The organism is Lutispora saccharofermentans, assembly GCF_024363565.1.
Lineage (GTDB): Bacteria > Bacillota > Clostridia > Lutisporales > Lutisporaceae > Lutispora > Lutispora saccharofermentans.
Genome location: NZ_JAJEKE010000022.1, coordinates 1 through 57,671 on the forward strand (window position 1 = coordinate 1; position 57,671 = coordinate 57,671).

Genomic DNA, 57,671 nt, shown 5'->3' on the forward strand with positions numbered 1-57,671 from the left:
TAAAAATCAGGAATACCATATACAGCATTCCTGATTAAATAAAAATATTTTAAGTTACTATTATTCTGTGAATTACACGGTTCGGAATTTACCAAACAGCATCAAATCATAAAATGTATTATCTATAAAATAATAGTCTTTTAATTGTCCTTCTAACTCAAAATCGTTCATCAGAGCGACAGTTTCTGTACCATAACCTTTGCCCCAGTGTTTACTATGAAAAACATAGCCGATTTCTGCATGTTTCGCTTCATGTCAAAACCAAATATCATTGCTGTTCCTATAATTTCTTGGGTTGATTTAATCACAACAGATGCATATAAATGTGTTCCAGCTGTCTCACGCCTCAACATTTCTTCAATATAATTATGGGTTTCCTCCAAAGTTTTCATTAACGGCCAGCTAATAAAACGTTTGACATTCTCATCTGAAGCATAGCTGTGTATCACTTTTGCATCATCTGTATTCAAGGGTTTAAAATAGATATTCTGGCCTTCCAGCCCATGGAATAAGCTTGTGCTCATGTTATTCTCCCTGCATGCTTTATTTTCATATATTATCTATCCATTATAGCAGACCTCTGTTACTTATGGTACAGCTCACCATTACATCAGCGAAAGCAGAAGGTTTTTATGATAAGCTCTTATGTTCGGCCTCTTCTATAAGTGTATATAGCCTTTGTCTGAGTACTTGCTGTTCTTGGTAATTAAAAGCCAAGCTTGCCATTAGCTGCTGAAACTTTGTCATGCATTAACAAATTCTATGCACTGTCTTTTCTATCTCTATAGCTATTTGCTTTGCTTATATTTAAGTACCGCAAAAAGTTCGGTAGGGACAAGACGACGGCGCGGGAAGTGCAGTGTAATACTCCTGTTCAGCAGAGTAATCGTATGGGTTTGAAAGTACGTTAAGAAATCGTTCCATGACACTGTAATCTCCTTGTTTCCATGCGGCTTCAAGAGCTTCCTCCACTCGGTGATTGCGAGGGATTATTGAAGGGTTGGATCTCATCATAAGCTGATTGGAAGAGGCTTTTGGTTCCTGCTGCCTGCTTAATCTGCCCTGCCACAGCTTATACCATTCAGCAAATTCTTCAGTATCAAACAGAACTATATTCCTCAGTTTATCTAAAGTTAATGCGCGGAAGGTATTAGTGTAATCAGCATCATACCGATGCATCATATTGAGAAGGTCTTCAATAAGGGATTCATCCTCTGGTTCTGCGTTAAATATTCCCAGTTTTGCTCTCATTCCCGCCAGCCAATTATTGTGATATAACCCGGTAAAATTCGTAATCTCCTCCTGGGCCATTTTGGCAGCCTGTTCCTTGTTGTGATGCAGCAGTGGCAATAAAGTTTCAGCAAAACGGGCAAGATTCCACATAGCAATGCCGGGCTGATTGCCGTAGGCATAGCGCCCATAGGTATCAATAGAACTGAATACGGTTTCCGGATCGTAGACATCCATAAAGGCGCAAGGACCATAATCAATGGTTTCACCACTAAGGCTCATATTATCTGTATTCATTACTCCGTGAATAAATCCAACTAACTGCCATTTGGCAATAAGCAAAGCCTGCCGCTTTATAATTTCCTCAAGCAAGAAAAGATAGCGGTTATCATCAAGGACTACATTCGGGAAATGTCTTTGCAGTGTGTAATCAGCCAGAACCCTGAGTTCCTCAGCAGTCCCCCATTTTGAAACATATTGAAAGGTACCGACCCGCAGATGACTAGCAGCCACGCGTGTTAGAACTGCGCCAGGCTGTACGGTTTCACGTATTATTGATTCACCGGTGGATATCACCGCTAGGCTCCGAGTGGTAGGAATGCCAAGGCCATACATTGCTTCGCTTATTATATATTCGCGCAGCATGGGTCCAAGGGCTGCTCTGCCATCTCCCCCCCGCGAATATGGTGTCTTGCCCGAACCCTTAAGCTGAATATCAAAACGCTCACCTAAAGGCGTAATCTGCTCACCAAGCAGCAGAGCCCTGCCGTCCCCTAGCATGGTAAAATGTCCGAACTGGTGCCCTGCGTATGCTTGAGCAAGGGGCAGAGCACCTTGGGGAATCTGGTTACCAGCAAGCATCTCTATGCCGTCACTGCTTTTAAGCACCGAAACATTTAATCCCAATGATGATGCCAGTGGATAATTCAAGATAATCAGCTTAGGTAAAGGTACAGGGGTTGGCTTGAGACTAGTAAAAAAAGATTTCGGCAGCCTGGCATAGCTATTATCCAGGTTCCATCCAGTTTCTTTTATTTCATTTTCCCTTATCATCGTATCACCTTTTCTTATTTCCTTTGCACCTTAGTTTTTCTTTTAATAGAACAAATTATCATAGGCATTGTATTAAAATAACGAAATATCAGCGAATTATTATTCCAAATATCTTTTGCCTTCTTGTCCCCACAACAGCTATATTTTCAAAGACTGCGGGAGAGCCTTCTACATTGGCGCCTAAGTCTATATTATCTAATACTCGTCCTGTTAGCCCATCTATTAAGTACATCTTTCCAGCAGAATCACATAGGATAATATATCCGGCACCCTCCTTGGTATATATATCTACAGGAGAGCTCCATGAATAATCAGGCAATTCCAGCCGCCATATCTCTTCGCCTGAGCTTTTATCAAGAGCAATCAGCAGGCCCTTGCTGAATCCCCCGCATCGGGCAAGATTATATATTACCATTTGCTTTAAAGAATTTTTCCCTATGACCGGAGTGGCTAAAGCTCCTCCATTGATAGGGCTGTCTCCCAGTTCAGAATAGCATTCATAAGGCTTCTCCCAGATCAACTGGCCGGAGAGGGCATCGACCTTTCGTATATGGCTCATCCCTTTGGCACCTTGCTTATCCACTTCACAGGCTGTATAGAGTGCAGCCTGGTCTTCCGCCTCTTCTTCGATCACGATGGTACTGTCAGTATCATCAGTGACATCTTTTATCCATACGGGCCTTAATGTGTTTAAATCTATGCATTGCAGCCAGCCCCCATTATCCGCAAAGTATGCCAGGTTCTTATACACCGCCACAGAGTTTTCTATTCCTTGATAGTGATTTCCTGATATGCGGTATTTATATTTTATTACCTTCGGATCTATAGTGATGGTATTTTCAATTCTGTTATAATCTGCATTTAACTTTATTGTATAAAAGATTCCATTCTCTCCTGCCAACAGCAAAGTACCGGTTTTTTCATCTATCAGTGCAGTTGAATCGAAAGCCGGCCACCCTCTATTTGCAAATGGATCTGATCCATTGAGAAAAAACAGTTTCTTTTGGTCTATCAAGCTATATATCCGATATCCCATCTCTACCTTTTTCCCGTGAACAGTATTGATGCCTTGCCCTACATACAATAATGGTATTCCCCGAGGATCTACGGTAAGGCTTCCTTTTACAGGTCCGGGAATATGGATCTTCTCACGAGTAGGACTTCCATCCTCAAGGTCAAGAAAATAGACTTCCCCATCTAATGCCGCATAGATTACCTCCCGCAAGCCTTCTTTGTTCCTCTTTTCTTCCCTTATATTCATGCTGCCTCGCAATTCATCAGGCCATTCAACTATTGCGGGCTGTCCATTCCACCCTACCCCTGTCCAGCCATCGATTGCCCCGGTGGGGATTTCCCATTTGATCTCCAGTTTCTTTTCCTTAATATCCGCATCGCCATAGCCGGCAGAATCACGATGATGATTTCCTCTGAAGCATGTGACTCCCTTTACAGCCGAATAATTTTCAGCTTTATCCATAATGATTTTGTTTGCTCTCATAAAATCATTGATTATTTCCTTTTCATTCGCCACTTCATGCTTTAATTTATCCAATAAGTTTTGATCGATTTTGTCTATGTCGATCATTGCCTCTTGAGGGATATCTTCCTCCGAAGTGTTTTCTTGGGCATCTATATCTCCGGCCGTACTTTCATCCACCTTTATCTTTTGCTCCATGTGATAATACTCAGTATCTTCTAAGTCATTCGCTTGTTTTATCAGCAGCTCTTCTTGCCCTACCGCTGCCTTGCTTTCATCATAACCGGACTGGGCTACATCCATCAGCATAAAAATTGCCATAGTTATGATGATACCTATTATAATTTTCCCTTCTCTATTTTCCATAAAGCGTTCCTCCATATCAGTTGATTCCTATAAACTATATGAAGGAAACGCGTAAACATTCTTTTCATTTGTCCATAAAGATAAATGAAAAACTTTAAACGCAGCGCATCTAACGCCGGTATGAAGATCAGCCGCTCAGGCCTAATAAAGAAACCTGACCGCTTTTAGAAAACTTAATAATTTTTGGAGTAACATCCTCATAAGCTGTTTCATCGTTGATATTTATATTATTTTCTAAAATAGCGCCGCTTGAGAAAATTGTAATCAATCTATCGTCAAAGAAATTTTTATATCCTTCCTCTTCTGCTTCATGCCCGCGTATCAATAGATCAAATTTTATATCGCTTTGGAATTCATCGAAATGTTCTGCTGTAAATCTAAATCTTCCGGAGCTTTCTCTAAGGTCCTCTTCACCATTGCAAGGATCACTCCAGAGCATATTATTGCATATGGTTTTATTCATGGTATCTATTATCTGGGCATTTGTAAGATCAGATATGCTATGGATATAGCTGTAATATTTCAAATCATTTTTTCTGGGCCTGGGAATACCTCCATGTACAGCCATCAAGCTCACCGTTTGATTATTTATAAATGCAATATTGCATAAACTATTAAAGAAGTTTAAATATGAATTTATGATGCGAAGCCTTAGTTCATCATCATTCTTCAAAATATTGTCCAGATATAAAAGGAAATAGTCTTCATCTCTTTCATCATCCGGTTTTCCAACGCATAATTTGATTCTATCTCCCATCAAAACCCCATCATCATGGTTGCCCCTTAGCAAATATACATGATCCGGGAAAATAAATTTTAGGGCTAATATATACTCCAATGTTTTAATGTGTGCTTTGCCTCTGTCTACATAATCACCTAAGAAAATAAGGCGTTCCTTTTTCTTTTCAACAACGTTACTAAAAAAATCACAAATTTGAAGTATTCTTTTCAAGCTTACAGTATCTGAATGTATGTCTCCTATTAAAAAATAATCATACCCGCTCTCATTAAATGAATATATCTTAAATGCCCTTTTACCGTCGTTAAGATGCTCATTTAATTCTTTTATATTTATACTTTTGCTCAAAAGCTTTTCATTGACCAAATCATTTTCACTCTCATGTATCTTGCATACTTCATCAATAAGGAATTCCTGAACGGCAAATGCCTCATTTAAATTTTCATATTCCATAGTATTTGTTTTTATGCCGGTCAGTTCATTAATTTTGCTAAAGTCCCTTCCTAAATCTTCCCCAGAATGATATATATCGTTATACAGGTTTTCTTTGATTCTTTTTATGTATTCTATAATATCTTCGCAATGATTCACTTTTGCCCCTGCTTTCTATAGCTATCAATTCATGTCTATAATTATAAAGCTTTATGCTTATTTGTGATAAGGTTCACCGTGTATTACCGAATACATGACTCTATTCAAAATACAATGATTTTCAATAAAACATTAAACTTTAGCACATAGAACCTAATTCTTTATTCACAATAATATGAAATTAACTTCTTGCAAATCTTTAATTATTTATCATTAAAGAAGTCTTCCCTACTAATTTCATAATCAACGGCAGTCCTCAACTTACCAGTCTGGTCCTTCAAACAGTCTTTTCTTACTCCAATTCTTCAAGCCCCAATCTTATTTTCGTAAACATATTGAGCCCTTTTGTTTTCAAGCATAGTATCCCAAGCAATCCTTTCTATTGGACATTTAGAGTTAATGATTTCATCTGTAAAAAGAAATTTAAACAGCATCTTAATAATTTTAGGACCATATCCCTTGTTCTGGTAATTCAAATCGCATATTTTCCATCCAGGATATGCTGTATCTCCTTTAATCCTGTAACTTAATTCACCTACAGCCTTACCATCAATTTCTATAATACAAAGTTGCCTTAATTCGTCATTCTTGCTTTGAATATTTTCAATAGTATCTTCTAAAGACTCCCCTAGTCCATTTGGAAATCCCGCATGTTCCATGACCTTTCCGTCATTCCACCACTTATTTAATTGAATAGCATCATCAACAGTAGCACTTCTAATTACAATATTATCTTTTTCAATTCTCATATTTGCCTCCCAAGAAACAGTTTCAGGCTAAAATCACTTATGATAGAACTCAAAAATTTTATATATTTTTTCTTAATTCACCTGTTTTATTTGCAACAAATTGAGCAAATAACTTTTCTTTTTCAGCACGTTCTTTTTCAGCAATAATATCATCCAATATTAACTCTATACCAATTTTAAGGTACGGATACATATAGATACATTCTTCTTCGCTTAATTCATGTATACCTTTACTAACTATACTATATAAGTTTTTATTTTCAACAAGCACTTTGGGTAAATAATCTTTTAAAATTTCTATTTTTTCTTTGAAATCGCTGTGCATAAAATCCTCAGATGATATTTCTAGCATATCTTTTACTTTACTATATTTCTCAAGAACTAGATTTTCTATAATTCTGCGAAGATATACAAAAGAACCAATCCCTATCCCATGAGAAAAAAGTCCTAAAGACTTTTTATATTCCACGAATTTTTCACCAAGAACAGATTTATATTTCATGTTTTCTCTAATTGAAATATCAGCAAAAGATGGATATTGCCCAATTTTAATCATCTTATCATTGGTAACCAGTAAATCAAACAAAATTGAATGTTCGTTATCTCTAGTACATTGAAAAAATAAACAATACCTTTTGTTTAAATACTCTTGAAATCGTACTTCTTTCTTAGGAGTTTTTCCACGACCTTCTGAATAATCAATTCTTATACCAAATCCTCTTTCTTCATATGTTTGCTTTCTAACCTCTTTAAAAATACGCTTTTCATTGCACTTAATGCAAAAACAATCAATATTATAGTCATAATAACCGTTGTTAGAGAGCACCTTTTCTAATTCATCTAAGTCTTCAATAGAAACATCAATACTGTCATATAAACCTTTGTTCACAAGTAATTCCTCAAACTTTGACATATATTAATCCCCCTTTAAATCATGTTGAAACAGTATTTATTTAGCACGTAGTAAGATTTCTATTATAGCGCTTTTAGGCACCTATTATGCTATGTGATTAATACTTTTGGCGCTTATTTTGCGTTATTCTATTTGTGGTAAGGTGCATTGTTAATAATACGGTAAGCCCTGTAAATTTGTTCATAAATAACAATCAATAATATATTAATATCAATATCCATCCGAGAGATTGATAATACATAGTCTGCTTCGATATTATCCACACCTATAAATATAGTAATATTGCTATTACCACTTACACCTATCTGTGCAACTTTCCCCGCTAATTGTTCAGAAGACAGTTGCTCACCATCTTTATCGATTTTAATTACATATGATTTATCGGTTATTTCTTTGGTCGGATTTTTCGCTTCTACGTATTCTACTTTGCAGTATGCACTTAAACGCTTAGTATATTCCTGTATAGCATCCTTAACGTATTTATCTTTTATCTTTTCTGTACTAATAATTTTAAGTTTCATATTCTCTCCCTATCGATATAGTAAAATATCATAAAAATTATATTACTAGTTGACAATGGGTAAGAGAATTTTAAACATTTTTAAATTTTTCAGCAATTTTTATAGGAATTTATGAAAAGATAAAAGTTGTCTTACCCATTTTGAAAATAAAACAAAAAATATAGACTTTTTTATGTCATCCAGAATCTTATTTTACCAACTCATTAAGAGCCTCTTTGTTTTCATATATGACACTATCCATGAGGGCTTCTATTTCTTTCTGTTCTTTTGTTTTTAAACTATTAATAGAACGCCCTGCCTCTTTCTTATTGTTTTCAGTCAGTTTTCTCAAATCCCTCTTACATTTCAAAGTTACATCCTCCATTTTACTTAGGTTACTCTGTTATTATATTACCTCTTGTATTCATTTACAATTTCTATAATAAATCTTTATCAAAAGGTAACAGTTTAATTATCTTAAATTTTCTATTCTTTCCTACAGTCTTTTTCAATAGATACTGACTTGAAAAGAATTATTATTAGAAAAATTATTTCTAAAGAGAATTATATTAATTAAAATCGTTTCTTCATCATGTGTAGTGTTTTAAAACGGTTTCTCTATACTGTAGATATTAATTAAGTCTATTTCTAATTTATTTTTCTTTTCTATTTTTCTATTAAGAGAAGCATTTCTAAAATCGGCTTGTTTTATTAAAATAACCTTTTTTATCTATTTATTATTATTCCTCATATTTACTAAGTTCTTCTTAAGAAATTCTTCATTTGAAAAATCTGTTATTACGCAAGGTACCCTCGGAATATCAAATAACTTTGCTGTAATTAGACGTGTTATCCCTACTACCAGAGCATATTTACCATATTCCAATGGCTTTACTGCAATAGGATATGAAATCTCATGAAACTCTGCTGCAGTACGAAATAATGTTCCGAAACATAAACTATTGCAATTTAAATGAATTTCTTCCGTAATAATTATGTCGTGGGTGTCGATATATACTATCTCATGCTGTCCTTCTATGTACCACTTAAAATCTGCTTTATTCTTATTACTTTTCCACGGTCTTTTCATACTAAGCATTTCTTTTACTTCTATATTTTCAGAAGTGTTGACTATCTCTTTGAATACAAAATCTCCATCATTTTCCGCTTCCATTATATGTATATTGTTCTTCTTGCAGAATTGCAGTTTTCTAGCATAGTTTGCATAGTCATGAACCACTTTATTTTGACTATCCCTTTTAGATGTTTTATAAAAGCGTATTGTCATATCCCCAATCTTTTTAACTAGACAAGACAATATAAACCATTCCTCGGCACATTTTATTACAGCCCCGCCATTTTCTTTTTTCCACTGACAAGCATCCCATATCTTATACTTTTGGCTGCTGAAAACATCTACAATAGATATTTCATCTGTTATAATCTCTATTTTTTGATTTTCAAGACTCATGCTAATATTTAATAAATACTGCAGTGCATGTATTACAGCCTGCAATTCTGCTTGTATATTTTTTTTACACTTTAGATTTGTATATCCAAGTATTTTATTTCTGTCATCAATAATTATTAAAAAACTAATTCCTGCTTTGTTCTTCTTAAAAGAACCATCTGTATATATTTTTATCATTATTGTTATGTTCACCCTATTCTTCATTGTCTTTGTAATCTATTAAAAGTAACTATAATAAAAAAATCGATATTATATATCATTGGTATTTTACCTTATCTAATATCTCTCCAATTACCTCTAAAACATATCTTTGATTCATCGAAAAGACATTAACTTATAAATCGATAATATCATTACTAATGTCTAATTTCAACGATATTTGAATAAATTCCTTTAAATATAATAATTATGTATGTTTTTCTATTGTTTTCTTTGAATAACACGCTATAACACAATAAATCTTCCGTTTTGCAAGAAGTCAATGTTAATGCCCATAAATATAAAAATATTTCACCTAAAAATTTGAATCTATGTTGATGCTGTGTAAAATTACCTCCAAATCTCTAAAAGGATTTAGGGGAAGGAGGTGAACACACATGGTATCCGTAGACACAATCCGAGCATACACATATACCAATATTAATATAAATTACCTTATAAAAAATGGTTGGAGGAAATGGGTAAATAGAAAGGATGGTACTGTTTCTTATTTTAAGAAGGATAAGCATCTCCTATTTTGGTACTTCCCTCATGGAATACTGTTGATAAAATTCAGTATTCTAAAATTTTATTACGGTACAAACGCTAAAGTATTTGATTTGGACAATGCTGGTCTAATTATTAAGTTGGTAAATCATAGAATTAAAAGGCTTTTCCCCTCAAGTAGCAGCATAGTTCCATTTGAAGACTGGACCTGCAGTGAAATACATCCTTTAACCCATTTTTATACGGATAATGTAAAGGATAAAATCACTTACCTGGAGTGTCTTAAGAAATTAAACTACCCTAGAATGGAAAAACATAAGTATACTATGGGAGTACAGGCTAGAAACGGAAGCCGTTCAATTAATATTTATAGTAAATCAGATGAAATTAAATTTCGGGCAAATAATAGGCCTTCCACAGTATCAATTGAGGATTTATCAATAAATAATATAGAAAATATCATAAGGTTTGAATATCAAGTCAAAAAGCGTTCCTTAAAGTATTACTTTAAAAATAACAGGAAGGTAAAAGATGTTCTGAGAAAAGATTTCTGCCAAAACATGCTCCTAGAGGTTATAAAAAACTCGGGTCTTAACAATCCTTTTTTATATAAAAAAGAAACCTTAAGTAAAATAAAAAAAGAATTCGGTAAAGTAAAGGCTAGAAACTTAATAGAATTCATCACCGATTTCAACGAAAAACCTGAAGATTATATTAATGCAAAATATCCTAAAAAAACACAAAGCAATTATCTAAGAATATTAAAAGGAAGGAATATTAACCCTGTATTCCTTCCAGATAAAGTAAACAAAAAGATTGATTTTACTAATTTTGAAGAACCAACTAAATCAAACACCCAATTTTCCCTTTTTAAAATATTTTTACTAATAGCCCTTTTAAAAATGTGTAATGCACTACGAAAAAATAATTATATAAAACCTGTGGAATTGACCTCAATATTTACTGCAGAAGCATATTTTCACGAAGATGGAGGAGGGTAGCGCTTATATAGGCTGTATATATCATAGGGAAAACTAATCCCTTTTCCAAAATAACCGCAACTACAAACTGTCATCTAATAACCAAATAATAACCTTTAACACGTGTTAAACTCAAATTAATATACACAAATCAATGTCATTATGTATCTTTTCAAAACGAAATACACAATGGCCTATTTGTGCTTGTATCTCTATACAAGCATACTGTGTTTTTCTAATTTCTCAAGCATAATTTTTTGCTGTTTGGTAGTAAATTGAAAATAGCACAAAGTAGAGTTAACAGATTTATGTCCTAGCCAAAATTGAACTTCTTTTATATCCAAGTCTGATTCTGCTAGATGCACTGCAGTAGAATGTTTCAAACAGTGAAAATGCCATTTGTTTTCATCTTTGATTTTCGCCATTTGGCAGTATCGCTTCATTAAGTAGTCCAGCATTTTCCTGGAGATTGGATTTTGCTCCTGGCTCTTAAAAAGTACCTCTGATTCTTCTTTAACTCCATATTCTTTAATGTATTGATTTAGAATTTTAACAGTTTGTTTATCTAAGGCAATGGTATTATTCCAACTACTTTTCAGCCGCTTACAGTATAACTCTCCTTTGGATTTATTGTAGTATTCCAATTTTAATAGCCTGATTTCTGAGGCTCTAAGTCCGCATCGATATGCTACTCTAAAAATACATAAATTGCGGAGTGCATGCCTATCACCAGAGTTTTTTATTGCATTAAATAACCTACTTAATTCATCCTGAGTAAAATATTTTATTGTGGTATCCATTAGCCCCCTCCTACACTTGGACAATATATTCATAATGTCCAACCTTAAGTCACTTCACATGCCTTGATATTTCTACATTTACAAGAATCGTTACTAAAACCAAACAGAATGTTGGACATTACTTAGCAATTTATTAGCAGTACAAGTAGGCATTGTTTACTTTTTTATAATTGCTTCATAACAAATATAGCGCATAGTGTCCAAGTTGTAAGGTCCTTTTCTTCAAAAATTTCTATTCTTTAAAATAATCTAAGCAAAAAGACTTTCAGGGTTACCCGAAAGTCTTTTTGCTATGCTTCTTTAAATACTTCTTGCAAAACAGATTGCATTAACAGTTCGCTGTCTTTTTTTGATTGTTCGATGTTCCTTTCAAGTTCATCACATAAGGCCATTAATTGGTCTACTTTTTCTACAATGCGTTTTTGTTCCCTTAGTGGAGGTAAAGGCAATAGAAAATTCGCAACTTCCGAACCAGATACTTCTTTGAATGTAGTTCCTGATGCTTGTTCATTTATCTTCTTCGCCGAATAAGTCAAATAATAATAAATATATTCATTCATTTGCATTACATATGGAATACAGGACTTAAATCCTTGGTTTGTTGATAATGGATTACTTGCTATGGCTGTATATCCAATTGGGGCACGACTAGAAAATAATACTGTCCCTTTAGGCATCAATTGTGCTGAACTTTTTTCTAAGCCTAATTTAGTTATATTTCGTCTTCCTTTGCTAATATATTTACCTTTTATGTTACTTAAATCTGCTGGTGTCAACCAAGGAATATCACCATTTTCCCAATAATCTTTTATATTCGTCTTCGGTGTTCCGCCACCTACTATAGCACTTATCTCCCCTAATCTCACCCACTCCCATCCTCTCGGCATTTCATAGGGAACTTCATCTTCTGAAATAGGTGGCAAAGGCTTTTCTTTCTTAATTTTACCTTCTTTTATCAGCCTTTCTTTTTCCTCTTTTATCCTTTCTAAAAGAACACTTGCCGGTTCATCATTAGGGTCTTGTGGCACAAGTTTTCCCCGCACGGCTTCTTGAAGGATACTTTGTCGGAGTTTATTAAGTATTTCAGCATTATTTTCATTTTGTTTATCAAACAATTCTTTATTTTTAAAGAACCTTTCTAATTTTTCTACAATTTCCTTTTGCCTCTCCAAAGAAGGTAATGGTATCTTTATTTTTAAGACATCTCTGGGTCGAATTGAAGCATAATTTGTTGTACCTTGAGGCTTTATTTGGTTAAAAAAGTCATCTGTTTTTAGATAGTAATGTAGGTATAAACGATTCAACTTTTCTTCATTAACATTAAAGAGAAAGTAATGGCTACTAACAATAGCCCCTTCTAATTCAGAAGGAACTATACCATAACCTCCAACTTTTGCATCTATTTCCGCTACCAATAATTGTCCTGCCTTACAAACTTGCTGTTTCTTCGTCTTTATATCTTTACCTTTTATAACATCTCTTAAAACAATACCTTTACAATTAAGTTTTGCTGTACACCTTTTATACTCTTCTTCATCATTTATAGTGATAAATTCTTTTTGATATTCTAAAAGGTTAGATAATTCTACAAGTTCAATTCCCATTATTCATCTTCCCCCAATATTTCTTTCATACTCTGCAATAATTCTATTGATTTAGTAACGTTTCGTTCTAATTCTTTTATTAATTCTTTAGGGGTTTTTAGTTCATTATTACCTGTTTTTAATGGGTGATTTATATCCAGATTATAATTCCTGCTCTTTATCTCCTCTATACTAACCTTCCAAGCATATTGATTCTCTTCTCTGTTATTCCACCACTGTTTTTCAAGTTCAAACTCTTCATGTCTTATTGGTTTAGTCTTTGTATACTTCTTATATCCCTCTGGCAATGGATGCTCAAAGAACCAAATTTCTTTTGTCGGTTTTCCCTTTTCAAGGAACAAAAGATTAGTATTAATATCTGTATAAGGTGCAAATACGCCATTAGGAAGTCTTACTATTGTATGGAGATTAAACTCCTCAAGCAACTTCTCTTTTATGGTAGTCTTTACACCTTCTCCAAAGAGAAATCCATCAGGCAGTACAATTGCTGCTCTTCCAGTATCCTTTAATAAATACATCAAAAGCACCATGAAAAGGTCCGCAGTTTCCTTTGTCTGGAATTGCTGTGGGAAATTAACCTGGATTCCATCCTCCTCAATTCCGCCAAAAGGTGGATTGGTCACGATAATATCAACCTTGTCTACAGGCTTATAATCCCTTACATTGCGAGTTAAAGAGTTATCATGCCTTATCTTTGGGCTATCTATATCATGTAAAATCAAATTGGTTACTGCTAACATATGGGGTAAGGGTTTCTTTTCAATACCCAGTATGGTTTCCTGTAATGTTTTTTCATCCTCTATATTCTTTACTTGTTTTTTCAAATGCTCTAAGGCACATACTAAAAATCCACCTGTCCCACAAGCAAAATCTAAAACCTTTTCCCCCAATAGTGGATTAACCATATCAACCATAAATTGGGTTACAGGCCTTGGTGTATAATATTCTCCTGCGTTTCCTGCGCTTTGCAAATCCCTTAATATGCTTTCATAAATGTCATTAAATAAATGCCTGTCTTTTTGAGTCGTAAAATCTATTTCGTTTAACTTATTGATTACCTGCCTCATTAAGGTTCCAGATTTCATATAGTTATAGGAATCCTCAAAAACGGCCTTTACAATAAAGGCCTTTGGATTGCTGTTTTCATCCAATTCCATTTCTTTTAACCCTTTAAAAAGTTTGTTGTTTACAAAATCTAAAAGTTCATCGCCTGTAATACCTTCATCATCTGCAGCCCAATCTCTCCAGCGCAATCCTTCTGGAATAATTGTGGTATAATCGTCATCCATTAGTTCCCATTCTTCTTCTTTTGCATCAAATACTTTTAAAAATATCATCCAAACAAGTTGGGAAATCCTTTGAGCATCTCCATCTACCCCAGCATCCTGGCGCATAATATCCTGAACTGCTTTTATAATTGCTGATATTGACATCTGTGCATCACCTTCCTAATCTATGCAGTGTATATTTCCTTTTCTAATTCTTTAATGGCTTCTAAATACTTTTTCTTTCCACCAAAGCGTTTAACTATTTCAATAGGAGAACCAAATCTTTTAAAATCAGGAACCTTGAGTATCTCTAAATTCTCAAGATTTTCAATTCCTTCGTCAGCATACTTTTCCAGAAGCGCTTCTAATACTTCCCTTGCACTTTCTCCGTATTTTGTAAAGTAGTTTCTCTTCTTTACATTATTAGCCCTCTCTTTTCTTGTGAGAGGAGGCATGTCAAAGGCTACATGGCAAATCAAATCAAATGGGTCTAAATCCTTTCCAACTTCATCTTTCAGTTCTTCAAGGAGTACTCCTCTTTCTTCTAATTCTTTTAAGATGGCTTCCTTTCTCTCTGATTCATTCCATTTTATGAGGAACTCATCAAGGGTTTTAAATTCATTCTTTATATTTTTTCTGGTATAAGATATTAATGACTCTGTTATAAGTTTGCCATCCTTGTCATAGTAATAAACTCTTTCATGTATTACCTTTACAGGAACATCATTTACATAATACTTGGCTGGGATTTCATTAATATCTCCGCCATCTATAATTTCAGGAGGAATATCCCCTCCGTAATCTCCTTCAGATTCCTGGTCTCCGCCTAATTCCCCTTGACCATCTACAGTTTCTTCTTCCTCCGTAGGAATTTCTCCTGTAGTCGTTTTAACGCTTACAGGGTCTCCATCAAAATCTGGGTCTGCAAATAATTTAGTGACTCCTCTGAAGTCTATTATGGTAAAATATTGTTTGCCATAATCCTCTCTTATTCTTGTGCCTCTGCCAATAATTTGTTTGAACTCAATCATACTATTGATATTTGCATCTAAAACGATGAACTGACAAGTCTGGGCATCTACTCCTGTAGTCATAAGTTTACTCGTTGTAACCAAAACAGGGTATTTACTGGCTGGGTCTATAAAATTATCCAGTTCAGCCTTGCCTTCTTCGTTATCACCTGTGATTCTCATAATATATTTAGGATTTTCTGTTACTAAGTCTCCATTTTCATTGACAAGCGCCTGCCTCATTCTCTCAGCATGCTCAATATCTACACAGAAGAAAATTGTCTTGGCAAATCTGGAATTATTCTTTTTTAAGTAATCAGATACTTTTTGGGCAACAATCTCTGTTCGGTTTTCGATGACTAAGTTTTTATCAAAATCTTTTATATTATATTCTCTATCTTCAATTTCAAAGCCGTACTTGTCTCTTTTCCCTTTTTCCGGTCTATACCCTTCTACATCTCTATCCAGCAATACTCTTATAACTTTATATGGGGCGAGGAAACCGTCTTCGATTCCCTGTTTTAGTGAGTAGGTGTAAATAGGTTCACCAAAATATTCTATATTTGACACATCCTTTGTTTCCTTCGGTGTAGCCGTAAGCCCTATTTGAGTGGCTGGATGGAAGTATTCTAATATTTCTCTCCATGCAGAATCTTCTTTGGCACTTCCCCTATGGCACTCGTCTATTATGACCAAATCAAAAAACTCTGGCGAGAACTGCTTATATACATTTTTAAATTCATCTTCACCTGAAATTCCTTGATATAGGGCTAAATAAATTTCATGGGCCTTGTCTATTTTTCTATTGGTGATTTTCGTCATTTTATCGCCGAAATATTTAAAATCATTTGCCATAGTCTGGTCTACCAGAATATTTCTATCGGCTAAAAATAAGATTCTCTTTTTAGACCTGGACTTCCAAAGCCTATAAATAATTTGGAAGGCTGTATAGGTTTTCCCTGTACCAGTAGCCATGACAAGCAAAATTCGATTTTGACCTTTGGCAATTGCCTCTACTGTTCTGTTTATGGCAATACGCTGATAATATCTTGGGCTTTTGCCATTTAGTTCAAAATAGTATTCCTGCGCAATAATTGCTTCTTCTCTTTCGGAGATTCTTTTTGCTTTTTTATATCTATTCCATAATTCTTCAGGAGATGGGAACTGGTTAAGTGGTATTTCTCTTTCTTTACTGCCCACACTAATAGTTCTGTCATGTTCCAAAAATGCATCTCCATTAGTTGAAAATGCAAAAGGAATATCCAGAATATCTGCATAATTTAATGCCTGCTGCATACCAGCCCCTACTGGATGCTTATTGTCTTTTGCTTCTATTATAGCAAGAGGTATATTGGATTTATAATATAGAATATAATCCGCTCTTTTCCTTTCTCCTCTTGTAACCAGTTTTTTTCTGACAATGATTCTCCCGTCAGTAAAAGACACTTCTTCTCTAATTTGTCTTTCTAAATCCCATCCTGCATTTATCAAGGATGGTGTTATGTACTTGGAACATATATCCCTTTCAGATAAATCCTTCTTATTCACCAATATCACCCCGTTCCCAATACTTAAATCCGAAACATAGATGTCACATTTATCAATATTTTATCATAAATGTCCAAGAATTAGAAATTAAAATAGTATATTGAATTGAAAATGTAAAAAAGACATTATAAAAATGCCTTTTTTACATTGAATGCCTTATTCAATTATTATGTTTATCCTTAATGGAGGTAATAATGATGTAATAATAGAGTAGTAAATCATAAGGAGTTATTTCAAGTATTTTAGTATTATTTTTGCTTCTTTACAAATCCGATTAAATCATTAAGTATTTTTATATAGAATCAAATTCATAAGGCAATATGCGATTTTAACTATTGCTCATCCAATAGTTCTTTTAAGATTGTTTTAGATTCTGGAGGCAGTATTTTAATTAAGTGCTTCAGCCCGATGTTGTATATTAAAGCAATTATCATATTTTCCCGTTCTCTTAAGTCTGCCAGCGCTTCTCCATCAAAAAGTTCCAGTTTGTTTTCATATGGAGTATACTGTGCCCACTGCTCACAAGTGAGCCTCTGCGGTTCTGCTAATGGTATCAGTTCTTCTTTATCTCCTTCCGTCTCAAAATACTGTAATGCATTTTCTACCCATTTTATAAAGTCCCTACATTCCGGGATTTTACCGTCATTTTCTGCTATTTGCTGTTTTACAGTATCTATTGCTATTTTTCTAATGTCTTCTTTACCATCAAAAACCCTCAAAACAGCACTTTCGGGCAACTCAATCGTCTTTAAAATTTGTTTCACACTAAAGCCTATTTCTTTTAACCTCTTTACAATTTGCAGTGTACAAGACATTTCTGCTATTAATTCTACTTTTTTCAGATGTTCTGGCAGTGTATCTTCAAAAGTACCCTCCATATCTCCTTACCTCTTTTCTTTCATATTTTATATACATCACCGTTCACAGTATATTTTTCATTTATTATTCCAAATACTTCGATAAAATCTATTAAATATCCGAGAAAGCAGTGATGTATACTCGGTATCTATTGATAAAACCAAAATCTTTTTCCTGTCCTCCTTTCCGCTTATATACGAGTATACCTTATTTATATAATATAACGACAGCGTGTCTGATTATCTTCTCCAATATATGTTTCTTTCATAATATATCCTTTTTCATGAAGAACATCTGTCAACTCTGATATTGTATTTCTTTTTCTACCAATTAATCTTCCAATCTCCGCTTGGCTTTTCTTAATCTCCCCTTTGCCACCTGTTAAATAACATAGATAGGAATATAATTTTATTTCTCCATTTGTAAGTTTCTTTTCTGCGTTATTAAGCATATTATTTATTGTTTCTATTTCAAACGGTGTATAACCATTATTGTGTTTAAGATTTTTATTTATTCTATAAATCGCTTTTTCCTGTGTTCTGCGACTACCTGCGTGCTTTCTGATTAAATCAAACTGTATTATATTTTTTATGATTCGATAAAATGTTGATTTACCAATACTGGCGAAATTCATAATTTCATCAATTCTCCATTCTTTATTTCCAGCAAGTTGCTCTTGGAGTGTCATAGAAAAATACAGTTTAATAGCCTCATCACTTAATAAATGATAATTTAAGAAAAACTGATTTGGTATTAATATTTTTTTAAAATACGACTGGAAAATATGTTCCAGAAGGACACTATCAATTATAACACCCCATTCTTTTTTAAAGTCGGTATCATCTGACGATTTCATAATTATCCTTATAACACGCACATACCAACTACAGTTACCTATCAGTTTATAATATTTAAATGGCTTAAAATATAATTGAAAAATTGCTTTTTCTATTTGTTGATTAATAGTTACAGAATCATCAAGATTAAGTAATTCTCTAATTTGATGAAAATTAAAAGTTATTCTGTCATCTCCTCGGTTAATTTGATATCTTCCTAGATATAAAATAGCAGTTAAAGTTTTTAAATTAAAGTCTGCTTCACTTAAGTCAATCTTTTTATCCCATATTTGTTCAAAAAAGTTTTCCAAATTTGTATTAGCCATAATACGCCCTCTCCTTTCATTAAGGCATATTATATCACATGAAAAAATTTACTTTTTTAAGTCAAAAATGATATTTTGTTTTCTCTTAAGAAAACACATTTGCAGGTAAAATAAAAATACTATCAAAATACAAGCAATTGCCTGGTTTTTAACATTGTCTAGATTTTTGTGTTTTTCTCAAAAAAATTTTTTAAAATTTTTAGAATAAAAATAAATAGCCCTTACCTATTTAGGTAAGAGCCTTATCATTTTGCAGTACTTTTTTTAAAAAATACTTAAATTTAAATTCCTCATATGTTTTATCAAAGTCTTGAATTATTTCATCAAGTGTCATTTCTGATACTTGTCCGGTTTTCTCTAAACTTTCATTAATAAATTGTTCTATGAACTCATCGTTATATTTATCTTTAACAGCATCCAATTCTTCTATATAATTCCAAAACCTGCTACTCACATTTGCTTTTTCTATGTCTTTCATGTACTCTTCTGCATCACCGTAATATTGTTCTAAAAGATTTAATTCTTTTCCCTTTGATTTTAGGTAATTATTAAACTCTTTGAAATCTTGAACTCCAAGAATCTTACAAAGCCCTACAGTACTGGAATACTGATTACATTCAATTTCTTTTATTTCTAATCTTTTAGGTCCGTATCTTGCATTACTGATAGTGTTTATTACAATCCTTGAATAAACTTTTTCAAGTAGTTGTCTTTTTTGCAACAGTGATAATGAATTAAAGTAGTCTTCTATATTGTCAAACTGCTCTTGCTCTTTGCTTTCCTTTAACAGTGCTTCTTTGCGCCTTTCTGCTTGTTTGATATTATATTGCTGTTCTGTTATTAGTTGTTGAACTTTTGCAATATCAATTTCTGTGTCATTTATCATTTTCTGAAGTCTTTCGTATTTAAGAGTTCCAGAATCCTCTAATAGTTGGCGTTCAATCAGGTTGTCTATCTTTGATATTAACCTGGTTTTATTCTTTTCAAGTATCTTGATTTCTTCTTTAAGTTTAGCAATTTCTGCATCAAAAAGCATTTGTTCATTAGTTCCGTATTTTTCGTAAATATATTGCTGATACTCTTTAACTAACATAAATGCTTCTTTAAGCCGTTTAAAAAAATCTTCTTTTATGAGTTCAAACGCCCGTTCTTCTTGTACCGAATAATAGCCATCGCAGTAATTCTTACCTGCATTAAAACTATTGCATTTATAATATACTTTTGCTTTTCCTCTCTTACCATTTGCCAATTTGGGTGCAGGCTGTAGGGAAGATGTCATTCCTCCACCACATCCAGGGCATCTTAAAATATTTATAAACATTTTTTTATTGGCATCATCAAATTGCTGTTTTGTAATCCCCCGCATGGCTTCTGCTGTATTTTGATTCATTCGGACTTTTCTTCTGCTGCGCAAACGTTCTAATGTTTCAAGAAAAATATCTTCTGAGATTATCGCTTCATGATTTCCGACTGGCAAATCATAAAAGTTGATATCATATATACTTTTCCTTTCCCAAACCCGTACACCTTCTTCTGTTTTTTTCTTCTGCCTGCGTTTCGCCCAAAAAAGTCTTGAACAGTATACAGGATTTTCTAGAATTTTTTGAACAGTTGCAGTTGCAAATTGTTTTCCCTCCCTTGTTTTATAACCATGTAAATTTAGGTGCTGGGCTACATTTTTTATACTATACTTTTCCTTAACAAATAAAGTAAAAATCAATTCCACAATAGGTTTTTCTTCTTCATTTATAATAAGCCTCTTTTTTATATCTCTTTTCTTTGTTTTGCTGTTTTGATTTTCTTGAAAGTTATTCTCTTGTTTTACTGAGAAATACTCATATTTGTATCCATAGGGAGGTGGTCCCCCAAAATAATTCCCCGCTTCAACGGACTTGCTCATACCGTCAATTACCCTTTCCCTAAGTTGGTCAATAAATAACTCATTGAGCATGCTGTAAATACTTACCATAATTTTTGCATTTTGCCCATTTATATCTCCATTAAAAGCGCCATCACAGGTGTAAAGCCTTAAATTATTTTCCTTCAATAATTTGAAAATCTGAAGTGTATGGCTGATGCTTCTACTGATGCGGCTTAAATCATAGCAGCAAATCCCGTCATACTGCCCCTTTTCTAACTTTTCCAGCAGTTCTTTCAATTGGTCTCTCTCTAGTATAGTTGTTCCAGATATTCCAGCATCACAAAAGAAGTCAATATCTGCATCATTATATCCTTTGCTTTTCAAAAGAAAAATGCATCTCTCTTTTTGGACATCTAAGGAATAAGCATCATCTGCCGCCTGCCGTGCCGAGGAAACCCTCGTATATATTGCTATTTTACCCATAATAACATGCCTCCTTCTTGTGTTTTCCCTCTGCTCTTAGCATAACACATGAAAAACACGACTAATTTGGAGTCATGTATTCGGTAAATCACCGTTCCCCCATATTAATCCTGTACCCTCTATATATCTGCTCCAGCAGTATCACCCTCATGAGCTGATGGGGAAAGGTCATAGGCGAAAAGGACAGCTTGAAGTCCGCTCTTTTGAGCACTTCATCGCTGAGGCCCAGGGAGCCGCCGATGATAAAAGCTATATTGCTTCTCCCCTTTATACCGAGATCGTTGATAAAATCAGCTAAGGCTTCAGAGGAGAGCATCTTGCCTTCTATGGCCAAAGCTATCACATAGGTATCGCTTTTCACATGCTTCAATATTGCCTGGCCTTCTCTTTCCTTTACTGCCACTTCTTCCGCCTGGCTCATATTTTCCGGAGCCTTTTCGTCAGAGACTTCAATTATATCCAGCCTGCAATATTTTGAAAGCCGTTTGGAGTATTCCGAAACGGCTTCTTTTAAATATTTTTCTTTTAATTTTCCAACTGCTATTATATTGATATTCATCAGATCCACCTCTTTTATGAGAAGCCAAAAGAACCATCCCTGCTGATTCTTAGCGCCCCTGGAGCACGGCCTGGGTTTCATATTCTTTGCCGTTTCTTTGATATTTTATATTGACTGTATCTCCGGGTTTTTTGTTATACAAAACACTCCTGAGCTTCAGCATAGTATTTATTTCAACATTGTCTATGTGAGTGATTATGTCTCCTTCTCTAAGCCCTGCGGTCTCCGCTGCAGAGCCTTTGATAACCTCGTGTATATACAGTCCGGATTTGATTACTATATCGGTTTCATAATATCCGACGATTTCTCTGTCCAGGGTATATATGCCCAAGTATGGCGGATTGAAGACTCCATTTTCGACGAATTGCTTTATTACCGGCTTGGTAACATTTATGGGTATTGCAAATCCCAGGCCTTCCGCCGAAGCTTTTACCGTATTTATGCCTATTATCTGGCCCTTGCTGTTGATGAGAGGCCCTCCGCTGTTACCCGGGTTTATTGCTGCATCGGTCTGAATCAGGTCTTCCATTATGGTGCTTTGGTCCACCATTATGCTTCTGTTCAATCCTGAGACGATCCCTTGAGTTACAGTCCTTTCATATCTCAAGCCCAATGGGTTGCCTATGGCAATAGCGATTTCGCCTACTCCAAGGCTATCCGAATCGCCGAGCTCCGCAGCGGTCAAATCGGTGGCCTCAACCTTTACCACTGCCAGGTCCAGACCTGCATCTTGCCATAATACCTTGCCTTCCAGCTCCCTGCCGTCAATTAAAAATACGGTGAGCTTACTTCTATTGTCTCCAACCACATGTGAATTGGTGAGTATATATCCTCTAGAGTCCACAATTACGCCGGAGCCTACCCCTTCCGTATATCTGGTGCCAAAGAAATAGTCCTTGCGAACCGATATGGTGCTTATCCCAACAACAGTAGGCATAACCTTCTTTGCAACCGCCCCTGCCACAGTGATTTCTTCCTTAGGGTTGATCACTATTTGCTGCGCAATACTGCCCCCGCTGCTGTTAGGAACAGGTGTGTATTTGCTGTAAAAATATGCGGGTACTATAGTTGCTACGATCAAGCCGCCTATTATCGCTCCGATAAGGCCAACCGCAAAGTAAGCCAGACCGCTTCCTCTTCTGCTCTTTCTTCTGAAGTCTTCGGGAGGTCCATAATTGCCGGGGTAATTATCCATATATATCACCTTCTTATATAAAAAATACGCAGTATTTTTTATGCCTCTAGTCTCTAGCCACTAGCCTCTGGTATTAGGCTATTCCTTTGGGGTCATAGGTTACGGGGAACACGGCTTTACACGGAATCTTCCGCTGCAATGGCTATAAAATCCTGCTTTAATGTCATCCTGAAGGAGGATTTTTTTGCATTATATTACTAATATGATATACCTTATACAGCCGTATTATCCCTATTTGCAGCAGCTATACGGTGAATACCTTGCTTATTGAGCTTCTCGGCGCTACATCAAGGGTCACATCCTTTTGGACTGAAATGCCCTTTTCTTCCATAATACCTCTAACTGTCTCGTATGCCAACTGGGGAAAATTATTTTCCTTGCTCAAATGCCCCAGCATTATCTGCTTGATGCCCAGCCCCACAAGCTCACAGGCTGCATAGCCCGATGCCTCATTGGACAAATGCCCGAACTCCCCGAGTATCCTTCTTTTCAAAAAATACGGATAACTTCCCACCTTGAGCATTTCCACATCATGATTTGCTTCAAGCATTACAAAATGTGCACCCTTCAAAGCGTCCTTCACAGTCTGGCTGAAATAGCCTAAATCCGTAGCCAGTCCAAGCTTTTCGCCGCCAAAAGAAAAGGTAAAGCCTACAGGCTCGGCAGCATCATGAGAAATAGAAAATGGGGAAATGCATACGTCATCTATGCAAAACTCCTTTCCTGTATCAAAGATCCTTATGTTTTCCGTTTTCACAGTCCCTATGCCGCCGCCCAGTGCCTCCCAGGTCCTGGCATTGGCATAGATGGGTATGTTAAGCTTTCTGGACATAGCCCCTATGCTTTTCATATGGTCTGAGTGTTCATGGGTTACCAAAATTCCCTTTATTGAACTGGTGCAGATCCCTATATTTTTCAAGTTCTCCAAAATATTTTTGCAGCTTACTCCAGCATCTATCAGCAGGCCTGATTCATCATTGCCTACATATATGCAATTTCCGCTGCTTCCGCTGGCAATAGAACAAAATTTCGTAATCATAATGACCCCCATAGCTGTTATACTGACTGATAACGATTGCAAATGCCCCAGGGCATCCTCTCTTGCTCCTGTGGAACAATTCACCTTATGCTCCGGAGCTAAGACTCTGTAAGCTCCTTCACAATTGAATCTTATATCAGTCAGTATACATATTGCTTTAAAATCTTTTTCACGCTATATATAAAAAAGGCGATAGACCGAACCTAATGATCTATGCCAAATTTAATTAAGATTTTATCAATCTTCTTCAGAAACCCTTCTTATTTTGGCTCCAAGGCCCAGAAGTTTGTCTTCCAGTTTTTCATAGCCTCTTTCTATATGAATGAGATTGCTGATGGCTGTTTCGCCCTCTGCGCATAATCCTGCCACCACCATGGCAGCTCCTGCTCTGAGGTCTGTGGCACACACCGGCGATCCGGAAAGCTTTTTTACGCCTTCTATTACGGCAATTCTTCCCTCAACATTTATCTTGGCACCCATTTTCTTCAGCTCATCCACATGCTTAAATCTGCCGTCATATATGCTTTCATTGATTATGGCCGTACCATTTGCAATGGACAAAAGAACGCTCATGGGCTGCTGCAGATCTGTAGGAAAGCCGGGATAAGGCATTGTCTTTATGTTGGCTGCCTTTGGCCTGCCATTGGCTACTACCCTGAGAGAGTCTCCATTTTCTATTATTCCGATTCCCATTTCCTTCATCTTAGCGCTGATGGAGTCTAAATGGGTAGGTATTATATTCCTTATAAGAACATTGCCCTTTGAGGCCGCAGCAGCTATCATATAGGTTCCTGCTTCCATCTGGTCAGGTATGACGGCATGCTCACATCCGCCCAGCCGCTCCACGCCTTTTATTTTTATTTCATCTGTACCTGCACCTTTGATATTGGCTCCCAAGGCATTCAAAAAGTTTGCCGTATCAACTATATAAGGCTCCTTGGCAGCATTTTCTATGGTGGTAGTGCCTTTAGCCATACAGGCTGCCAGCATTATATTGATGGTTGCCCCGACACTTACTACATCCAGGAATATAGAAGCACCAATAAGTTCATCCGCTTCGGCTCTGATTATGCCGTGCTCAATGGTTATCTTGGCACCCAATGCTTCAAAACCTTTAATGTGTTGATCGATAGGCCTTACCCCGATGTCACATCCTCCGGGAAAAGGCACCTCCGCTTTCTTGAAACGCCCCAATAAAGCCCCGATGAAGTAATAAGAAGCTCTTAATTTTTTTGAAAGTTCGAAGTCTACTTTATATGTACTTATGCCGCTGCTATTTATTATAAGCCTGTCACGTCCGTCTCTTTTTACGTCTGCTCCCAGTTGAATAAGAATATCCATTATATTTGCTACGTCTTTTATATCGGGAAGGTTTTTAATGGTAGAGGTGGCTCCTGCCAGCAGTGCTGCAGGCAGTATTGCCACAGCGGAATTTTTGGCTCCGCTTATGTTTACTTCTCCTTGCAGTGCATGACCGCCTTCTATAATTAACTTATCCAATTGTTTTCTACTCCTTATCAATTGTAATTAAAGTTAAAACATGCATAATACCGTCTCATATATTATAGCATTATCAAAATTCTTTTATAATATAGCCAACAATAAAAGCTTTTAATTTATAATTAAAAGCTTTTTATATTATACCATACTGTTAATATTTTGCACTACTTTTTAATTTTTTTCAACTATGCCATTATAGGCATTTATGTATATTTTCCCCGTGTCTGTTATAACCTTCCATACAGGTATGGCCGTTCCTTCTTTTACGGTAGTTACATCAAACTCTTTTACATCTTCTACATCTGTATTGAAATAATATCCTAAGCTCATATCCAATACGATTATATTTTGCTCTTCATCTTTATAAAGCTCTGACAGTTTCATCAAAGCATTTACCGGAGGTATTACTTCCTTTTTAGCCTTCCCATTATTTACTGTTTCAAACCATAGCATTTTCATAGAAACCACGCCTTTATCAGTTGCCTGAATCTCCAGACAGCTTCTATCCAAAAAAGTACCCTTATATCCCTGGCTGCAGTTCATTTCCAGATAGCCGTTTTTCATTTTTTTTATCCCGCTATATCTGTCCTTTTGATTTATCCCCATCTTCTTTAGAAATGCCTCTATCTTCTTTTGGGCTTCTCCTTCATCAAAAGATCCTGTTTGCCCCTCAATCAGGGCTTTATTTGTATATATCAACTCTACGTTTCCATTGATCTCTACGTAGATATCTTTATTCTCCATCACTATTCTGTCATCGTAGTTCTTTACATCAACATCCTCTAAGCCATCAAAAAAATTTTTCATAGCATATTGCTCGTCGAAATATTTATATTTTACATCGAGAGCAGTCTTGGGTGAGCCGGGCTTAGGAATAGCATTTTTTACCGATATACCTTGCTTTTCCAGATAATCCACAATTTCCTTGGTATTCTCCTTATCCCTTGCCATTCTCAGCGCCAAGGGTCCTAAATATGATTCATAAAGCAGAAAAATATCTGCTATCAGAAATACAACGATGAGTATGGTTTTAGCTTTTGACCAATTCATAAGAATTCCCCCTAACCAAAATGAGGACATTAATATGGCTCGGAAAGTATTACCCCCGATTCTGCATTCAATATATACCTGCCTGCCACTCCGGTATCGCCTCCTGCTTCTATAACCCACACAGGTATCATAGAAGTTGTGCCTTCTAATTTGTATTCAAAATATGACAATTGTATATCCTTTATCTTAATATCATCAATATCAATATTTTTATCGTAGCTCAGCCTTTTCAAAACTATATCTATTATTTCATCAAGAGGATTTTTAATGATCTTTCCTTCACCTGTCATCTTAATATCTTTAACAACCCTCTTGTATCTTTTAACTTCTCCGTTTACTATTTCAATCTCTATAGGGTTATCCATTATTGTTTCGTCATTTATTATAGGAACTCCTTCATATCTATAATTATACCTTATAGTGCAGCTATATAATTTATTATTTTTTGCCACCTGCTCTATGGAAGAAATATAGGAATCCTTAGGAAAGCCCATATGGCTGTTTACAAAGTTTGTGGCTATATTTACAGCATCCAGTACAGTAAAGTCGTCCTTTTGATTTTTAGATTGAGTGGAATAATTCACATATTCAATAACTCCCGCTTTGCTCATCCTTATTCCTCCCCTTCTTTCCCCATCGGTGTATACAACTGTGCCTGAAGGGTCTACGATGCGTCTTAGCGTAGAAGGATCTCGGCCGAAGAACTCCGCCGCAATGCTTTCAAAGCTGTCATCGTCAGTTTCTGCAGACGAAGAAAGTTTGGCCATGGTATGTGTATCTTCTATATTGATAGGGATGAGAACATTTTCTCCATATTTCTCAGGTTCTACCTCATTTAAGAACATATAGGCATAAGTCTTGCTTCTGTTTATCATATCCACCATAACTCTGATGCTGCTCCTTAATGCTTTTGAGCGGAATTCATATATGCTGTCGGATGTCTTGTCCACTATATAAACTGCATTGCTATCATAACCTACTAAAACACTATCTATAGTTTTTATTTCCTCCCATTGCGCTTTGGCAACTCCCAGCATATTTGCATAAATTCTGTAATCATAGGCAAAGGGGTATTCTAATTCAATGGTACGTCCGGTCCTTAAATTTTTCATAAATTCCATGGAATGTTTTTCTGATTCGATGCCTTCCTTGGACTCGAAAATTATAGCCAGCATATTCTTGGTATCTTCCAAAATCCTATCATAGATCAATCCGATCTCTGTTTCATTCAGAAGCAAAGTATGCTTGCCGTTATTATTTAATATGAGCTTCTCGGGTTTTATCAGACTTGCCTTGTCATTATTAGAGCTTAGGAGCTCATTAGAATTCACTTCTTGCTTTTTAAACATAATAAAAATACCCTCAATGGATATATCTAACCATATTTGGGTAGTCAATATTACGCTTATCAGCACAAGACAAAAAAGAGTTGCAGATTTGAGTTTTTCCCGCTTCAATTTTTACCATTCCTCAAACACATTTTTAGTTTACTATCTCTAAGTCAAGATCTTTAAAAAGTATATCGTTTATCTTTTCAGTTATTTCTTCATTATTAACATACTCAACTTCCAATTCATAGGATGATCCGTCGTCGGCTTCAACAACTATTTTGTTTTTCCCGGACTTAATAGTCACGGATACTCCAAAAATTCCGGATATACCTACTTTGCAGCTTTTATTGGTCTGCAGTATCCATTCTCCGGAGCTATCATCAGCTTCATCATCTATAGGTTTATTTTTATGGATAATAGTCTTCTCATTATTTGGTTTATACCAGAATGTGCTTATATCAATTTTGGTTCCTTCCAATGCTTTTCCCTTGATGGTCAGGTCCTTGTTGCTATATTTTATAGGTTGTATTTCTTCTTCAATACCCTTGACAAAATCAAAAACAGGTATAGGATCATCTGCTCTTCTGGCGTACACGCCAGTAAAAGAAGATAATGTGAAAACAAATACCATAGCCAAGGTCAAAACAAATTTTAGATGCTTGCTGCTGCGCATTGGATTTCCCCCCAAATTTTTAACCATAATCAATTTATTTCAATATCATTATACAATATGATTGTTACAATAGTATTACAGTCAAATTAAGGTTAATTTACACTTGATACAATCGGGAGTATAACCGTGACCCAAGTACCTTCTCCATATACGCTGTCTAATTGAATCTGGCCGTTGTGAGCTTCCACTATCTGCTTTGCAATGGATAGCCCGAGGCCAGTGCCTCCAAGGCCTCTGGAACGCGCTTTGTCCACCCTGTAGAATCTCTCAAACAATCTTGACATGTCCTTCTTTGGTATGCCTATACCATTATCCCTAACCTTTATATAAATATATTCTGCCTCTTTCCACATTGATACATAAATTTTTCCCTTTTCCTGCGTGTATTTTATTGAGTTGCTGATTATATTGATCATAACTTGCTCGATTCTATCCTTATCACCTATTGTTTGCGGGATCTCATCATTGATTTCCAAAGAGATGCTTTGATGCTTCTGCTTTGCGGATATATCCATCTTATAAACACAGTCGCCGAGTATTTTTGTCAGATCTATTTCTTTCATATTCAGTTGCGTTTTATCATAGTCCAATTTGGACAGCATCAATAAATCCTTCACCAGTCTTGTCATCCTGTCGGATTCGCTATCTATCACATTTAAAAACCTCAAGGTCATATCCCTGTCTTCCAAAGCTCCGTCCAGCAGAGTTTCTGTATAGCTTTTTATGGTTGTAAGGGGTGTTCGAAGCTCATGAGAAACGTTTGCTACAAACTCTTTCCTCATCCTGTCCAGGTTTTCCTGCTCGGTTACATCCTGCAGCACTATTATTGCACCGGCAGTTTCAGCGCCTTGATTCTTAAAGGGCACAATGCTGTATCTTATTGTAGAGTCTCCGTTACTTATGAGGTTGCTTTTCTCTGCCTCATCTTGGAATAAGCTTTTCACATCAAAAGGAAGGCTCAGCATATTTGCTACATCATCAAAGTTCTTCCCTTCCACATCCATTTTAGTTAATTTAAACAATTCAAAAGCCGCAGGGTTTGCATGGATTATTGTGCCTTCCGAGCTTACGGCAACAACACCGTCAGTCATATAAGTGAGAATGGTCTCCATCTTGCTTTTTTCATTATTCATCTCATTCAGAGTGGTCTTCAATCTGACTGTAAGATAGTTAAACATTTCCGTGAGCTTCCCCACCTCATCGTCGGATCTGACGGGGATTATATGTTCAAAGTCTCCCGTTGCCAGCTTCGCAGCCTTTGAGGTTACTTCCTTGATAGGTCCTGTTATAGTTCTGGCCAATATGCTTCCCAAAAGCACGGTGAAACACAGCGCCCATATAGTAGCGCTGGTAAGTATATTCTTAATATTGGATATGGAGTCATTTATCGAAGTAAGGCCCATATTAAGGTAAACTGCGCCTATGACTTCACTGCCGTCAGAAGTGATAGGGACAGCTATGCTCTTATAATTGTTTTTTAGATCTGCAGAGTCGTTTAAGTCTTTGACCCTCTCACCCTTCAGGGCCCTGCTGATCATCCAGCCGTCTTCCATGGGCAGCTCTTCGCCGCTATGAGCCAAAGACCTGCCATTCTTATTAAAAACATAAACAGATTGAATTTGGCCGCCCCGCCCATTGAACCAATTGTCTACAGTGTCCTGCACATCATAGGCTCCGATGGCCATCATATCTTTCAATGAAAATGAAAGGTCATCGGCTTTTGACTCTATATTGCTTACCACATTGCTGATCTGGTCTTTCTCAACAGCCTGCACTATATAAAGGCCGATTATGGACATGGCAAGCCATACCAGCAGGACATAAATTATTACAAGCTTCCATTGGATGCTTTTTAACATATGTTAAATCCTCCTGAAATAATAACCTACACCTCTCTTGGTCTGAACATATTTGGCATTGCTGGGATCATCCTCAACTTTTTCCCTGAGCCGCCTCACAGTAACATCTACGGTTCGGACATCGCCATAATACTCATATCCCCAAACCTCTTCCAGCAGGGTCTCCCTGGAAAACACCTGCTCCGCATTGAGGGCTAAATATTTTAACAATTCAAACTCTCTAAGAGTGAGCTCAATTATCCTGTCTTCTTTTCTCACTTCGTATTTATTCAGATCGATGACCAGATTGTTTGATTTTATTATCTGGCCCCCGGCTTCTGCGCCATTATTTAAGAAGTTTACTCTTCTTATATTGGCCTTTACCCTTGCCAACAGCTCTCTGAAGCTGAAGGGCTTGGTCATATAGTCATCTGCGCCGAGCTCAAGACCCAGTACCTTGTCCACTTCTTCTTCTTTTGCAGTCAGCATTATTATTGGAGTATTTATGTTCTCCCTGAGCTTCTTACATACAGTAAAGCCGTCCATAACCGGAAGCATTATATCAAGAATTATAAGATCAGGCTTGTGCTCATATGTACTGTCAATAGCTTGCTGTCCGTCCTCTGCAATGAAAACCTTATAGCCTTCTTTCTCCAGATTGTATTTTATTATATCTGCTATTGGCCTTTCATCGTCAACAACTAATATCTTGCTATTCATACATCGATACCCCTTTTTAATTTATATATTATTTCGGCATCACTGCCGCTAAGTTTACCTTAATCCTTTTTATTTCTATTGTACTATTTAATCCATATATGTGCAAAGCATTAAATTTTTTGTCGTATTAGGTCTATTTTCCTAGAAAAATAATCCAGTTTTCGCATGTTATTAGGGAAAAAAATGTCATATAATGAATTCAGATACTAAAAATACAATTGATACAAAACCAATTTGTGTCCCCCCGGATGCTGGAAAACAGGCAGGGGCCTGTTTTCTTTTTTGGGCTTTTTCTGATATTAACAATATTCTTAATCCTCGGATTTTAGAATAGGTTATTGGGGCTGACCAACCTTTATATGAGTTAGCGACGATCAGCTGTCGGATAAGGAAGCAAAAGTTTTATAAAAGTCATGCCCTGCTTTCAATTCCTTTAATAAATTCAATACCTCACGATTTCCCTTTCTCTCATAAATATCCTTTATTATCAGGAAAGATTTTCTGTAGGCTTTGTCGCTGTCCAACGCCATAAAATTGCCGCGCAGATCTTCCAATGAGTATTCATCCTTAGAATCCATAAACTGTCCCCATTCGGTGCCGTAAACATTGTATTCCTGATACAAGGCCAGTCCTTCGGTAAACCATGTTTCCAGGTTTCCTCCCGTCAGCTCGTCCACAACCAAATGAGTATACTCATGAAGAACCGGGCCGTTTGTTTCATATTGCTCCAAAGTCAAGTCAAAAACCTCGGGCACCACTAAATGAATCACGCCCATATTGTAAAGACCCATAACAGCTTCTCCGTCCAGAGCCTTATTATAATTCCAAAATTCCTCCATGCTTCCATAGACGAATACAGGAATGCTTTTAGTTGGATAATAATCAAATTCTTTTCCTACCAAATCATAGCTTTTTTCCAGCAAGCTTCCCAGTTCTTCCACCGTTTTTTCATCAGCACCCCTGCTTTTCAATATAAAGTGAGGCTTATTCATTTCTTCTATGCTGGATGAAAGCTCCGTACTCTTATAATATTCGAAAACCTTCAAAGCTTTATAGCCTGTTGACTTTGCAAGAATGTATGTCCTGCTGTCCATTAAAAAAAATAGCGCCAGCAATATTGTCAGCACTATATATGTTTTAAACAATCTTTTTTTCATATCTGCATCACCACAGATATATTATACAACAAATTTTATGTCAACTTAACTGGTATTTTTTAGAGCCTTTTTAGTGTCTGCGAGTACTTAAGATTTTGAGCAGATTTTTCGTCAGACAAGGCAAATTTTCGAAGGAATACTGGTGGTATTCCAAGAAAATTTAACGCAGTATGACGAAAAATCTGCCAAAAGATCAAGTGCAAGTAGATGCTAAAAAGGCTCTCAGTGGCATCCGCCGCAAGTTCCGCAGCTTCCGCCGCAGCCGCTGCCGCCCTTTGAAGAACCACCGGTTTGGCATTTTCCTTCAAATACCTGTCTTACATTTTTGCTTTGGCATTTGGGGCAAACCACTTTATCTCTATTATATGAGTTCACTATCTCAAAAAATTTCTCACCGCAATCATCGCATTTGAAATCCAATGCTGCCATGATAATCCTCTCCTTTTGATAAGCTCGATATTATTCACCTATTAATATTTGCAGGCATATTATATTATATCATTTATTTTTTCAATGGGGGATTTCTATGAAAAAATTTTTTACGTTTCCCGGAAGGATTGATCCTGAAATAAAATATGCAATATCTATCAAGGGTGTGAAAAATATACCTTTGATTCTTCAATTGAAGCATTACATAGACAATCCTACCAAAAGAAGATTAAGCCGGATGGGCTTTAAAATTAAATATGAAGTCAATTTTCTGAAATGTATTTGCGGAAGCTTGCCTGTCAGAAATTTCGACAGCCTTAAAGCTCTCGTCGAAATAAAAAAAATTTATTATGACGATAAAGCCGAGATCATGGGAAGGATCATTCCCCAGTTAGAGAGCGTAAATAGCGGCATCGCCGTGCAATCCCGACTTTTAAACGGCCGGGGCGTATCCATGGCCTTTATAGATACAGGTGTAAAGCCCTTGCCGGCTTTCACAAAACCAAGGCGGAGGATACTTGCTTTTAAGGATTTTATAGCGGACAGAAAGGACCCTTTTGATGACAGCGGCCATGGGACTGCAGCCATAGCAGCCGCATCCGTGCCGGCTGCTATGGCGGGCATAATATGTGCCAGGGCCTTCGACATCAGCGGCCATGGATTCTACTCGGATATCATCGCTTCTATGGATTGGATTCTAGAATTAAAGGAAAAGCATAATATAAGAATTGCGGTATTGAATTTTGGTGCAAAGGTAAAGGATGATGCTTTTGATATTCTGACTGCCGCTGCAGAAGCGCTGTGGAAAAGCGGGCTGCTTGTAGTTGCCTGTGCAGGAAACTTCGGTCCGGAGGCAGCTACCATAACAAGCCCCGGACATAATCCGAAGCTATTGACCATAGGTGCAATGGATACAGGGAGTGAGAAGCCTTCTGTTTCCTCTTGGAGCAGCCGGGGCCCCGCATCAGGGGATATTGACAAGCCGGACCTGGTGATGCCGGGCTGCATTCCTTCAGAAAGCCTGATCGGCACATCTGCTTCTGCAAGCTTGACCGCAGGTATTGCAGCTATGCTGTATGAAAAAAATCCGCAGCTTTCTCCCGATGATGTAAAAAGCCTGCTGAAGGTTTGCTGTGCATCCTTCGGAGCTCTTAAGCAATCACAGGGGAAAGGCTATATAAAGCTTGAAAAAATAGAGGAACTTTAAGTTTGGAGAGCTTGGGTATTCCTTTTAGGTCATAGGTTACGGGAAACACAGAAAGACACTGAAGTATTTTCTAATGCCATATCACACAGGAATGAGAGTTACGAACCTAAGATTAAGTATGCTTATATAAAAATTGCCAATGGCCCTTATGAGCTGAACCTTAGAAAAGCCGTAGGCGAGGCACGGATGCCGAGCAAGCTTTCCAGGTCACAGATGACCTTTGGGAAGCGTAGGATTTTCTTAGGTTCAGTGAATTAGTGTCATTGGCAATTTTTATATACTATACGTGACTATACATGGATGTTATTGCTTGTATAGCTAAATAAATGGTATGTATATTTGTGCTCAAATATACATACCATTCTACTTATAGCTGCTGTATCAGCAAGCTCAGGCTTCACAACAAGTCTTTTTATAAATATTTCGTCGGATTGACCGGACTGCCGTTTTTCCTTATTTCAAAATGCAGGTGAGGTCCGGTGCTCCTGCCTGTATTTCCCACTGCACCGATCGTTTGTCCCTTATATACCTTGTCGCCTACCTTGACGCTTATCTTGCTCAGGTGGCCGTAATATGTGACAAAGCCTCCGCCGTGATCAATCTTTATCAGCTTTCCATAACCTCCGCTTGTGCCTGTAAAGATGACCTCGCCTCCATCGGCAGCCTTTACTGCAGTGCCTACGGGAGCTCCAATATCTATTCCTTCATGGAGTCTTCCCCATCTGCTGCCGTATCGCGAGGTTATGCTTCCCCTGGTAGGGGTAGAAAAAGTTCCGGTGCCCTTTTTAGGAGGAGGATCCTTGGTACCCTTTACCAAGATCTGATCCTTAGGCTGCTTTATTATCTTCTCCGACAAGACAACTCTTCCGGTTTCAATGCCGTTTGCCTTGGTCACTTCGGCTTTGATTTCTTTTTCGCCGTATTCTCCCTTTACTCTTACCTGAGTCTGGTCCTTATACATGCTGCTGCTGAGCTCCAGCTTTTGCTCATATGGTATCTTGTCGATATATGTAACATCTTCAACAGTTTTTACTCTGATCAAAGACTTGGGGACCACCAGGTTTATTTCCTGGCCTATTTTAATCTTTTCAGGGTTTGCACCGGGGTTAGCCTTCTGCAGATCCTCTATGCTTATGTCATATTTCCTTGATATGCTCCAAAAGCTCTCTCCTGACTCAACCTTATGTACTCGTATTTCGCTGGTGCCCTTTATGATGAAATTCATTGCATCTTCTCTGGTCATAGAGCTTAAAACATCAGCGAACTCTTCCTTGATCTCAACCTTCTCAAAAAAGCTTGTTTCCTTCACTCCGCTGCGATCCAGGCCTTTGAGAAAATATTCTTCTACATCCGATAAAACTTTGTCTGCCTCATCCTTTGTCTTCAAGGTGACTACAGGCTTATCATCCGCATATATTACAGCAGCTTTTACTGAATAGCTCATATGCTTCTTTAATTCGCCCTCTAATGTGCTGCCTGCTAAAAGTTCCTTTTTAGAAGCCCTTATTTTTTCATAGGAAATCTGGTCCTTAAAGGCGACTGCCGCATCATTTTCTTTTTCAAATTCTTGCTTTAACGCTTCAATAGCAGCTTCTGCTGTTTTCTTATCCTTTACCTTTGCTACTTGTTTTCCATTAATCATTATCCCAAAGGCTGTATTGGCAAAGATTAAATATGTAATGGTTATCAATATGACAACTAAAGCCCCTCCTGTTGCCATAAATCTTTTGGTGTTGACCACTTTCATAGTAAATTTTTTATTGCCTGTGGCCGGCTTTATATTAAACTTAGACAAAGTCTTTTTTATGTCTAGCTTTGACATGCTTCCTTTGAATTTTGCAAACCATTCAGAAGCTTGCTGTTTCAGGTTTTTAACCTTCTGCTTCAACTTAGTAAAATTATCTCCGTCTCCCCCCATCAATGCATCTCCTTTCTAACATCGCTCTTTATATTTTATACCATACAAGCTTGTTATTCAACCAAATATTAACGTAAAATTTTCCCTGCTTGTCTATATCATATTCTTTATTGCTTGAAACTATACCTTTTGGCACTATTTTACATAGTCAGGAAATGCAGCATCATATTATCTGTGTTATGGAAATCTCCGAATTGAAGGGTTTTGGAGGATATGAATAAAATTTTACATATCAGTATTGCATGTCTGAATCCGCTAAATTAATCTGTTGTGCCAGATGATAACAAGTATAAAGCTTCAAGGCTAAGACTTTGTAAGCTTGTATAGGGCTGCGTCAAAACTTTTCCTATACTTCGCTAACAAACTCTAAGCCTCTTCACAAAATACTTTTTTATCATCTGGCACAACGAGTTAAGTTATAGCAGCTTCAGACATGCTGCTATATCATAGAGATGAAATGCTATAAATTATTTGATTCTTGCTATCGCCTCAATCTCAATTTGGGCGCCCTTGGGAATAGCAGCTACCTGTACGCATGAACGCGCAGGGGCAGACTCACCGAAAAATTCTGCATAAGCCTCATTAACTGCAGCAAAATTAGATAGATCTGCCACAAAAATTGTTGTCTTGATGACCTTGCTAAGTCCTGTTCCTGCTTCTTTGAGGATTGCTTCGATATTTCTTATGCACTGACGCGTCAATTCTTTGATATCACCTTCTGCAAAATTTCCTGTTGCAGGATCAATGGGAAGCTGTCCTGATACAAAAACCAAATTGTCAGTAACAATCCCCTGAGAATATGGGCCTATAGCCGCCGGTGCATTATTTGTTTTTATACTTGCCATAATATATATACATCCTTTACTTTTTATTTTAAAGCATTATGCTTTAATGTGCTCTTAATCCAATGAACATATGATGCTATATAAGCATCAGCTTTTCCTGTCGGCCATCAAGGAAATCAACGGTGCCATCCTTGCAGATATCTTCTTCAAGGTACATAAATACAAGCTGGTCATCCCAAAGCTTGATATTGTCGGAAACATTAAGCTCCAACGCATAGCAGGTCTTATCTTCGATGGGCCTTTCTCCTGCGCCGGGAATAAATTCTTGTTTACCATACTGGCCTATTCTGGGGCCTGAGCCATGGCCGAATGTACCCACAGGATGGGTATATATCATAGGCTTAATGCCCTCAGCTTCAGCAGTATTGATAGAATTAAAGAATGCATCATTCCCCGTTGCACAGACTCTTATGTTTTCTCTCACTATATCCTGGAGCCTGTTTCCTTTAGCAAGAAGGTCCTCGAATTCCTTGGGAGCCTCTGTTTCTCCATCCTTGAGTATATAGGCCACCCATTGCATATCTGTATGCAGCTGCACATAAATACCGTTTATGCCTACATCACAGTGAATAAGATCCCCAGGGAGGATAACTTCGTTGAACATTCGCGAAACATTGCTGCCTTTGCGCTGAAGGTCAATATCTGGTCCAAACCAATAGAGAAATCCAAGACGATTAATAACATCACGCATGAACCACTCAATGTCAGTTGTTGTGGTTTCGCCTACTTTAATGAACTGTTTAGAGAAAGAGTAGTTAACGATATCATGTGTTATGTTGACAAGTGTCTTCATCGTTTCTTTTTCCATAGGTGAAATTCTCTGGAGCCAACGTACTGTAAGAGGTTCACCATCGCAAAGCTTTGCAGCGTTTTCTCCAAGAGCATCTTTCAATTGCTCATACATTGTGGAGGAGAGACCATCACAAAAGCCATCTATTAAGCTCCTGTTAAGGGCTATTTTTGAAGGACTGCACTCTTTGACAATTCTGCCGATGGCTTCCCAAACACTTTCATTTGTCCCCTGTACTCTTTCGTAAATGCTTTCCATCTCGGGAGAATATGAGCCTATTACCATTTTGCGGATAACACCGTTTTCTTTATTTCGATGGAAGGCCAGTATTCCAATCCTTCTTGAATCATACATATCCCACGGATATAGTGTTTTAAGTATGGGATCTTTGCAATTTTCTCTTGCTGCTATTATCCAGAAGTCCATTCCGGATTTCTCCATTGCCCATGGGAGTACGAGCTCAAGTCTCTCTTTTAGGATTCTTGTGCTCAATTCAGCCTGCTTTTTTATGGGCAGAAGATCAGCAGCCTCCATTTTTGCTTCAATTGTTTTCATTAAGGCTTCGTGCATTTTCAAATACACTCCTTTTAATTAAATTTCTATAAGATCTTTACAGGCGCCTGTAAGATTGATACATCCGCTTTCGGTTATTATGATATCATCCTCTATTCGTACGCCTCCCCAACCGGGAATATATATGCCAGGCTCTACAGTCATCGTCATTCCCGGCTTCAAGGTAATATCACCCTGGGTGTTTTGAGCGAAGCGCGGAGCTTCGTGTATATCTAAACCAAAGCTGTGACCCAGACCGTGCCCGAAATATTTGCTATAGCCGGCCTTTTCTATGACATCGCGGGCAGCTGTATCCACCTGCCGTCCGGTTATACCTGCTCTTACCATATTTATTGCAGCTTGCTGTGCAGCATGAACTATGGAGTATATTTCTTTTTGTTTAGCATTGGCCTTGCCCAGGCATACAGTGCGGGTAACGTCTGACCAGTATCCGCCGCAGTTACATCCAAAGTCCATCGTTATAAAATCACCGTTTCTCACCTTGCGTGCACCTGCAATGCCGTGTGGCAATGAACCATGCTCGCCGCTCGCCACAATAAATCTTTCAGCCATCCTCTCAACCTCCGGGAACTTTCGCATATAGCTTTGCAGCTCCAAGTCTATTTCTGCTTCTGTCATACCCTCGCGTATCTGTGTGATGACATGCTCAAAGGCAAGATCGGTTATCTCGCAGGCGCGCCGTATTCTGGAAAGCTCTGCATCATCCTTTATCATTCGAAGATTAACTATTTGATCATCTATGCCTGACAATATTTGTACTCCGCTGATAATGCGAAGAGCGTCAGCAAAGCGCAGCGTCATGAAGTCTCTCTCCACTCCGAGCTTGTCTATTTTTTTCTCCTTCAAATAGGCAAGTACATCATCCTCACCTTTTATAGGTATAATCTCATATCCTTTACATTCACCCTGAGCCTGTTCTGCATAGCGAAAATCTGAAAAAAATATTTTTGAGATTGTAGTTATAAGTACATAGCCTGCGCTGCCTGTAAAACCGCTTAAATATCTCCTATTTGCAGGGCAGTATATAAGTGCGGCATCAAGACCCGCTTCTGCTACAAATTTCTGCACATAGTTAGTTTTTCTCATTTTATCACCTTTCCATACTGACTCTCAACTGCAAGCCTTTGCCTATGCCGGCCCAACAAGATAGGAAGCCCCCGCCCGAATGGGGGGAGCTGTGTTTATACAAAATAATTTTAGAAGTAAAAATCCTCAATCTTGAGCTGACCGTCGTCATAAACACCAAAACCTTGAATATTAGCATTGTATACTATGACTTCTTCAGGACACTGGAGGAATACGCATGGGACTTCTTCCCAAACTATTTCTTGAGCCTCAAAATATGCATTCTTCCTGACCTCAGGATCTGTGGAGGAACGGCCAAGCTGCAGAAGCTCATCTACCTTCTTATTTGTATAGAAGGACATGTTGCCGCCTGCTCCATGCATAGAGGAGTGGAAAGAGGCATAGAGGGAGTAGTCCGGATCTCCTGTATCCGATGTCCAGCCAAGCCCGAACATCTCAAGATTACCTCCGATTACCTTATCAATAAATGCGCCGCGTTCAAGGGTCTCGATATTGACCTTTACCCCTATTTCTGCTAACTGTGCCTGAGCCATTTCAGCAGTATCAAGGCGTTCCTGGTTTTGATCACATGAGATAGTAATTTCAAGGCCATTTGGATATCCAGCCTCTGCTAAAAGAGCTTTTGCCTTCTCAACATTGTATTCATGAGGAGCCAGCTTATCATTAAAGGACCATACAACACTGCTCATAGGAGCAGAAGCAATTGATCCGACACCTTGATAAACAACGTTGAAAATGGCGTCCTTATTTATTGCCATATTGATAGCCTGTCTTACTTTTACGTTATCAAAAGGAGCCTTTTTGCAATTGAAGCAAAGGAAATTAATTCTGGAAGCCTGGCGCCTGAATACCTTGACATCTTTATTTGACTCAAGACGGCTAAGCTCGGAAGCCTGCACATCAATAGAAACATCTATCCCTCCTGTTTCAACTTCGATGGAACGGCTTGCGATCTCAGGTATACTGCGAAATACGACATTCTTTATTTTAGGCTTATTGCCCCAGTAATCTTCGTTGGCAACAAGGTCTATGCGGTCACCGGTTGTCCAGCTTACAAACTTATAAGGGCCTGTGCCTACAGGATTCTGACCGACCTTATCTCCTGCCTCTGTATAAGCTTTTTCATTCACAATTGACATAACAACGTGACCAAGGTGATTTAGAATAGGTCCAAATGGTTCAGTCATCTTCATTTCAAAGGTGTAATCATCGATAACCTTAGATTTTTCAAAGTCGATGGTTGCTCTGATAGATTCAGCGTGGGGAGATTGAGCAATTTGGGAGAAAGAGAAGGCTACATCGCTTGCTTTAAACTCCTCACCATTATGGAACTTAACGCCCTTTCTCAGGTGAAAGATATAAGTTGTGTCATCAACAATTTCCCAGCTCTCTGCAAGGCCCGGTGCTACGTTGCCCTCATCATCACGAGTAACAAGGGTATCAAAAATGCAGCTTGCCACACGTCCTGCAGGGGAATCTGTCGTACCGTAAGGATCAAGGGATTTGGCATCTGCTCCCTGAGCAATTATGATTGTATCTTTTACTTCTTTGGGAGTATCAGTGCCGGAATCAGGTGCATTTGTCTTTGCACTGCAGCCTACCGTCAATACCATGGCAATGGCAAGCATGACTGCAAGTACGTTTTTGAACATTTTCATATACATTCTCCTTTTCATTTTTAGTATTTTTGAACGAGACTTCATTCAGAGGGGGATTCAACCCCCACTGAATGTTAGTCGAGTCCATAGAAGGTGAATTGCCCCACAGGGGCAAGAGAGGCTGCCCTGGGGCACTGGACTTAGCCGATCTTGACATCCGCCGCCTATAGAGGCGGAGGTCTTAGAGCGGGTTAGTTCAGTGATAAAACAGCTTTGTATGCTGGTTTAATAAAAAATCAATATAGATGGCATGCTACAAAATGCCCCGGCTCAAGCTCCTTAAGCTCAGGCTGCAATTTTAAGCACTCAGGCTTTGTATAAAGGCAGCGAGGTGCGAAACGGCATCCGGGAGCAGGGTCTATTGGAGAAGCTATTTCCCCTTTAAGAAGTATGCGCTCTCTCTTGACATTGACTTTTGCTATCGGGATAGCAGAAAGAAGCGCTTGAGTATAGGGATGAAACTGTTTTTCAAAAAGCCTGTCAGAGGAACATTTCTCCACTAATGTACCTAAATACATAACGCAAATATTATCGGATATATGCTTAACCACTGAGAGATTATGAGTAATGAATATATAGGTAAGACCTCTTTGTTCCTGCAGATCCTGCATAAGATTGAGTATCTGTGCCTGAATAGAAACATCAAGGGCAGAAACCGGCTCGTCGCAGACAATAAACTTTGGCTCCAATGCGAGAGCACGCGCTATACCGATTCTCTGCCGGCGTCCTCCGTCAAGCTCATGGGGATATGAATCAGCAAGACGCTCTGCAAGACCCACCGTTTCCATTATCTCAAGAACCGCTTTCTCCTGCTTTATCTTGTCACCGTCGTACATATTATGGATTATCATAGGCTCCACAATTATGCTTTTGACAGTCATACGGGGATTTATGGAAGAGAAAGGATCCTGAAATATCATCTGCATATCCTTTCTGGATTCCTTAAGCCTATCACCACTGATATTGGTTATATCCTCATCCTCAAAGAAAATCTTCCCCTCAGTCGGTTCGAGAAGATGAATAATGCAGCGGCCAAGTGTAGATTTGCCACAGCCTGATTCCCCTACAATACCCAGCGTTTCGCCTCTTTCTATTGAGAAGGAAACATCGTCTACAGCGTGGAGAAGCCCTTTTGGGGTTTTGAAATATTTTTTGAGATTTTCTACTCTAAGCAATTCAGACATTATTCGTTCCCTCCTTTCTCAGTGCTGAAGCATTTTACAAAATGTCCCGCCTCTACCTCTATAGCAGGGGGATTATGTGTTTTGCATTTCTCGCAAGAGTACTTGCAGCGAGGTTCAAAACTGCATCCATCAGGAAGATTTGCAGGGTCAGGCATAAGTCCGGGAATAGGGTTAAGCCTGTCAGCTTTAGACTCAATATCCGGGATGGAGCCAAAGAGTCCCTTTGTATATGGGTGGCATGTGTTATCATAAATTTGTATGAGAGAACCATATTCCACTATTTCACCAGCGTACATAATAGCAACTTTGTCACACACTTCCACAACAACACCAAGATCATGGGTTATCAGGATCATGGATGTATTTTTCTCTCTTTTTAGTTTTGAGATAAGGTCAAGAACCTGTGCTTGAATGGTAACATCCAATGCAGTAGTGGGCTCATCCGCTAAAAGCAGCTCCGGATTGCATGAAAGAGCTATAGCAATAATAACACGCTGCTTCATCCCGCCCGAAAACTGATGAGGGTATTCTGAGTAGCGCTCTCCTGGTATGCCAACAAGCTCAAGCATTTCCTTTGCTTTTAAAGTAGCATCAGCATATGAAAGCTTTTCATGAATACGAAAGCTTTCTGCAATCTGATCGCCCACTGTAACAACAGGATTTAAAGAAGTCATAGGATCTTGAAATATCATAGATATCTTTTTACCGCGAATAGCTCTGAGCTTATGCTTATTGAGCTTTAGAAGGTCCTGACCCTGAAAAATGATTTCTCCTTCGGTGACTATTCCGGGGGGATCAGGTATAAGTCCCATAATGCCTAAAGCAGTGGTAGTTTTACCTGCCCCTGTTTCACCAACAAGACCAAGAGTTTCACCCCGGGATAGGGTAAGGTTAAGCCCGTTTACAGCCTCAACAGTACGCTCATCGGTTTTATATTGAATAGTAAGGTTTTTTATTTCAATAATATTGTCATTGTCCATTCTACTATGACCTCCTTAGTTCTTAAGTCGAGGATCTAACGCGTCACGCAATCCGTCACCCAATACATTCAAGGCAAATATAGTTATCATAATTGCAACTCCCGGGAAGGTGGTCATATGCCAGTAAGCTCTGATGTACTGTCTTGCAGATGAAAGCATAGAGCCCCACTCCGGTGTGGGAGGTTGTATGCCAAGTCCAAGGAAGCTCAATGCCGAAGCAGAAAGTATAGCGCCTGCCATACCTAAGGTTGCCTGAACAATAATTGGTGCAAGGCAGTTAGGTATGATATGTTTGAGAATAATTCTCGAATCTGAGGCGCCTATACACTGTGCTGCTTCTATATACTCCTGATCCTTTATGGTAAGAACAGAAGCGCGAACAACACGAGCATACCCCGGAATATCAGCAATAGCAATGGCTATTACCAGATTAAACAAGCCTGGCTTGAGGGCCGCCGCAAGGGATATTGCAAGGAGCATACCCGGAATCGCCATGAGAATATCCATAGCACGCATGAGCGTATTGTCCACTTTTCCGCCATAGTATCCGGAAATAGCACCAAGCAGTCCTCCGAAGATGATTGCCGCAATGATTGAAGAAAATCCAACTATGAGGGATATACGGCTTCCATAGATAATACGGCTGAGTATATCACGGCCAAAATTGTCAGTGCCAAGAAGATGCTGTTTGCTGGGAAACTCAAATGTGTGGCTGTAATCCTGAAGATCATAAGGATAGGGGGCAATGTAATCTGCAAATATTGCACAAATTATCAGAGCAGCAAGTGTTATGAGGGCAAACATTGCACTTTTATTCTTTTTCAAACGGTGCCAGGCATCATTCCAAAAACCTTTTTTTGGACCTTTTTTGTTACGCTTCCACATTCTTTTTGGGCCCCCTTTTCTTGGACAGTTTGTACTGGGACTTAATCCTGGGATCAATAAATCCATATAATATATCTACCAAAAGGTTACAAATACTAAAAGACAGAGCAAGTAAAAGAACGCCGCCCTGCACAACAGGGTTGTCTCTCATATTTATACTGTCTATGATAAACTTTCCAAGGCCGGAAATTGCAAATACAGATTCGATAAGCACAGAGCCGCCAAGGAGTGTGCCAAAACGCATCCCAATTACTGTAATAACGGGTATCATAGCATTTTTAAGTGCATGATATATAATAACTACACGTTCATTTTGCCCTTTTGCCCTTGCTGTTCGTATATAATCCTGGCGAATTACCTCAAGCATGCTGGATCTGGTCATCCTCATGATTGTAGCGGAACTCGAAAGCCCCAGCGTAAGCGAAGGAAGAATCCAGTACTTCCACCCGTAGGAGCCTGATGCCGGCAGCCATCTCAGATATACCGAGAATATTATTACCGCCATAAGCCCCGCCCAAAATGTCGGCATGGATACTCCTATCAAGGATATGCTTGTTGCTATCTTGTCAAATATCGAATATTGCTTGGTGGCAGAGATAATACCCATAGATACTCCTACAATTACCGAAATTGCAACGCTGAGTGTTGCTAAAAGTATTGTAGTTGGGAACCTCTCCAAAATTTCATCGATTACCGGTTTCTTAGATGCATAGGAGTTGCCAAGATCGAAGTCAAATACCAGGTTTTTTACATAACGCAATAGCTGCACAAAATAAGAATCATTGAGCCCTAAAGTTTCGCTGAGTTCTTCAACTGCCGAAGCTGATGCCCCTTCACCGAGAATCATTCTAGCAGGATCACCAGGCGTCATATACATAATTGTAAAAACAATTATGATAACTCCGAGAAGCACGGGTATCATCATCAGAAGTCTTTTACCAATATACCTTAACAAATTGTTCACTCCTTAAAATGGTTTAAATACTTATTTATTTGACACCTTTTTTTTCTGCAAGTTTTATAAGAGCCTTTCTCATTCGTATTACAGCCTCCCGAAGCTGATCTTCATTGAGAGCGCCGTGAACAATGCGCACATGCCCCCTTCCCTCGTTCCCATAGGGAGCACCTGAGTTTATCGCTACAAGCGCCTCATCATTAAGGTAGGATGTTATCTCACTTCCTGTCCCCAAACGGGAAACGTCCACCCAGGATAGGAAACCCGACTCTGACATGATCATAGAAACACCGGGTACATCGTGAAGAAGCTCGTATACGATTTTTCTGCGCCTGTCAAAGCTTTGAAAGTAAGACTCCATAAAGCTGTCATCACGCAAAGCGGCAATAGCTCCCAGCTGTGCGGTTGTATTTGCGGCGCCGATCACGGTAACGGCTGTCCCATACATCTTGTCAATGACTTTGGCATCGGCAACTATATACCCCACACGCAAACCGCTTAGCCCCATACCCTTGGAGATAGAGAATACGGAAACGGTACGCTCCCACATGCCCGGAAGAGCAGCTATGGAAACCATCTCTATACCGTCGAAGCATGGCTGCTCAAAAGCCTGATCAACTACAACGACCAGATCATTCTTTATTGCAAAATCCGCAAGGCTGGAAAGCTTTTCCCTGCGATAAACAGCAGTCGTCGGATTGTTGGGGTTTGTCAGGACTATCATCTTTGTTTTGGGTGTGAGTCTTTTTTCAAATTCCTCAATCCTAAACTGATAGCCGTCTTCTGCATAAACAGGTATGCGTACCACTTTACCGCCCATAATTTCTGTATTTTGAAAATTATTAGGGTAGCTGGGGTCTATTATCATCACTTCATCGCCTTTGTCTATAAAGAGAAGCATGGCGAAGAACAGACCGGAGTCGGATCCGGGTGTGATAAGGATATTTTTTTGGGGTTCGACTTCTATTCCATTTATTTTTTTAAGCTTTTTTGCTATTTCTACCTTAAGCTCACTATTGCCAATAGGCGCAGTATAATGGCTGGCAAAGCCGCTGTTGATAGAATCTGTCATCGCTTGTGCTACATGAGGCGGAATAGATGGATGGGGATAGAAAGGATCAGCCCACATCATTAGTGCCACGCCACGCTCGCCCATCTTGAGGACTGCATCACCTACGTCTGCTTTTTCTACTGCTGAAAAAAGTCCTCCTTCGGCCTTTTGAAAAGCCGGTGTCATTTTTTTTACAATCATCCCATTATCTTTCCTTTCAATTTTGCTTCTATTTCAATAAGTTTAATTTAAAATATTATTCTGACTGATAACAATTACGATGTTTCAGAGGCTAAGAGTTTGTAAGCTTTATAAGACCAATATCCGACAGCATTTCAAAAAACTCTTCAGCATAATCACCGCATTCCACTCCTGTCTGGAAATAAACTCGACGTGCAATATCAGCTACAGTTCTTTTGCCGTCAGCTTCATAGATTAAATAATCATCCAAGGAAGGATACCCAGGATATTTGCTGCGCAAGCCATAGAATTTTTTCTTTTCATAGGAGGTCATATCTCCTATTATGCTCCTCATCGCAAGGGGAGCCTTGAATAATCTCAGGGGAATGGGAGAGGATGACAAAGGATTTTTTTCTCTTCCTTTAAAGTAAATCTGTTCAAGGCGGAGAAAAAGTTCCTTTTCATCCTCAATCACCGATGAAATCTGACAGAACTCTTTTTCGTCAAAAAGAGATGAAATACGATTGAGGGTCGCAAAATATATATCCCTAATATAATCGCAGCGTTCTCTGGCATCACTGCAAGCTTTCTTTCTTCTCAGGCTGTTTATATACTGAAAAAATCGGTCAGAAACCTCAGGTATCACAGCTTCCGCATCTTCCACGGTAAACCTTGAATATATGTAGCAATATGAGCCTGCTAAAGCCGCAGAACGGCGAAGCATCTTTGGGTCAATATGATCAATGCTGTCGGCACTTGTGTGATAGGTCTTGTCCGGCCACTGCGTTAATGCAACAGCAGGAATGTCCACAGTAGGATCAGAAAGAATATAATGATCACTGCCAAAAGCAAAGGGCACCTTAGCACCCATAAAAAGAGGGACATATCTGTCCTTACCGCCAAAGCTGCATTCCTTTGATAGTTCTCTCATAATGATCGATGAAAGATCTCCGGAGAAGGAGTGGGCACAATCCGGTGTATCCACAATAATGGTTGGACCTGCCTTGCCATTCTGATAACCTGCTACCATATCAAGATTTATACCCGCTACTATCTTAGAGAGCCTGTCCTCGTTTTCCTTAAGAAATGCGTAAGTGCCTGTGAACTCTGGTATCAGCAGCAATCTTATTGTCCTGTGCGGGCGGGGAAGAGTACCTTCTGTAATAAGCCTTCCAAGAGCGCACATCGCTTCCATAGCCGCTGCCACACCGGAAGCGTTATCATTTACGCTGGAGCGTGGGTGGCACAAGTGGGCCACCATCAATATTTCCTCATCCGTATCACCATGGATAACAGCATCAACGTTTTCTATAAAGCCCTTCGTCAAAGTTGAAGAAACCTTAAAGCGCGCCGTAGGCCTTCTTTCTTCAGCTGCCATAGCTATGCAAGCTTCACGAAGCCTTTTGCCGCTATAGGGTGATATGGCAAAACCGCAGAGTTTATTCTCCTGTTCCTCACTATAAATATGGAAGCTGAGATTTGCATGGGAATAAGCCATTTCCTTGTCTTCACTCATATTTATGCGTACAGGCTTTATTTCCGGCATGGACACTGTTATGATGCCCAACGCACCTAACTCTATGGCACGTTTACACCATTTGTCAAAATCATTTTCCACAAAGAGCAAAGCTCCTGCGAGAGAAATATTAAGGTCTGCCGGAGCAATATTATTCTCTACATATATGATTGGGATATCCTTATTTGAAAAATCCATATTTGCACTACGCTGTATAATGGACATTTCTTCACGGTTGAAATCAGAAAGACGCTCCTGCCACGGCAGGATAATTTCCAGCCACCCTTCTGTACAATTCCATTCCTTAAAGAGCTTCTGGGTAAAGCAGAGAGTCCTTCCATCGGCAGGATAGCTGTGAATGCAAACATCCAGACCGTTTTGCCGCAAAAGACTGGCTGTACACTCTGCAGCAGCTCTGTATCCTTGGGAGGCCTGTACCCTATGAAAAGCGGAGACTTCTCTAACAAAGCTCATTGCCTCACCACCGCTGCAGGCATCATTTATGACTTCTATGCATCTTTGTAAAGTAAATGCCTCGTTGGATTTTGCCATTTCCAGGACCCCCTTCTATAAGAAGATTTATACTGAATTATTATTCATCAGTATAGCACAGCTTGTCTCTAAAGCAATGGAAACAGGAGAATTCAGAATACTCGCCAGTCACTAATTATGCAACAAATAATTAAAATAATTTAATTCTTGCATTCTTTAAAAGGGTACCTCCCCATAACTGCCAACTTGTATTTAACTGAGATAGATGATAAAATTATTAAATAAATATCATGCTGAAAGGGGGTAGCAGCTTGGACAATATCGTCAGTAAAATACGCAGATTAAATACAGTATTTAGTAAATCTGCAACCACATTTATACCGCTTGACGCACTTTGTGATGAGCTTTGCGGTATAATAGGTTGCAATATTTATCTTTTTAATACTGATGGGCATATATTTGCTTACTCGGTTGCACAGAAATTTCTTTGTCCATATACGAAGTGCTCCCTTGAAAATGAGGAACTCCCTCAGTACTATATGGATTTTTTCAGCAAAAATAACATAAGTATTACAGACATGTACGAAGAGCACCCGGAATGCACCTATGCAGATGTGAAACACTGTCTTTTCAACAACAGATACTACTCTATGTATCCAATATTTTCCGCATTTAAAAAAGTAGCAGGTATATTATTTATAAGATATGAAGAGCCTTTTTCCGAGTCAGACAAGATTTTGTGCGAATACACTTGTGCAATAGTCTCGATAGAAATGTTGCGGCAGGAGCAGGAGAAAATACAGCACCTCTCTATGGAGGCTGCCAAGGCCAAGCTGGCTGTAAACTCCCTTACATTCAGTGAGAAAAAAGCCGCCCGCGCTATTTTGGAGGCCATCAAGGGAGATAGTGGTGAGGTCTTTCTCAATTCTATTGCATGCAAAACTTATACAACCCCGTCTACAGTATCCGGTGCCCTCAAAAAGCTTGAGCTGGCAACTTTGATAGCTACAAGAACAAGGGGGGTAAAGGGTAAATATATAAAAATACTCAATCAAAATCTGCGAAGTGAGCTTGAAGAATACGAAAGAAATCCGCGCACAATTTCCTGATAATTGCTATTGATTTCTGCAATAAGTCAGGAAAAAAGCAATCTTATAATTATGCATAAATATACGTTAATATCTATAAAACAATCTCCGGAATATAATGCACCATATATTGGTGCTATTTATTTTTGTAAATCTATATGGCTTTTATATTTTTATTGGCAATAATCTATATAAAAGGCTATTAAACTATACAACTTTTTTTGATGAGAAAGGCATTTGCTGGACAAACTACAAAGCAAGTAGGATTATCAGAATGAAAATTATGCTATAATAGATTATAAACCGAATTTTATTCCTGTTTCGGGAGGAATTGATATGAATTACTTTAAATACATGGCCTATAATGAGGACTTAGGCCATACACCGGTGGAAAATACTTTTATAAACCACTATATGCCGGCAGCTCCGGGGGATTATGTCAAGGTGTATCTATTGGGGCTTAAATGCTCCTATAGTCTTCAAAATAATTATTTATCTGATGAAATAATCGCCAAAACAGTGAATATATCTTTAGAAGAAGTAAGGAAGGCCTGGCAGTACTGGGAGGCCCAGGGCATACTCCGGGTTATACAGCAATCCGAGAAAGAAGACAACAATGTAATAGAATTTATGGATATAAAAGAGCTGGTTCTAAACATAAAGGGCAAGGAGAGCAAACCCGGAAAGAACAGTGTAGATAGGATCATACTGGCAAGACAGGACATAAAGGTTAAAGATATGTTCGATTACATAAGAAAAATTTCCGGGAGAGAGCTGTCCCAAAATGAGATCTTCACATTTTTGGACTGGATAGACGATTATGGCTTTCCTCCTGAGATTGTGGTCATGATAGTGGAAGACTGCTATTCCAGAAGCAAAAAGGATCTTCCTTATCTGAAGCAAGTAGCCAAAAACTGGTTCGATGCAGGGGTGGATTCTCAGGAAAAGGCCTTGGTCTATGCCAACCGCCACAAGGAAAAATGGCAAAAGTACAGCAAGGTATTGAACTTTCTCAGGATCGGCCGTCAGCCCACAGCGGTGGAGGAGGAAATGCTGCAGAAATGGTTTTATGAGTTTTCCTTCCCCGACGAAGCGGTGCTTCGCGCCTGTGAACAAACAGTCAAAACAGTAAAACCTTCTTTTGCTTACATAGACAAAGTTTTAACTGAATGGCATGAGAAGAACATAAAAACAATGGATGAAATCGAAGCTTACCTGTCCAGAAATAATACTGAAGCTAAAAAAAGCACACCCAAGACAGGGAGGAGCAGCTTCAATAATTTCAAAGGACGTACATATGACACAGATCTTCTAAAACAAAGGCTCCTAAAAAAGAGCAGAGGTGAGTTAAGTGAATAATATCCAAGCCATCATGAAGGAATATGAGGAAGCCAGAGAAAAAAACAAAAGAGAGCTGGAAAACAGAAAAGAAGAGCTCTATGCCAAGCTGCCGAGGTTAAAGGAAATTGATGATGATATGATAAGCCTGAGCATATCCATAACCAAGGCAGTGCTGAGTAATACCGTAAACCATGAAAAGCTGGTGGAAGAGCTGCATAAGAAGCAAACAGACTTAAAGGTGGAAAAAGCAGAAATACTCACGGCAAACGAATATCCGAAGGATTATCTCCAAATAAAGTATAATTGCAAAAAATGCAAGGATACGGGATATATAGGCTTGGAAAAATGCAGCTGCCTGGCACAGAAGCTTATCGCCTATCAATACAGGCAGTTCAAGCTCTCCCATAAAGTAGCCCGGGAAAACTTTGACAACTTCAATATCAACTATTATTCAGACGAGCTAATGGATAATAGAGTATCTCCCAGAGAAAATATGAAGCAAATATATTTTGAATGCATAAAATATGCACAAGAATTTGACAATCACGTCAAAAATCTGCTGTTTATAGGGAGGCCGGGCCTTGGCAAGACCTTTCTATGCAACTCCATAGCCAAGAGCTTGCTGGACGCGGGAAAAAGCGTCATGTACCAGTCATCTCCGGATTTGATAGACCTGGTGAGAAAGTTCAAATTCGATTTTGACAATGAAGAAGCGGGAGATGAGGCTCTGAAGGATGTATACGAATGCGACCTGCTCATAATAGATGATCTGGGCACCGAGCTGAACACCCAGTTTTCCGGCCTTGTCATATACAATATATTGAATAAAAGGCTTACAGACAACAAAAAGATGATCATATCCACCAACCTGGATGTAGATGAAATAATGAAGACTTATTCTGAGAGGATATCCTCAAGAATATTCGGCAACTTTGATATGTTCGAGTTCTATGGTGAAGATATAAGGCTTAAGATGCATGATATAATATAATAAACTACCCTCGTAGTCGGCGAGGGTAGTTTATTATATATTACAGCACTGCTAAGTCTTCGTCCTTAGGATCGCAGATGAACATATGCCCCGGAGAATGGGTTATCATAAGCTCCGGCTTGCTTGTCATCGCTATGGATTGGGGTGTAACGCCGCAGGCCCAGAATACCGGCACTTCCCCATCCTTTATGTTGGATGGATCTCCAAAATCAGGCTTGTTTACATCCTTAATCCCTATTTGTCCCGGATCTCCTATATGGATCGGAGCACCATGTACCTGAGGAAATCTTGAAGTAGCCTGAACAGCCCTTGGGACCTGGCGGTACGGTATTGGTCTCATGCTGACGACCATTTTGCCGTGAAATTTGCCCGCAGGCATGCAGTCGATATTTGTTATATACATAGGCACATTATGGTTATCCTCTATATGCCTCACAGGTATTGAAGCGTTTAACATGGCGGATTCGAAGGAAAAGCTGCAGCCCAGCAAAAATCCGACAAGATCGTCTCTCCAGTACTTTTCAATATTATTCACTTCATCTACCAGTTCACCGTATTTATAAATCCTGTATTTCGGTACATCGGATCTCAAGTCTGCGCCCTTTGCCATGATCTTAGGCTCCGGATTGCCTACGTCCGTCACATCCAGTATCGGGCAGGGTTTAGGATTTCTCTGAGCAAATAATAAAAAGTCAAAGGCCAAATCCTTGGGAACGATTGCAAGATTTGCCTGTATGTGACCTCTGCACATGCCTGAGGTAGGCCAGGTCACTTCTTCTTTTCTGATAAGTGCTCTAACTTCTCTTGGGCTCATATTGGCTAAATCCATCATATAATCGCCGAACAGCTCGGCTATCCCCCTTTGTTTTATATTGTATCGCTTATATATATATATTACCACAATAGGTAGTAATAATGTTCACATAGTGTGTATAATCCCCCAGGCATCATCCGTTAAATTCTCCCTTTTAATTCAAAATAATCATTGTCTGCTCGGTCTTCTATGCCCTCTGATACTTCTATCATTTTCAAAATTACGATATAATTATGGAAGAAACAAATTAGACTGTAAAGCTTTGAATTTATTTTTATTTTTTGGGGGATAGCAATGGAAAAAGTAAGTATAAGCAAAATATCAAACAAAACATTAACAAATATGTTAAACAATTCTATAGAATTGCTTGTAGAAGATTTTATAAAAATAGTTCTCAGTGACTTTTCTTCAGCAAAAAAGATAATTAGTATTGCATTAAAACAAAAGCAAGCAGAGAAGGTTAGAAATAAATATGAAGAAAACGGATTGCATATACCACCGTTTATGATAAGCTCTATAACCAGCATATGTAACTTAAAATGCAAGGGATGCTATGACAGGTTGAAAACTCATAGTTGCTCACCTGAGCTTTCTGAGGAAGAATGGTCAGGTATTTTTCTTCAGGCCAGAGATCTGGGAATTTCATTTATATTGATCGCAGGGGGAGAGCCCCTCGCTAAAGATAAGGTAATAAAAGAATGTATGAAATTTCCCGAAATTATTTTTCCCATATTTACAAACGGAATGTTAATCAACGAAGAATGGGCTGGATTCTTTTCTTCATGCAGAAATATTATACCGGTTGTAAGTATAGAAGGAGATAAGAATCAAACTGATGATAGAAGAGGGGAAGGCGTATTTGAAAGAATTTCTTTAAGCCTAGATTTGCTGGGAAAAAGAAATATTTTTTATGGCATATCCATCACTGCGACATCAGATAATTTTGATAGTGTTCTGGATGAGGACTATATAAGGAGCTATATCGATAGAGGCTGCAAGGCTTTTTTCTTTATCGAATATGTTCCCTTTGATGCTTCGACAAAAAATCTTGTAATAAATTCAGCCCAAAGGGATGAACTTGACAGTCGCCTTAAAAGATTAAGAAAAAGATATAAAGGTTTATTCATTGCTTTCCCCGGAGATGAAAAAGAATTTGGAGGATGTTTAGCAGCGGGCAGAGGCTTTATTCACATTAATTCCAGGGGGGCAGTAGAGCCATGTCCCTTTGCGCCATATTCAGATGTAAGTTTAAAAAACTTAACACTTAAAGAGGCATTGAGTTCATCTTTATTAAATGAAATACGAAGTCTTCATGGATTGTTCCAGGAACATAAAGGCGGATGTACACTCTTTGAAAATAAAGACATTGTAGAGAGCCATTTGAAAAACATAACTTATAAGTAATACATAACATTGCTGAGCTTATGCTATATAGTTTTATAAACTCTGAAACCAACGTCCAGCTTATCTATGTATTCCTTATCCTTATAATCTTCCTTTATCTTTTCTCCGGCTCTTCGTATCCTATCCTTGCCTATTTCGCATATATTTTTATATCCCGCCTTATAGGCTTGAGATTTTTCATCCGTAAGCTCCGGCAGCTGTATCATGATAAACCTGCGGTTTCCTCCGTCCTCCGCATTGAGCTCCATGACTGCGTGGGCTGTGGTCGCCGATCCCGAGAAGAAATCCAGCGCTATATCCGCATTATCCCTTGCCGTTGATAACTGAAGCATCCTTTTTATCAAGCCTATAGGCAGCGCCTGTGTTGGGATTTATTATTTCATATTGCTGATTTGGGTCTCCACCCGCCTACCTGAAAGGGATCTGCCTTCCAAGGTCCTCTCGTATCGTCATCCGGGTTTTCAAACCCCTCTCCGAAGATTTCATCGCATATCAGCCTCAGATTAGCAGCTTCATTATCATCTATGCTTATGAAAATGACTCCGTCTTCAGAGAGCAGATCACAGCCGAGCTTCAATCCCGGGTATATCATGGAGCACAGCTTGAATGAGAGAAATTGTCACTATATATGAAATCCTTTCCAGTATTATATGGCGGATCTATATATCATCTTTATCCTGTTTTTGAAGCTATCCTGCAAAAGCTTTAAAGCCTCCAGATTATCTCCCTCAATATAGATATTCCCTGTATTTTCCCAATGCTTGCTTTCTTCCGGACAAGGTGTAAGGATCTTGCAGGAGGGCTTATATGTCTCAGCTATGGCTGCCTTTTTCCCCACCCAGTTCAGCCCGTAGCATTCGCTGTATTTTTCAATATCGCTGATCCTATCCATTGCTATCAACTCCCCACCGTTATTCCTCGCAATCTTCTCATATAATATTATACGACAAAGATGATGGGATAAATATGATATTGATAACTGCTTCCCTTATAAAACTCGCAGATATATGGTAAAATTGAGATAGGTAAGAATGACAGCATGCAGCGATGTGAATATAAAGGAAGTGTAATAATATTGAGCAACGGGAAATTCAAGCTCTTAGGCCAGGATTTTGATTACAGAGAAGATGAATACGACCGCTTAAAGGATTTGAACAGAAACAAAAAAGAGTATAAAGTCTTTACAAATAAAGCTAATTTTAAGAAGATAGAATTTGACTATGAAGAAGATCCCTATGAGCCGGAAAAAGGCAGATAGGGATCTTCTTTTAAGCCTTATTCAGATTTATCAAACCAGTCTTTTGTGTTATTAGCAATTCTAACCAAGGTCAGCATCACAGGGACTTCAACCAATACCCCTACCACAGTAGCTATGGTGGCTCCCGATTTTAAGCCGAACAAAGAAATCGCCACTGCTACTGCCAGTTCAAAAAAGTTGGATGCTCCGATCATGCCTGCAGGCGCTGCCACATCATGAGGCAGCTTCCAAAGCTTAGACCAGAAGTACGCTATGAAAAAAATCAAAAAGGTCTGGATGATCAATGGCACCGCTATCAAAGCAATATTCAGAGGATTATCCACTATTGTCTGCCCCTGGAAAGAGAAAATAATTATCAATGTGAGAAGCAATCCTATTATTGTGACATTGTTGAACTTCGGTATGAATGTCTTTTCAAAATATTCCAATCCCTTGTTCTTTACTATTGTTGTCCTTGAGAACCATCCTGCTGTAAGGGGAATCACAACGAACAGCACAACAGACATGAACAAAGTAGCCCAGGGTATTGCTATATCGCTTATGCCCAGCAAGAATGCCACTATAGGCACAAATGCGGCCAGTATTATGAGGTCGTTGGTAGCAACCTGGACAAGCGTATATGCCGGATTGCCGTTTGTAAGATGACTCCAGACAAACACCATAGCTGTACAAGGCGCTGCTCCCAACAGCACTGCCCCTGCAAGATAATCCTTGGCAAGCTCGGATGGTATAAGTCCCTTGAAAACCGTATAAAAGAAAAATGCTGCAATAGCGTACATTGTAAAAGGCTTGATAAGCCAGTTTGTAACCCATGTAACTATAAGTCCTTTAGGATTTTTCCCCACCTGCTTTATGCTGGCAAAATCAACCTTAAGCATCATGGGATAAATCATCAGCCAAATAAGTATAGCCACAGGTATTGATACATTAGCATATTCGAATTTGCTCAGCAGTTCGGGTATGGCAGGAATGTACACCCCGATCAAAACCCCGGCTGCCATGCATAATATAACCCATACCGTAAGATATTTTTCAAAAAATCCAATGCCGGCTATAGCTTTTTCTTTATCCATAAATCATTGCTCCTATCTCCCAACACATATTAGCTATTTAGCGCTTTCTAAGATTTTCACAATCTCCTTCGGCTTTAAGACCTTGCCATAGGACATGACCTTTTCATCAACTACAAGCCCAGGCGTTGTCATAACCCCATAAGCCATAATGTCCTTAAAATCCGTTACTTTAATGATTTCCGCCTCAATGCCCATCTCCTTTAATGCTGCTTCAGTGTTTTCTTTCAAGTTGATACAGTTCTTGCATCCGGAGCCTAAAATTTTTATTACCACCATTCATCTCTCCTTAAAATATATTTGTTGCGGTACCTGATAACAAGTATAAAGCTTCAAGGCTAAGACTTTGTATGCTTGTATAGGGCTGCGTCAAAACTCGCATGCAGCGTTTGTCATTACTGTTAAGATTCAAGTAAGTTATAAGAGTTTCCGATTAAACAGCATATAGGCTCAAACAGTTGACGCAGCTTTTCCTATACTTCGCTAACAAACTTTAAGCCTCTTCACAAAATACTCTTTTATCAGCTACCACAACAAGTTAAAGTATATTTACCCCATGGCTTATATAGCTTTACATCAGCAAGTAACCAAATGCATTGAAAATATAGCCTATGATGATGATGCCGATTGTAACGACACCTATAAATGTGACTAAAAGCTTTGTTTTTACTACCTTATTGAGCATTATCATAGACGGCAGGGACAAGGCAGTTACTCCCATCATGAAGGATAAGGCCGTACCCAGGCCTACACCCTTTAAAACCAAAGCCTCTGCAATCGGTAAAGTCCCAAAAATGTCAGCATACATCGGTATTCCCACAAAAGTTGCCAGCAATACCGAGTACCATTTATCCTTTCCGAGTATGGCAGAAATTATATTCTCAGGAATCCAATTGTGGATGGCTGCGCCAATCCCTACACCTATGATAATGTAAAGCCATACTTTTTTGATTATGCTTAGAACCTGTTCTTTAGAGTATTGAAGCCTGTCTTGGACAGTCAAATCTCCTTGCTCCATATCGAGGACTTTGTTTCCGAAGACAAAGGGCTCTACATATTTCTCAAGCTTCAGCCTGCTGATCACCGTTCCCCCTATAACCGCAAGAATGATGCCCACCAGAACATAAGCTATAGCTATCCTCCAGTTGAATATTCCGGCCAGCAGCAGAACTGAGGCCAGATCTACAAGCGGTGAGGAGATCAAAAATGAAAATGTGACCCCAATGGGCAATCCTGCGCTTGTAAACCCTATGAATAAAGGTATGGAGGAACAGGAGCAAAAGGGTGTGACGGTACCCAGTAAAGCCCCCAGCATATTGGCCGAAATCCCGTTAAACTTGCCCAGTATTTTTCTCGTTCTCTCCGGCGGGAAAAAGCTTTGAATATATGAAATCATAAATATCAAAACAGATAGCAGTATGAATATCTTTATGACATCATATATAAAAAAGTGAATGCTTCCGCCGGCTTTGCCGTTTACATCCAAGCCAAAAACGTTTTTAACAAGCAATGTCACTAGATTCTGC

Annotated in this window: 48 protein-coding genes and 2 pseudogenes (1 of these 50 running past the window's edge); 7 read left to right on the plus strand and 43 right to left on the minus strand. The window is 38.4% G+C overall.

Translation table 11 applies throughout. The annotated features are described in order from the left end of the window. Positions 1-72: 72 nt before the first annotated feature. The 9 genes and pseudogenes from LJD61_RS17835 to LJD61_RS17875 form a co-directional block, all read right to left on the minus strand. Positions 73-524: pseudogene (locus tag LJD61_RS17835) on the minus strand (GNAT family N-acetyltransferase). Between the two features lie 283 nt (positions 525-807). Further along, complete coding sequence (locus LJD61_RS17840) at positions 808-2,283, minus strand: protein adenylyltransferase SelO (protein ID WP_255228915.1); 1,476 nt, start codon at positions 2,281-2,283, stop codon at positions 808-810. Positions 2,284-2,371: 88 nt separating this feature from the next. Beyond that, positions 2,372-4,126 carry an outer membrane protein assembly factor BamB family protein gene (locus tag LJD61_RS17845; protein ID WP_255228916.1) on the minus strand — a complete coding sequence of 585 codons (1,755 nt, stop codon included), beginning with the start codon at positions 4,124-4,126 and terminating at the stop codon, positions 2,372-2,374. 127 nt (positions 4,127-4,253) lie between these two features. Then, complete coding sequence (locus LJD61_RS17850) at positions 4,254-5,456, minus strand: metallophosphoesterase family protein (protein WP_255228917.1); 1,203 nt, start codon at positions 5,454-5,456, stop codon at positions 4,254-4,256. Positions 5,457-5,761: 305 nt separating this feature from the next. Further along, the gene (locus LJD61_RS17855; protein ID WP_255228918.1) at positions 5,762-6,205 is read right to left on the minus strand and encodes a GNAT family N-acetyltransferase; all 444 of its coding nucleotides are present in this window, start codon (positions 6,203-6,205) and stop codon (positions 5,762-5,764) included. Positions 6,206-6,263: 58 nt separating this feature from the next. Next, positions 6,264-7,118 carry a hypothetical protein gene (locus LJD61_RS17860; protein WP_213996922.1) on the minus strand — a complete coding sequence of 285 codons (855 nt, stop codon included), beginning with the start codon at positions 7,116-7,118 and terminating at the stop codon, positions 6,264-6,266. A 128-nt stretch (positions 7,119-7,246) separates the two neighbouring features. Further along, complete coding sequence (locus LJD61_RS17865; RefSeq protein WP_255228919.1) at positions 7,247-7,639, minus strand: 23S rRNA (pseudouridine(1915)-N(3))-methyltransferase RlmH; 393 nt, start codon at positions 7,637-7,639, stop codon at positions 7,247-7,249. Positions 7,640-7,826: 187 nt separating this feature from the next. Beyond that, positions 7,827-7,988 (minus strand): hypothetical protein, encoded by a 162-nt coding sequence (locus LJD61_RS17870; RefSeq protein ID WP_213996919.1) that lies wholly within the window; start codon positions 7,986-7,988, stop codon positions 7,827-7,829. Positions 7,989-8,348: 360 nt separating this feature from the next. Next, complete coding sequence (locus tag LJD61_RS17875) at positions 8,349-9,266, minus strand: ribonuclease HI (protein ID WP_255228920.1); 918 nt, start codon at positions 9,264-9,266, stop codon at positions 8,349-8,351. Between the two features lie 419 nt (positions 9,267-9,685). Between LJD61_RS17875 and LJD61_RS17880 the strand changes: the two genes are divergently transcribed. Then, entirely contained in the window at positions 9,686-10,795 is a 1,110-nt protein-coding gene (locus LJD61_RS17880; protein ID WP_255228921.1) for a hypothetical protein, read from the plus strand. A 191-nt stretch (positions 10,796-10,986) separates the two neighbouring features. Here LJD61_RS17880 and LJD61_RS17885 read toward each other — a convergent pair whose 3' ends face one another. The 18 genes from LJD61_RS17885 to LJD61_RS17970 all read right to left on the minus strand — a co-directional run bounded on the left by LJD61_RS17885 (position 10,987) and on the right by LJD61_RS17970 (position 32,859). Continuing rightward, complete coding sequence (locus LJD61_RS17885; RefSeq protein ID WP_023062712.1) at positions 10,987-11,574, minus strand: tyrosine-type recombinase/integrase; 588 nt, start codon at positions 11,572-11,574, stop codon at positions 10,987-10,989. A 290-nt stretch (positions 11,575-11,864) separates the two neighbouring features. Then, on the minus strand, positions 11,865-13,178 hold the full coding sequence (locus LJD61_RS17890) for a restriction endonuclease subunit S (RefSeq protein WP_255228922.1): 1,314 nt from the start codon (positions 13,176-13,178) through the stop codon (positions 11,865-11,867). After that, positions 13,178-14,611 (minus strand): type I restriction-modification system subunit M, encoded by a 1,434-nt coding sequence (locus tag LJD61_RS17895; protein WP_255228923.1) that lies wholly within the window; start codon positions 14,609-14,611, stop codon positions 13,178-13,180. The genes LJD61_RS17890 and LJD61_RS17895 overlap by 1 nt, the downstream gene beginning before the upstream one ends. 20 nt (positions 14,612-14,631) lie before the next feature. Beyond that, on the minus strand, positions 14,632-17,004 hold the full coding sequence (hsdR, locus tag LJD61_RS17900; protein WP_255228924.1) for an EcoAI/FtnUII family type I restriction enzme subunit R: 2,373 nt from the start codon (positions 17,002-17,004) through the stop codon (positions 14,632-14,634). A 332-nt stretch (positions 17,005-17,336) separates the two neighbouring features. Next, positions 17,337-17,882: a hypothetical protein gene (locus LJD61_RS17905; protein ID WP_255228925.1), complete on the minus strand. Its 546-nt coding sequence runs from the start codon at positions 17,880-17,882 to the stop codon at positions 17,337-17,339. A gap of 191 nt (positions 17,883-18,073) precedes the next feature. Then, the gene (locus LJD61_RS17910) at positions 18,074-19,024 is read right to left on the minus strand and encodes a hypothetical protein (protein WP_255228926.1); all 951 of its coding nucleotides are present in this window, start codon (positions 19,022-19,024) and stop codon (positions 18,074-18,076) included. Positions 19,025-19,253: 229 nt separating this feature from the next. Continuing rightward, positions 19,254-21,368 (minus strand): recombinase family protein, encoded by a 2,115-nt coding sequence (locus LJD61_RS17915; protein ID WP_255228927.1) that lies wholly within the window; start codon positions 21,366-21,368, stop codon positions 19,254-19,256. A gap of 88 nt (positions 21,369-21,456) precedes the next feature. Beyond that, the gene (rlmH, locus tag LJD61_RS17920) at positions 21,457-21,927 is read right to left on the minus strand and encodes a 23S rRNA (pseudouridine(1915)-N(3))-methyltransferase RlmH (protein WP_255228928.1); all 471 of its coding nucleotides are present in this window, start codon (positions 21,925-21,927) and stop codon (positions 21,457-21,459) included. Between the two features lie 49 nt (positions 21,928-21,976). Next, positions 21,977-23,122 (minus strand): S1C family serine protease, encoded by a 1,146-nt coding sequence (locus LJD61_RS17925; protein WP_255228929.1) that lies wholly within the window; start codon positions 23,120-23,122, stop codon positions 21,977-21,979. A gap of 244 nt (positions 23,123-23,366) precedes the next feature. Continuing rightward, positions 23,367-24,161, minus strand: coding sequence for an MBL fold metallo-hydrolase (locus LJD61_RS17930; protein ID WP_303740823.1), 795 nt, complete (start codon positions 24,159-24,161; stop codon positions 23,367-23,369). A 237-nt stretch (positions 24,162-24,398) separates the two neighbouring features. Continuing rightward, on the minus strand, positions 24,399-25,661 hold the full coding sequence (locus tag LJD61_RS17935) for a UDP-N-acetylglucosamine 1-carboxyvinyltransferase (protein ID WP_255228930.1): 1,263 nt from the start codon (positions 25,659-25,661) through the stop codon (positions 24,399-24,401). 171 nt (positions 25,662-25,832) lie between these two features. Next, positions 25,833-26,711 (minus strand): two-component system regulatory protein YycI, encoded by an 879-nt coding sequence (gene yycI / locus LJD61_RS17940; RefSeq protein ID WP_255228931.1) that lies wholly within the window; start codon positions 26,709-26,711, stop codon positions 25,833-25,835. A gap of 29 nt (positions 26,712-26,740) precedes the next feature. Next, positions 26,741-28,168, minus strand: coding sequence for a two-component system activity regulator YycH (yycH, locus tag LJD61_RS17945; protein ID WP_255228932.1), 1,428 nt, complete (start codon positions 28,166-28,168; stop codon positions 26,741-26,743). A 25-nt stretch (positions 28,169-28,193) separates the two neighbouring features. Beyond that, the gene (locus LJD61_RS17950; protein WP_255228933.1) at positions 28,194-28,715 is read right to left on the minus strand and encodes a hypothetical protein; all 522 of its coding nucleotides are present in this window, start codon (positions 28,713-28,715) and stop codon (positions 28,194-28,196) included. A 92-nt stretch (positions 28,716-28,807) separates the two neighbouring features. Next, positions 28,808-30,574 (minus strand): ATP-binding protein, encoded by a 1,767-nt coding sequence (locus tag LJD61_RS17955; protein ID WP_255228934.1) that lies wholly within the window; start codon positions 30,572-30,574, stop codon positions 28,808-28,810. Positions 30,575-30,577: 3 nt separating this feature from the next. Then, positions 30,578-31,273: a response regulator gene (locus tag LJD61_RS17960; RefSeq protein WP_255228935.1), complete on the minus strand. Its 696-nt coding sequence runs from the start codon at positions 31,271-31,273 to the stop codon at positions 30,578-30,580. Between the two features lie 374 nt (positions 31,274-31,647). After that, entirely contained in the window at positions 31,648-32,430 is a 783-nt protein-coding gene (locus LJD61_RS17965) for a peptidase MA family metallohydrolase (RefSeq protein WP_255228936.1), read from the minus strand. 222 nt (positions 32,431-32,652) lie between these two features. Next, entirely contained in the window at positions 32,653-32,859 is a 207-nt protein-coding gene (locus tag LJD61_RS17970; protein WP_255228937.1) for an FmdB family zinc ribbon protein, read from the minus strand. Between the two features lie 97 nt (positions 32,860-32,956). Here LJD61_RS17970 and LJD61_RS17975 point away from each other — a divergent pair, with 97 nt between their 5' ends. Beyond that, positions 32,957-34,066 carry a S8 family serine peptidase gene (locus tag LJD61_RS17975; RefSeq protein ID WP_255228938.1) on the plus strand — a complete coding sequence of 370 codons (1,110 nt, stop codon included), beginning with the start codon at positions 32,957-32,959 and terminating at the stop codon, positions 34,064-34,066. A 412-nt stretch (positions 34,067-34,478) separates the two neighbouring features. Here LJD61_RS17975 and LJD61_RS20415 read toward each other — a convergent pair whose 3' ends face one another. The 11 genes from LJD61_RS20415 to LJD61_RS18035 all read right to left on the minus strand — a co-directional run bounded on the left by LJD61_RS20415 (position 34,479) and on the right by LJD61_RS18035 (position 48,239). Further along, the gene (locus tag LJD61_RS20415) at positions 34,479-35,984 is read right to left on the minus strand and encodes a M23 family metallopeptidase (protein ID WP_303740824.1); all 1,506 of its coding nucleotides are present in this window, start codon (positions 35,982-35,984) and stop codon (positions 34,479-34,481) included. 467 nt (positions 35,985-36,451) lie between these two features. Then, complete coding sequence (locus tag LJD61_RS17990; RefSeq protein WP_255228939.1) at positions 36,452-36,829, minus strand: RidA family protein; 378 nt, start codon at positions 36,827-36,829, stop codon at positions 36,452-36,454. Between the two features lie 76 nt (positions 36,830-36,905). Further along, positions 36,906-38,189, minus strand: coding sequence for a M24 family metallopeptidase (locus tag LJD61_RS17995; protein WP_255228940.1), 1,284 nt, complete (start codon positions 38,187-38,189; stop codon positions 36,906-36,908). A gap of 21 nt (positions 38,190-38,210) precedes the next feature. Next, a complete protein-coding gene (locus LJD61_RS18000) occupies positions 38,211-39,278 on the minus strand; it encodes a M24 family metallopeptidase (protein ID WP_255228941.1) in 1,068 nt (355 codons plus the stop codon). A 110-nt stretch (positions 39,279-39,388) separates the two neighbouring features. Then, positions 39,389-40,936: a glutathione ABC transporter substrate-binding protein gene (locus tag LJD61_RS18005; protein WP_255228942.1), complete on the minus strand. Its 1,548-nt coding sequence runs from the start codon at positions 40,934-40,936 to the stop codon at positions 39,389-39,391. A gap of 236 nt (positions 40,937-41,172) precedes the next feature. After that, a complete protein-coding gene (locus LJD61_RS18010) occupies positions 41,173-42,120 on the minus strand; it encodes an ABC transporter ATP-binding protein (protein WP_255228944.1) in 948 nt (315 codons plus the stop codon). Next, the gene (locus LJD61_RS18015; RefSeq protein ID WP_255228946.1) at positions 42,120-43,100 is read right to left on the minus strand and encodes an ABC transporter ATP-binding protein; all 981 of its coding nucleotides are present in this window, start codon (positions 43,098-43,100) and stop codon (positions 42,120-42,122) included. Before LJD61_RS18015 ends, LJD61_RS18010 begins: the two co-directional genes overlap by 1 nt. A 15-nt stretch (positions 43,101-43,115) precedes the next feature. Further along, positions 43,116-43,985 (minus strand): ABC transporter permease, encoded by an 870-nt coding sequence (locus LJD61_RS18020; protein WP_255228947.1) that lies wholly within the window; start codon positions 43,983-43,985, stop codon positions 43,116-43,118. After that, a complete protein-coding gene (locus LJD61_RS18025; protein WP_255228948.1) occupies positions 43,972-44,940 on the minus strand; it encodes an ABC transporter permease in 969 nt (322 codons plus the stop codon). Before LJD61_RS18025 ends, LJD61_RS18020 begins: the two co-directional genes overlap by 14 nt. A 34-nt stretch (positions 44,941-44,974) precedes the next feature. Next, positions 44,975-46,192 carry a pyridoxal phosphate-dependent aminotransferase gene (locus LJD61_RS18030; protein WP_255228950.1) on the minus strand — a complete coding sequence of 406 codons (1,218 nt, stop codon included), beginning with the start codon at positions 46,190-46,192 and terminating at the stop codon, positions 44,975-44,977. Positions 46,193-46,283: 91 nt separating this feature from the next. Next, positions 46,284-48,239, minus strand: coding sequence for a DUF4910 domain-containing protein (locus tag LJD61_RS18035; RefSeq protein ID WP_255228952.1), 1,956 nt, complete (start codon positions 48,237-48,239; stop codon positions 46,284-46,286). A 251-nt stretch (positions 48,240-48,490) separates the two neighbouring features. On the opposite strand from LJD61_RS18035, the gene LJD61_RS18040 reads away from it, so the two are divergent. The 3 genes from LJD61_RS18040 to LJD61_RS18050 all read left to right on the plus strand — a co-directional run bounded on the left by LJD61_RS18040 (position 48,491) and on the right by LJD61_RS18050 (position 51,599). Then, positions 48,491-49,288, plus strand: a complete 798-nt coding sequence (locus LJD61_RS18040) for a hypothetical protein (RefSeq protein WP_255228953.1) — start codon at positions 48,491-48,493, stop codon at positions 49,286-49,288. A 315-nt stretch (positions 49,289-49,603) separates the two neighbouring features. Next, positions 49,604-50,626: a DnaD domain protein gene (locus LJD61_RS18045; protein WP_255228954.1), complete on the plus strand. Its 1,023-nt coding sequence runs from the start codon at positions 49,604-49,606 to the stop codon at positions 50,624-50,626. Further along, complete coding sequence (locus LJD61_RS18050) at positions 50,619-51,599, plus strand: ATP-binding protein (protein ID WP_255228955.1); 981 nt, start codon at positions 50,619-50,621, stop codon at positions 51,597-51,599. The genes LJD61_RS18045 and LJD61_RS18050 overlap by 8 nt, the downstream gene beginning before the upstream one ends. A gap of 40 nt (positions 51,600-51,639) precedes the next feature. On the opposite strand, the gene LJD61_RS18055 is transcribed toward LJD61_RS18050, so the two are convergent. After that, positions 51,640-52,431, minus strand: a complete 792-nt coding sequence (locus tag LJD61_RS18055) for a putative hydro-lyase (protein WP_408615816.1) — start codon at positions 52,429-52,431, stop codon at positions 51,640-51,642. Between the two features lie 276 nt (positions 52,432-52,707). Here LJD61_RS18055 and LJD61_RS18060 point away from each other — a divergent pair, with 276 nt between their 5' ends. Further along, the gene (locus tag LJD61_RS18060; protein WP_255228957.1) at positions 52,708-53,817 is read left to right on the plus strand and encodes a radical SAM protein; all 1,110 of its coding nucleotides are present in this window, start codon (positions 52,708-52,710) and stop codon (positions 53,815-53,817) included. Between the two features lie 32 nt (positions 53,818-53,849). Here LJD61_RS18060 and LJD61_RS20840 read toward each other — a convergent pair. Then, positions 53,850-54,604: pseudogene (locus LJD61_RS20840) on the minus strand (site-specific DNA-methyltransferase); the annotation flags it as partial. A 252-nt stretch (positions 54,605-54,856) separates the two neighbouring features. Between LJD61_RS20840 and LJD61_RS18075 the strand changes: the two are divergent. Then, entirely contained in the window at positions 54,857-55,075 is a 219-nt protein-coding gene (locus tag LJD61_RS18075; protein ID WP_255228959.1) for a hypothetical protein, read from the plus strand. Positions 55,076-55,092: 17 nt separating this feature from the next. On the opposite strand, the gene arsB is transcribed toward LJD61_RS18075, so the two are convergent. The 3 genes from arsB to LJD61_RS18090 form a co-directional block, all read right to left on the minus strand. Beyond that, on the minus strand, positions 55,093-56,148 hold the full coding sequence (arsB, locus tag LJD61_RS18080; protein ID WP_255228960.1) for an ACR3 family arsenite efflux transporter: 1,056 nt from the start codon (positions 56,146-56,148) through the stop codon (positions 55,093-55,095). 33 nt (positions 56,149-56,181) lie between these two features. Beyond that, positions 56,182-56,421 (minus strand): thioredoxin family protein, encoded by a 240-nt coding sequence (locus LJD61_RS18085; protein WP_255228974.1) that lies wholly within the window; start codon positions 56,419-56,421, stop codon positions 56,182-56,184. A 295-nt stretch (positions 56,422-56,716) separates the two neighbouring features. After that, a protein-coding gene (locus LJD61_RS18090; protein ID WP_255228962.1) for a permease crosses the window boundary here: on the minus strand, positions 56,717-57,671 show its 3' portion. It continues 50 nt past the right edge of the window; 955 of the gene's 1,005 nt are visible here — the last part of the coding sequence; the start codon falls outside the window, past its right edge; it ends in the stop codon at positions 56,717-56,719.

Bases quoted from the DNA above. Each gene is read 5' to 3' on its own strand.
- LJD61_RS18075 (WP_255228959.1), top strand. From the start codon at position 54,857: ATGCAGCGATGTGAATATAAAGGAAGTGTAATAATATTGAGCAACGGG.
- LJD61_RS18005 (WP_255228942.1), bottom strand. From the start codon at position 40,936: ATGAAAATGTTCAAAAACGTACTTGCAGTCATGCTTGCCATTGCCATG.
- LJD61_RS17960 (WP_255228935.1), bottom strand. From the start codon at position 31,273: ATGAATAGCAAGATATTAGTTGTTGACGATGAAAGGCCAATAGCAGAT.
- LJD61_RS17965 (WP_255228936.1), bottom strand. From the start codon at position 32,430: ATGAAAAAAAGATTGTTTAAAACATATATAGTGCTGACAATATTGCTG.
- LJD61_RS18060 (WP_255228957.1), top strand. From the start codon at position 52,708: ATGGAAAAAGTAAGTATAAGCAAAATATCAAACAAAACATTAACAAAT.
- LJD61_RS17865 (WP_255228919.1), bottom strand. From the start codon at position 7,639: ATGAAACTTAAAATTATTAGTACAGAAAAGATAAAAGATAAATACGTT.
- LJD61_RS20415 (WP_303740824.1), bottom strand. From the start codon at position 35,984: ATGGGGGGAGACGGAGATAATTTTACTAAGTTGAAGCAGAAGGTTAAA.
- LJD61_RS17905 (WP_255228925.1), bottom strand. From the start codon at position 17,882: ATGGAGGGTACTTTTGAAGATACACTGCCAGAACATCTGAAAAAAGTA.
- LJD61_RS17840 (WP_255228915.1), bottom strand. From the start codon at position 2,283: ATGATAAGGGAAAATGAAATAAAAGAAACTGGATGGAACCTGGATAAT.
- LJD61_RS17955 (WP_255228934.1), bottom strand. From the start codon at position 30,574: ATGTTAAAAAGCATCCAATGGAAGCTTGTAATAATTTATGTCCTGCTG.
- LJD61_RS17925 (WP_255228929.1), bottom strand. From the start codon at position 23,122: ATGGATAATTACCCCGGCAATTATGGACCTCCCGAAGACTTCAGAAGA.
- LJD61_RS18045 (WP_255228954.1), top strand. From the start codon at position 49,604: ATGAATTACTTTAAATACATGGCCTATAATGAGGACTTAGGCCATACA.
- LJD61_RS18015 (WP_255228946.1), bottom strand. From the start codon at position 43,100: ATGGACAATGACAATATTATTGAAATAAAAAACCTTACTATTCAATAT.
- LJD61_RS17970 (WP_255228937.1), bottom strand. From the start codon at position 32,859: ATGGCAGCATTGGATTTCAAATGCGATGATTGCGGTGAGAAATTTTTT.
- rlmH (WP_255228928.1), bottom strand. From the start codon at position 21,927: ATGAATATCAATATAATAGCAGTTGGAAAATTAAAAGAAAAATATTTA.
- LJD61_RS17975 (WP_255228938.1), top strand. From the start codon at position 32,957: ATGAAAAAATTTTTTACGTTTCCCGGAAGGATTGATCCTGAAATAAAA.
- LJD61_RS17885 (WP_023062712.1), bottom strand. From the start codon at position 11,574: ATGGATACCACAATAAAATATTTTACTCAGGATGAATTAAGTAGGTTA.
- LJD61_RS17855 (WP_255228918.1), bottom strand. From the start codon at position 6,205: ATGAGAATTGAAAAAGATAATATTGTAATTAGAAGTGCTACTGTTGAT.
- LJD61_RS18055 (WP_408615816.1), bottom strand. From the start codon at position 52,431: ATGATGGATTTAGCCAATATGAGCCCAAGAGAAGTTAGAGCACTTATC.
- LJD61_RS18000 (WP_255228941.1), bottom strand. From the start codon at position 39,278: ATGAGAAAAACTAACTATGTGCAGAAATTTGTAGCAGAAGCGGGTCTT.
- yycI (WP_255228931.1), bottom strand. From the start codon at position 26,711: ATGAATTGGTCAAAAGCTAAAACCATACTCATCGTTGTATTTCTGATA.
- LJD61_RS17915 (WP_255228927.1), bottom strand. From the start codon at position 21,368: ATGGGTAAAATAGCAATATATACGAGGGTTTCCTCGGCACGGCAGGCG.
- arsB (WP_255228960.1), bottom strand. From the start codon at position 56,148: ATGGATAAAGAAAAAGCTATAGCCGGCATTGGATTTTTTGAAAAATAT.
- LJD61_RS17875 (WP_255228920.1), bottom strand. From the start codon at position 9,266: ATGATAAAAATATATACAGATGGTTCTTTTAAGAAGAACAAAGCAGGA.
- LJD61_RS17895 (WP_255228923.1), bottom strand. From the start codon at position 14,611: ATGTCAATATCAGCAATTATAAAAGCAGTTCAGGATATTATGCGCCAG.
- LJD61_RS17930 (WP_303740823.1), bottom strand. From the start codon at position 24,161: ATGATTACGAAATTTTGTTCTATTGCCAGCGGAAGCAGCGGAAATTGC.
- LJD61_RS17845 (WP_255228916.1), bottom strand. From the start codon at position 4,126: ATGGAAAATAGAGAAGGGAAAATTATAATAGGTATCATCATAACTATG.
- LJD61_RS18010 (WP_255228944.1), bottom strand. From the start codon at position 42,120: ATGTCTGAATTGCTTAGAGTAGAAAATCTCAAAAAATATTTCAAAACC.
- LJD61_RS17880 (WP_255228921.1), top strand. From the start codon at position 9,686: ATGGTATCCGTAGACACAATCCGAGCATACACATATACCAATATTAAT.
- LJD61_RS18030 (WP_255228950.1), bottom strand. From the start codon at position 46,192: ATGATTGTAAAAAAAATGACACCGGCTTTTCAAAAGGCCGAAGGAGGA.
- LJD61_RS18035 (WP_255228952.1), bottom strand. From the start codon at position 48,239: ATGGCAAAATCCAACGAGGCATTTACTTTACAAAGATGCATAGAAGTC.
- LJD61_RS17950 (WP_255228933.1), bottom strand. From the start codon at position 28,715: ATGCGCAGCAGCAAGCATCTAAAATTTGTTTTGACCTTGGCTATGGTA.
- LJD61_RS17910 (WP_255228926.1), bottom strand. From the start codon at position 19,024: ATGGCTAATACAAATTTGGAAAACTTTTTTGAACAAATATGGGATAAA.
- LJD61_RS17995 (WP_255228940.1), bottom strand. From the start codon at position 38,189: ATGCACGAAGCCTTAATGAAAACAATTGAAGCAAAAATGGAGGCTGCT.
- LJD61_RS17890 (WP_255228922.1), bottom strand. From the start codon at position 13,178: ATGGGAATTGAACTTGTAGAATTATCTAACCTTTTAGAATATCAAAAA.
- LJD61_RS17990 (WP_255228939.1), bottom strand. From the start codon at position 36,829: ATGGCAAGTATAAAAACAAATAATGCACCGGCGGCTATAGGCCCATAT.
- LJD61_RS17860 (WP_213996922.1), bottom strand. From the start codon at position 7,118: ATGTCAAAGTTTGAGGAATTACTTGTGAACAAAGGTTTATATGACAGT.
- LJD61_RS18020 (WP_255228947.1), bottom strand. From the start codon at position 43,985: ATGTGGAAGCGTAACAAAAAAGGTCCAAAAAAAGGTTTTTGGAATGAT.